The sequence below is a fragment of the Mycobacterium sp. 852002-51152_SCH6134967 genome, assembly GCF_001667105.1.
Lineage (GTDB): Bacteria > Actinomycetota > Actinomycetes > Mycobacteriales > Mycobacteriaceae > Mycobacterium > Mycobacterium neumannii_A.
Window position 1 is genome coordinate 1 of record NZ_LZIK01000017.1, and the last position, 43,984, is coordinate 43,984.

The following is a 43,984-nucleotide window of genomic DNA, read 5'->3' on the forward strand; positions in this document are numbered from 1 at the left end:
CGCCTCGGCTGTAGCGCCGAATCCCGAACTCATCCTGGTCACACCCCGGCCCTCGGGTAAATCCGGGCCCCCCTAAATTCCACCGCCGCGGGGCTTTACCCCTATTTCGGGCGCTTTATGCAATTTCGCGGCGGAACTAAGGGCTCAGCCCAGCACCAGTGAGTCACCGTCGGCGCTCAGGTTGACCGGCACGATGTCGCCGTCGTGCACGTCGCCTGCCAGCAGCAGCTTGGCCAGCTGGTCGCCGATGGCCTGCTGGATCAGCCTGCGCAGCGGACGGGCGCCGTAGAGCGGGTCGAAGCCCCTCTGGGCCAACCACTTCTTGGCGGGTAGGGACACCTCGAGGGTGAGCCTGCGCTGCTCCAACCGCTTGGCCAGCTGCTCGAGCTGGATGTCGACGATGTGCACGAGCTCCTCGGGGTTCAGCCCGTCGAACACGATCACGTCGTCGAGCCGGTTGATGAACTCCGGCTTGAACGCCCCGCGCACCGCGGCCATCACCTGCTCCTCGGTACCGCCTGCGCCCAGGTTTGACGTCAGGATCAGGATCGTGTTGCGGAAATCGACCGTGCGGCCCTGGCCGTCGGTCAGCCTGCCCTCGTCGAGCACCTGCAGCAGCACGTCGAACACGTCCGGGTGGGCCTTCTCGATCTCGTCGAACAAGATCACCGTGTACGGGCGCCTGCGCACCGCCTCGGTCAGCTGACCGCCCTGGTCGTAGCCGACGTAGCCGGGAGGCGCGCCGACCAGGCGGGCCACCGAGTGCTTCTCGGCGTACTCGCTCATGTCGATGCGGACCATCGCCCGCTCGTCGTCGAACAGGAACTCCGCCAGCGCCTTGGCCAGCTCGGTCTTACCGACACCGGTCGGGCCCAGGAACATGAACGAACCCGTCGGCCGGTTCGGGTCGGCGACACCGGCGCGGCTGCGCCGTACGGCATCAGAAACCGCCTGCACCGCCTTCTTCTGCCCGACGACCCGCTTGCCGAGCTCGTCCTCCATGCGCAGCAGTTTGGCCGTCTCGCCTTCGAGCATGCGGCCCGCGGGGATACCGGTCCAGGCCGACACCACCTCGGCGATATCGTCGGGTCCGACCTCCTCCTTGAGCATGACGTCCTCACGCGCCTCGGCGTGCGGGAGCGCCGCGTCGAGCTTCTTCTCCACCTCGGGGATACGCCCGTACCGCAGTTCGGCGGCCCGCTCCAGGTTGCCGTCGCGTTCGGCGCGGTCGGCCTCGCCTCGCAGCGACTCGAGCTGTTCCTTGAGCTCGCGGACGACGTCGATGGCGTTCTTCTCGTTCTGCCAACGGCTGGTCAGTTGGGCCAGCTCCTCTTTTTTGTCGGCCAGTTCGCTCCGCAGCTTCTCCAACCGCTCCTTGGAGGCGGCGTCCTCTTCCTTGGACAGCGCCATCTCCTCGATCTCGAGGCGGCGCACCAGCCGCTCGACCTCGTCGACCTCGACGGGCCGCGAGTCGATCTCCATGCGCAGCCGGGACGCGGCCTCGTCGACCAGGTCGATCGCCTTGTCCGGCAGGAACCGCGACGTGATGTAGCGGTCGGACAGCGTCGCCGCCGACACCAACGCGGAGTCGGTGATGCGCACACCGTGGTGCACCTCGTAGCGGTCCTTGAGCCCGCGCAGGATGCCGACGGTGTCCTCGACCGACGGCTCACCGACATAGACCTGCTGGAAGCGGCGCTCGAGCGCGGCGTCCTTCTCGATGTACTTGCGGTACTCGTCGAGCGTGGTCGCGCCGACCAGGCGCAGCTCACCGCGGGCCAGCATCGGCTTGATCATGTTGCCTGCGTCCATCGAACCCTCGCCGGTGGCACCGGCGCCGACGATCGTGTGCAGCTCGTCGATGAACGTGATGATCTGACCCGCCGAGTTCTTGATCTCGTCGAGCACGGCCTTCAGCCGCTCCTCGAACTCACCGCGGTACTTCGAGCCGGCGACCATCGAGCCCAGGTCCAGGCTGACGACGGTCTTGTCGCGCAGGCTTTCCGGCACGTCGCCCGCCACGATGCGCTGGGCCAGGCCCTCGACGATCGCGGTCTTGCCGACGCCGGGCTCGCCGATCAGCACCGGGTTGTTCTTGGTGCGACGGCTCAGCACCTGCACGACGCGACGAATCTCGGTGTCGCGCCCGATGACCGGGTCCAACTTGCCCTCGCGGGCCCTTGCGGTCAGGTCGGTGGAGTACTTCTCCAACGCCTGATAGCTGCCCTCGGGGTCCGGGCTGGTGACCCGGGCGCTGCCGCGCACCTTGACGAACGCCTCGCGTAGCGCCTGCGGGGAGGCGCCGTGGCCGCTGAGCAGCTTGGCGGTATCCGAGTCACCGGTGGCCAGCCCGACCACCAGGTGTTCGGTCGAGACGTACTCGTCGTCCATCTCGGTCGCCAGGTTCTGGGCGGCGGTGATGGCGGCCAGCGCCTGCGGAGCGAGCTGCGGCTGCGAGGCCGCGCCGCTGGCGCTGGGTAGCCGGTCGAGAAGTCGCTGCGCTTCCGCGCGGATCGTCGCGGGTTCGACGCCGACGGCCTCGAGAAGGGGTGCGGCAATGCCGTCATTCTGGGTCAGCAGAGCCATCAATAAGTGGGCGGGCGTGATCTGCGGGTTGCCTGCGGACGTGGCCGCCTGCAACGCCGCGGTCAGTGCCGCCTGAGTCTTGGTCGTCGGGTTGAACGAGTCCACGACACCTCCCTTTCTGTGGGTACGTGAGCTTGGCGAAAATGCTTGTCGGATAGTTCAACGCCGTCAAGGTTGAGTCTGTTCCGCTCAAGTCTAGTTAATTTTCCGGGCCCCGACGCCGACATGGGCAGGTTCAGCAACAACACGCCGCACAACTGTCACAGTTTTCACAGCTGTATCAGCGAGGCTTGTCCCATGCGTCGACTCACCGCCGTGTTCGCGGGCTTCGCGCTGACCGCGGTCGTCTCATCAGCGCTGGCCGCCCCCGCGTCCGCGGCCGGCGACGAAGATCAGGTCCGCGCGGTCCTGGCCGGAATGAACGGCTCGTACAACCGCGCGGATTTCGAATCGTTCGCCGCCCACGTCTGCGCACCGATGCGCGGGGCCGCGGGGTTCGAGGACGGGTGGTACGCCAGCCGCAAGGCCGACGGTCCGACCCGGATCTCGGTCAGCTCGGTGACCGTCGCGGGCGAACCCGCGGCGTCGGCCGTCGCCACGGTGCGGTTCGCCGCCGCGAACCAGCCCAGCGCCAAGACCTTCGACATCGACTTCCGGCGCGAGGGCGGCGAGTGGAAGGCCTGCCGGTACCACCCGGCGCGATCGATCTGACCGTGACAGACGACACCGCCGCCACGGTCATCATCGGCCAGCGGGTCCGCACCGGCATGGAGCGAGAGTTCGAGAAGTGGCAGCGCGACCTCAACCGCGAGGCCTCCCGGTACCCCGGCTTCCTCGGCGCCGAGGTCAACCCACCCACCGCCGTTCAACCCGAATGGGTGGTGATCTACCGGTTCGATTCGGTCGCCCACCTGCAGGCGTGGCTCAACAGCGCCACCCGACAGGACGGCCTGAGCGCAGGCCGGCAGTACTTCGACGGTCCGGCCACCCAGCAGGTCGTCGGCGGTCGCGCCAAGGCGGACGATGCGCTGGTGACCGCGGTCGTCAGCCATCGGGTCAGCGCCGACGATGTCGACGATTTCCTCGCATGGCAGGAGCGACTTCGCCTGGCCGAGAACACGTTTCCCGGCTTTCGCGGTAGCGAGCTGTTCCGCCCCGTTCCGGGGGTGCAGGACGAGTGGACCGCGATCTACCGCTACGACACCGCAGCGGACCTCGACCGCTGGCTGGCCTCGAAACAGCGGCGCGACCTCCTTGCCGAGGGCGAGAGGTTCTCGGACTTCGAACTGCGAACCGTCGACAATTCGTTCGGCAGTTGGTTCGCCTTCGACGAGCACGGCAGACCGGCCCCACCACCCTCGGATCTCAAGACGTCGATCGCGGTGTGGGTCGGGCTGTATCCGACGGTCATGTTGCTCACCATCGCCCTGTCCCCGCTGCACCTGCCGTTGTGGTTGAACCTGCTCATCGGAAACCTTTTGTCCAGCTTGATCATCAGCTTCGTGGTCATGCCGTACTACGTGAACCCGCTACTGAAGCACTGGCTGCGTCCGCCGCCGGAGGCATCCCTGGCACGGACCAACGTGCGCGGCCTCGCGACAGTGGCGATCGTCATGTTGTTCTGGGCGCTGACGTTCCACTTCCTGACGGTGGTCTTCTACCGGCTGCACTGACACCGATCCGGGCGCCGCGACGCGCGCATGTCGCCGTAGAACCGCACCGGCAGCGGGCATTCCGATATGTTCGGCCTCGTGGACAAGGGATCGTTGCTGACCGAACTGATTCCCTTGGCGTTGGTGGTGGCACTCTCGCCGCTGTCGATCATTCCCGCGGTGCTCGTGCTGCACACCCCGCAGCCACGCCCGACCGGGCTGGCCTTTTTGGCCGGCTGGATCATCGGGTTGGCGACGCTGACGAGCGTCTTCCTCCAGGTGTCCAGCTTGATGGGTGGGCGCGAGGGCCAACCGCCGGGATGGGCGTCGTATCTGCGGATCGTGGTCGGTGCGGCACTCATCGTGTTCGGCATCCAGCGATGGCTGAACCGGAAGAAGTCAGCCCACAAACCCAAATGGATGCAGAGCCTGAGCACCCTGACCCCACTGCGGGCGGGCGGTGCGGCGATGGCCTTGACCGTCGTCAACCCGAAGGTCTTGTTCATCTGCGCCGCAGCGGGTTTGGCGATCGGCACCGCCGGCGGCGGTGCACGCGACGACTGGCTGGCCGTCGCCTGGTACGTGATCGCGGCCGGATCGACGGTGGCGCTGCCGATCCTGGCCTACGCGGTCTCCGGTGACCGCCTCGACCGGCCGCTGACCCGGCTCAAGGATTGGATGGACAACCAGCACGCCGTCCTGATGGCGGGCATTCTCGTCGTGATCGGCCTCATGGTGCTGTACAAGGGCATTCACGGGCTATGACTCGCCGAACGCCGGCAGACCGAGCTCGGCGGCGTCGGCGGTCAGGTACCGCGTGACCGTCGGCGCCAGAAGCCGTACCAAGTCGTCGTCGGGCAACGTGGCCATCGGTGGGATCTTCATGACGAAGCGCAGTATCGCCATCCCCACGAGTTGGCTCGCGGCCAGCAGCGCGCGCAGCCGGGCCTGCTCTCCTCCCCCGAGCTCGTCGGACACCGCACTCAGCACGTAGTCCCGCATGAACCCGCGGAACGCCTCGTGAGCGTCAGAGTTCGAGGTCGCCGACTGCAACATCGCGACCATCGTCGGCCCCGATTCGGGTGACTGCCAGATCCGCAGGTACGTCCGCACCATTCTGGTGCCGATGTCGGGATCGTCGTCGGGGCCACCTGCGAGCGCGGAGACCAAGGTCCCGGGGTCGACGATCACGTTGAGCGACGCCCGGAACAGCTCGGCCTTGGACCCGAACAGATAGAGCACCATCGACGGGTCGACATGGGCGTCGCGGGCGATGGCGCGCAGCGTCGTCTTCTCGTATCCCTGCGCGCCGAACCGCTTGCGCGCTGCGGCGAGCACCGCGTCGCGCGAAACCGGTTCGCCCTGGCGGCGACCGCGGCGTGTCGTTTTCGCTGGTGACGCCATGGCCAGAGGTTAGCATTTCAATGCCTGTTGAAATCTGCCGACCGCGGAGTTACGCTGCCGATGCATATTAATTCAACGATGAATGAAAAGGCAGGGCCATGACTACCGAAAGCGCGATGACTACCGAAACCCCCGCGCGGTCCAGCCACCACGCATCGCCGGGCCACGAACCGCCTGCCGCAATACGCGCCACCGGCGTGGTCGTGGTGCTCACCGTCGTCATCGCGATCGTCGCGTTGGCGTTCGCGCTGCCCGCAGCCCACACCGCTCCCCACCAGGTGCCGATCGGCGCGGCGGGCCCGCAGGCGGCGAGCGGACAAGTCGCCGCCACGATGGAACAGCAGGCGCCTGGCGCGTTCTCGTTCACCTATTACCCGAGCGCGGGTGCGCTGCGCGAAGCGATCCGCGCCCGCGACGTCTACGGCGGCATCGCACTCGGGCCCGACGGGCCCACGCTGATGATCGCGACCGGCGGCAGTCCGATGATCGCCCAGATGCTGACCCAGATCGGCAACGGCATCGCGCAGAAGACCGGCGCGCAGCTGCGCGTCGAGGATCTGGCGCCGCCGACTACCGACGACCCACGCGGCGTCGGGCTGGCCGCATCGGCGCTGCCCATCACCCTCGCCGGATTGCTACCCGCGATCGCGCTGATTTTCGCGCTCAAGCGTGAGGTGTGGACCCGGTTCACCGCCGCCGTGGTATTCGCCGGAGTCGCTGGCCTGACCATCGCCTCGCTGTTGCGCTGGGTCCTGGGGGCGATCGACACAAACTTCTGGGGAGTCACCGGTGCGCTGACGCTGGGCATCCTCGCCATGGGGTTGACGCTGCTGGGGCTGGGCTCGCTGTTCGGCCGCATCGGCCTGGCGCTCGGCGCGGTGTTGGCGCTTCTCGTGGGCAATCCGCTGTCCGGCCTGAACAGCGCCCCGGAACTGCTGCCGAGCGGATGGGGGCAGTTCGGGCAGTTCCTGCCGCAGGGTGCCAACGCCACCCTGCTGCGGTCGGCGGCGTTCTTCGACGGCGCGGGCGCCACGGTGCCGGTCATCGTGCTGGCCTGCTGGACCGCCTTCGGGGTCGCGTTGATCGTGCTGGCGGCGCTTCGCCAGCGAAAGGCGTCGCGAACCTGACATACACTCGGGCCGCGTGGGACTCGACGACCGTGACGCGCTGCGCCTGCTGCGCGACGCGGTCGATCCCGCGCTCGGCTCCGACCTGATCCGCAGTTTCTACACCCACTGGTTCGCGATCGACATCTCGGTGCGCGACCTGTTTCCGCCGGACATGGACGAACAACGGCGGCGGTTCGGGCACGCGGTGACGTGGGTTCTCGGCGAGCTCGTCGCCCAACGAGCACAGGAGCCGGTGGCATTCCTCGCCCAGCTGGGCCGCGATCACCGCAAATACGGTGTCACACAACGACATTACGACAGCATGCAGACCGCGCTGTATGCCAGCTTCCGCAATCACCTCGCGGCCAGCTGGGACGACCAGCTGGCCGAGGCCACGCACGACGCGGTCGCATTGATGATCGGGGTGATGCGCGGCGCCGCCGACGCCGAGCAGGGCCCGCCGTACTGCGACGGTACCGTCATCGAGCACATACGCGTCACCCGCGACGTCTCCGTCGTGCGGCTGCAACTGGACCAGCCGCTGTTCTACCACGCTGGCCAATACGTGACGGTTCAGGTTCCGCAGTGGCCGCGCCGGTGGCGGTACTTGAGCCCGTCGATCCCGACCGAACCCAGCGGCGGCATCGAGTTCCACATCCGCTCGGTGCCCGGAGGGATGGTGAGCACCGCGATCGTCGCCGAGACGACACCCGGCGACCGGTGGCGGCTGTCCAATCCCCACGGCGGGCTGCACGTGGACCGCGACGGCGGCGACGTGTTGATGGTGGCAGGCAGCACGGGTCTGGCTCCGCTGCGCGCGCTGATCATGGATCTCACCCGCTACGGCGTCAATCCGCGGGTGCACCTGTTCTTCGGCGGACGGTATCCCTGCGACCTCTACGACCTGCGCACGCTGTGGGAGATCGCCTCACAGAACCCGTGGCTCTCGGTCACGCCCGTCTCGGAGTTCAACACCGACCCGCCGTGGGCCGCGGACTATCCCGATGTGCAACCGCCCCGCGGCCTGCACGTGCGACAGACCGGCATGCTGGCCGACGTGATCACCCGTTACGGCAACTGGGGCGACCGGCAGATCCTGATCTGCGGCAGCCCGGCCATGGTGACGGCCACCAAGGCCGCCTTGATCGCCAAAGGAGCACCCGCCGAACGGATTCAGCACGATCCCCTGGCCTCCTGAAACGTCGCGCGGCGGGCGCCGTAGCCGTACACTCCGATCAAGATCAACGGTCGGGAGCTCAGATGGCGACGATGCGAGCCGCACGCATGCACGGGTACAAGCAGCCACTGCGGCTCGAGGAGATCCCCATACCCGACATCGAGCCGAACCAGGTGTTGATCAAGGTCGGCGGGGCAGGCATGTGCCGCACCGACTTTCAGCTCATCGACGGCTACTTCAGCCTGCCGATGCCGCTTCCGGTGACGCCCGGCCACGAGGTCGCGGGCACCGTCGACCGGATCGGTGCCGACGTGCCTGCCTCCGCGGGCCTGTCGGAGGGAACTCGCGCGGTGGTCTTCGGCCCCCTCGGTGACGGGTCATGCCGCCAGTGCCACCGCGGTAACGAACAGATCTGCAACCAGGGCCACTGGGTCGGCTTCGGTCCGCACGGCGGGTACGCCGAATACGTCCCGGTGGCGTACCAACAGGTGATACCCGTCGGAGCCGAACTGTCGCCGGTCTCGCTGGCGCCGCTGACCGATGCGGGTCTGACCCCGTACCGCGGCCTGAAGAAGCTGCGCGCGGCGGGCGTGCTCGGTCCGGGAACGACGCTGGCGGTGATGGGTGTCGGCGGCCTCGGCGCCTACGCCGTCCAGTACGCCAAGCTGCTCGGTGCGGGTGCCACGGTGGTCGCCTTGGCCCGCAGCGACGAAAAGCTGGCGCTGGCAACCGAAAACGGTGCCGACCATACGATCAACACCAGGGGTAAGACCGACGACCAGGTGCGTGACGCGCTCGAGCAGGCCACCGGCAGGCGCGAGTTCGACGCGGTCATCGAGTGTGTCGGCGCCGAGGACAGCATCCGGTTGGCCTTCGCGCTGTTGGCCACCGAGGGCGCGGTCGCATCGGTCGGCCTGGTGGGCAACCGCGTCGACATCCCGCTGTTTCCGATCGTCGGCAGGGAGTACACGCTCTTCGGCTCGTTCTGGGGCAACTACACCGACCTCACCGAGGTCGTCGCGCTCGCCGAGGCCGGCAAGATCAAGGACAGCGTGACGCAGGTCCGCTTCGAAGACGTCAACGACCACATCGACGCGCTGGGCCGCGGCGATTTCGTCGGCCGCGCGGTGATCGTCTACGACTGACCAGAGGGTGTCTGGTTTGTGCACTTGACGACGGTTTCGACGCTTCTGGCGTCGCCAGATTCACAAACCGGTCAAGCGCAGCATGCGACGATCGTCTTGTGGTTGACTTCGATGCCGTCACGCTGAGCGATCCGTCCTCGGACCTGACCGCGACGTTCGTCCCCGCCGCGGGCATGGTGGGCACGTCGTTGGCCGAGTCGGGTGAGGAGTTCCTCGGTCAGCGCCGCGGCCTGACCGCCTATGTGAACAACGGCAAGACGATGGGGATCCCGATCTTGTACCCGTGGGCGAACCGGTTGAGCGCCAACACCTATGAGGTCGACGGGTCCGTCGTCACGCTGACGCCGGGCGCAGGCGGCGTCCGGACCGATGAGCACGGCGCGCCGATCCACGGCGTGCTCGCCGCCTATCCCGGATGGGAGGTCAGCGACCGCACCGACAACAGCCTGACCGCCGTACTCGACTACGGCGCCGACCCGCAACTGCTCGCGGCGTTTCCCTTCCCCCACGTGCTCACCCAGCACGTGTCGCTCGACGACCGCACGCTCACCATCGAGACCACGGTGACGCCCACCTCGTCGGTGTCCGTACCGCTGTGCTTCGGCTATCACCCGTACGTGAAGATCCCCGGCGTACCGCGGGAGGAGTGGATTCTGAGCACCCCGGCAATGCGCCATCTGCCGGTCGACGACAAGGGCATACCCACCGGCGCCGACGAACCGTGGCCGGGTGGTGCGCAGACCCTGATGGTCACCGCCTACGACGACGGTTTCGACCAGGTGCCCGAAGGGGCGGTGTTCACCCTCGCCGGAAGCGGGCGCCGCATCGATGTGGCGTTCGAAACCGGTTATCCCGCAGCGCAACTCTTCGCGCCGCCCAACGATGACCTGATCGGCATCGAACCGATGGCGGCCCCGACGGACGCGTTACGCAGAGGCGGATACCGAAAAGCGGCCCCCGGCAAGCCGGAGACCGCTCGGTTCTCGATCAGGATTCGTTGACGGAAGCTCTACTCCGCCTGGCGTCGCCGCCGGCCGGCTCCGGGCTGCCAGACCACGACCGCGGTGCTCTTGGGCATCACGGCGAGGTCGCGGCGCGGAGACCCACGCAGCGCCTCGACTTCCTCGGTCAGCTCCCGGACCCGCGCCTGCAGAGCCTCGACCTGGTTGGTCAGCTCGATGATGCGCTTGATGCCCGCGAGGTTGACACCCTCGTCCTGGCTCAGCCGTTGCACCTCGCGGAGCAACTCGACGTCGTGCTGCGAGTAGCGCCTTCCGCCACCGGAGGTGCGTTGCGGACGCACCAGCCCGAGCCGGTCATACGTGCGCAACGTCTGGGCATGCATGCCTGCCAGCTCGGCGGCGACGGAGATCAGGAACGTACGGGCCTCGTCATTGGACCGTTTCGCAGCCATTACGCACCTGCCCATCCGGCCCGCGGATTGAAGCCGCTGGCCCGCTCCGCCTTCGCATAGGCCTCCAACGCCTCGGCCGCCTCGCCCTCCAGGTTCGGCGGCACCGCCACCTTCACTGTCACCAGCAGATCGCCGTGTCCACCAGAGCGTTTCGGCACACCACGGCCGCGCACGCGCAAGATGCGACCGTCCGAGGTGCCCTTGGGCACTCGCACACCGACGTTGCCTTCCAGTGTCGGCACCGAAAGCGTTGTGCCAAGCGCCAATTCGTGGAAGCTGACAGGTACGGTGACGGTCAGATCGTCGCCGTCACGGCCGAACACCTTGTCGGGCCTGACGTGAACGGTGACGTACAGGTCGCCCGACGGTGCGCCGCGCAGACCCGCTTCGCCCTGGCCGGCCAACCGGATCCGTTGACCGTCCTCCACGCCCGGGGGGATCCGCACGTTGATCGTGCGGGTGCGGGTGGTCACGCCGGTGCCCTTACAGTCCTGACAGGGGTGCTCGATGATCGACCCGCTGCCGCGACACTCGGTGCACGGCTCGGAGAATCCGAACGCGCCCTGGTTGCGGTTGATCACCCCGGACCCGTTGCAGTTGGGGCAGACTTTCGGACTCGTACCGGGACGGGCGCCGCTGCCATGACAGTTCGTGCACGGCGCGGGACTGGTGAGCCGCAACGGCATCGCCACACCCTTGGTGGCTTCCAGGAACGACAGCTCCGCCTCGGTCTCGAGGTCGTTGCCTCGACGCGGCCTGCTGGGTCGCGGCTGCTGGGCGCCGCGGCCGAAGAGCCCGCCGAACAGGTCGCCGATGTTCGCGCCGCCGGTCTGGCCGGCCGCGTCGAACAGGTCGTTCAGGTTGAACTCGACGCCGTCGCCGCCACCGAACCCGCCGTAGCCCCCACCGCCGCCGAACCGGCCGCGGCCGAACCCGCCGTTGGCGAACAGCCGCCGGGTCTCGTCGTACTCCTTGCGCTTGGCCGGATCGGTGAGCACCTCCTTGGCCTCGGAGACGGCCTTGTACCGCTCCTCGGCGGCCGAGTTACCGGGGTTGCGGTCGGGATGGTTCTCCGCGAGCAACTTTCGGGCCGCCCGCTTGATGTCCTGATCGCTGGCGTCAGAGGAGACGCCGAGCTCCTTGTAGAAGTCCTTCTCGACCCATTCACGCTGGGCCATACCGCGTCACCTCCTTCCGCTTCTGTAGGTTTATCGCAGTCTCACTTAGATTTTGCTGGTTGCCGACGAATCTCGTCGGATCCATCGTCGCCGACGAGTCGAAGGTGGCGCGGGATTCGCCGCTCTCGGCGATTCCGCGCCACCTCCTCGTCATTCGGCTTCGGCTTCCGGCGCACCGTCTCCCGAGGCGGTGTCGCCGTCGTGGCCGGCGTCCTCGGGGACCGTGTCCACCACCCCGACCAGGGCATGGCGCACGACTTGGTCGCCCACCTTGTACCCGCGTCGCATCACGGTGCCGAGGACGGGGTGAGTGCCCTCACCCTCGTGCTGGACGGCCTCGTGAAGTTCGGGGTCGAAGTCGTCGCCCTCGTCGCCGAATCCCGAAAGACCCAGCCCCTCAAGGGTGTTGACCAACTTGTCGGCCATCGCCTTGAACGGACCGCTCTCCAGGTCACCGTGACTTCGCGCGCGGTCGAGGTCATCGAGGATCGGCAACAGCTCCGAGATGACCGAAGCCTTCGCCCGGTCCGCGGCCACCTGCTGATCGCGCAACGCCCGCTTGCGGTAGTTCGTGAAATCGGCTTGCACCCGCTGCAGATCGGCGAGCAGTTCGGAGGCCTTGTCGGCCTCCTCCCCTGCCGCCGTCGCAGTGGGCTCGTCCGGCGCCGAGTCCGGCGCCGGATCTGAACCTGCTTCTCTCACTTCACCGGTGACGGGATCGATGCGCCGTTTGTCGGTGACGGTCACCGGCTCGTGCGGATCGTTTCCTGTCACTTGTTCTCCTTGTCAGATTCATCGTCGACGACCTCGGCGTCCACGACGTTGTCGTCCGCCGGACCCGCGTCCGCACCGCCGCTCGTCGCCTGCTCGGCCTGGGTGGCCTCGTAGATGGCCTGGCCGAGGGCCTGCGACTCGACGCCGAGCTTCTCCATGGCGGACTTGATCTCACCGATGTCGGTGCCTTCCAGCGCCTTCTTGGCATCGGCGATCGCCGCGTCCACCTTGGTCAGCGTGTCCTCGGGCACCTTGGAGCCACCTTCAGCGCCACGCTGCTCAGCGACGAACTTCTCGGTCTGGTAGACCAGCGACTCCGCCTGGTTGCGGACGTCGGCCTCCTCGCGCCGCTTACGGTCCTCCTCGGCGTGGGCCTCGGCGTCCTTGATCATCCGGTCGATCTCGTCCTTGGACAGGCCGGAGCCTTCCTGGATGCGGATCGTGTTCTCCTTGCCGGTGCCCTTGTCCTTCGCGGTCACGTGCACGATGCCGTTGGCGTCGATGTCGAAGGTGACCTCGATCTGGGGCACACCGCGCGGAGCCGGCGGGATACCGGTCAACTCGAAGCTGCCGAGCAGCTTGTTGTGCGCGGCGATTTCGCGCTCACCCTGGAAGACCTGGATCTGCACCGACGGCTGGTTGTCGTCGGCCGTGGTGAAGGTCTCCGACCGCTTGGTCGGGATGGTGGTGTTGCGCTCGATCAGCTTGGTCATCACGCCACCCTTGGTCTCGATACCCAGGGACAGCGGCGTGACGTCGAGCAGCAGAACGTCCTTCACCTCACCCTTGAGCACACCGGCCTGCAGAGCGGCGCCGACCGCGACGACCTCGTCGGGGTTGACACCCTTGTTGGGCTCCTTGCCGCCGGTCATCTCCTTGACCAGTTCGGACACCGCGGGCATGCGGGTCGAGCCGCCGACCAGCACCACGTGGTCGATGTCGGACACCGAGATACCGGCGTCCTTGACCACCTGCTGGAACGGCTGGCGGGTGCGGTCGAGCAGATCCTGGGTGATGCGCTGGAATTCGGCGCGGGTCAGCTGTTCGTCGAGGAACAGCGGGTTCTTGTCCGCGTCGACGGTGATGTAGGGCAGGTTGATCGAGGTGCTCTGGCTCGAGCTCAGCTCGATCTTGGCCTTCTCGGCGGCCTCACGCAGCCGCTGCATCGCCATCTTGTCCTTGGTCAGGTCGATGCCGGAGGTGCCCTTGAACTTGTCAACCAGCCACTCCACGATCCGGTCGTCCCAGTCGTCGCCGCCCAGGTGGTTGTCGCCACTGGTGGCGCGCACCTCGACGACGCCTTCGCCGATCTCGAGCAGCGAGACGTCGAACGTGCCGCCACCGAGGTCGAACACCAGGATGGTCTGCTCACTCTGACCCTTGTCCAGGCCGTAGGCCAGCGCTGCCGCAGTGGGCTCGTTCACGATCCGCAGCACGTTCATGCCGGCGATCTGCCCGGCCTCCTTGGTGGCCTGACGCTGAGCGTCGTTGAAGTAGGCGGGCACGGTGATGACGGCGTCGGTGATGTCCTCACCGAGGTAGCTCTCCGCGTCGCGCTTCAGCTTCTGCAGCGTTCGGGCGCTGATCTCCTGCGCCGTGTACTTCTTGTCGTCGATCTCCACGGACCAGTCGGTGCCCATGTGCCGCTTGACCGAACGGATGGTCCGGTCGACGTTGGTCACCGCCTGGTTCTTGGCGGGCTGGCCGACCAGCACCTCTCCGTTACGCGCGAACGCGACGACGGACGGCGTGGTGCGGGAGCCCTCGGAGTTCGCGACGACAACGGGATCGCCACCCTCCAGTACCGCGACGACGGAGTTGGTGGTCCCGAGGTCGATTCCGACCGCACGAGCCATGTTTGTTCCTCCTGAAATAGTCCTGCTAGATGTCCCGAGTGGGTGCACACTGCACTCAATCGGGCTGAGTGCACCGCACTCAAGCCTGCGCCGACCAACCCTAACCTGTCAACCAGACTTGAGCCTAGTTCACTCAACTGTCGAATCGGTCAACGGACCGCCTCGCGAGTTTGTTCCCTGGGCGTAGCGTCGATGTCGATGTGTCAGTACTGCGGCTGCCGCGACATGCCGCTCATCCGCGACTACATCTCCGAGCACGCCCACGTGCTCAACCTGGGCGGCGAGGCCGTCCGGGGTATCGACCGCGGCGACCTCGACACAGCGCGACAGCTTCTGGCACAGCTGGCCGAGGAGCTGAGCACCCACTGGCGCGGCGAGGAGAACGGCCTGTTCAAGCCCCTCCTGCGCGTGGAGTTGTTCGCCGAGCACATCGCGCCCCTCATTCGCGAGCATCGTGAACTCGCCGACCTCCTCGCCTCCGTGGACCTGGCCCGCGAGACCGATCAGCAGGCCATCCGCGACGCCGTCGAGGACCTCTGGGAGCACACCCGCAAGGAAGAAGACGGGATCTTCCCGGCGTCGATCACCGAATTGGACGGCGACGACTGGGATGCCGCGATCGCGGCGTGGCACGAGGCCCATCCCGGCCGGGAGATGGTCAAGTGGGGCGTGTGACGGTCGCCCGTCCCTAAGGTGGAGGAATGACCGCCGCACAACGGGAACGCGCCGCCCTCGTCGAGACCATGCGCGAGGTCGGACCCGACGCCCCCACCCTGTGTGGGGACTGGACCACCCGGGACCTCGCCGCGCACCTGGTGGTACGCGAGCGCAGGCTCGACGCCACCCCGGGGATCATGCTCCCGGCACTGGCCGGATACACCGACAAAGTGCAACGGCGGACCGCGCAGACCGACTGGGAGGAACTGCTCGACAAGGTCGCCTCCGGCCCGCCGCTGTACTCGCCGTTCAAACTGCTCGACCCGGTGGCCAACATGGGCGAGATGTACATCCATCACGAAGACGTCCGGCGCGCGCAATCCGGTTGGGAGCCAAGACCTCTGGACGACAGCACGGTCAACGCCCTGACGCGTTCGCTGCCGCTGATGGCGAAGATGACGCTGGCGAAGGCGCCCGCGCGGATGACGCTGAAGACACCGCAGGGCAAGGTGCTGGCCACGGTCGGAAAGGGTCAACCACTGACCATCGTCGGCGAAGCGCAGGAACTGCTGCTGTTCATCTCCGGTCGCGACGAAGTGCGCCTGGACTTCGACGGCGACCCGGCGACCGTCGAGGCGGTGCGCGGAAACCGTCGCGGCCTGTGATCTGTTGGTCGTATCTAAGCTGGCGTCCGTGAGCGCATCGGTGGATTTCCGGGTTTTCGTCGAACCGCAGCAGGGCGCGTCGTACGCCGACCAGCTCGCCGTCGCGCGAGCCGCCGAAGATCTGGGCTTCTCCGCGTTCTTCCGATCCGATCATTACCTGGCCATGAGCGGTGAGGGCCTGCCGGGCCCGACCGACTCCTGGGTCACGCTGGCAGGTATCGCGCGCGAGACCTCCACGATCCGGCTGGGAACGATGGTGACCTCCGCGACATTCCGATATCCGGGCCCACTTGCGATATCGGTCGCCCAGGTCGACGAGATGAGCGGGGGCCGAGTCGAATTCGGCCTCGGCGCGGGCTGGTTCGAGGCCGAACACCAGGCGTACGCGATCCCGTTCCCGTCGCTTGGCGAACGATTCGACCGGCTCACCGAACAGCTGCAGATCATCACCGGTCTGTGGACGACGCCGCAAGGTGAGACGTTCGACTACTCCGGCCGGCACTACACCGTCGTCGACTCTCCCGGCCTGCCCAAGCCCGCGCAGTCGCCGCACCCGCCGGTGATCATCGGCGGCCAGGGCGCCAAGCGGACGCCGGCGCTAGCGGCGAAATACGCCACCGAGTTCAATGTCCCGTTCGTAGGACTGGACACGGTCAAGACCCAGTTCGAGCGCGTCGCCGCGGCCGTGTCCGATGCTGGGCGTCCCGCCGATTCGATGACGTACTCCGCGGCGTTCGTGCTGTGCGCCGGCCGCGACGACGGCGAGATCGCTCGCAGGGCGGCCGCGATCAGCCGCGAGGTCGACGAGTTGCGGAATAACTCCCCGACGGTCGGCACGGCCACCGAGATCGCCGACAAGCTGGGACCTTTCCTCCAGGTCGGCGTACAACGCATATACCTGCAGGTTCTCGATATGTCAGACCTCGCCCACCTGGAGTTCGTCGCCCGCGAGGTGCTTCCGCAGTTTCGCTGAGCGGGCGCACACGGGCCCGCGGCCCTACGATCAGTGGCCGTGCCCGGCGGCAACAGCAACGACCACGACCGCGGTGGGGACCCGCCGCAGCAGCCCTGGTACAACCGCACGCCGGAAGTCGTCGGCGCGAGCCTGCTCGGCCTGGTCGCGATCGGGCTCCTGGTGTTGGCGGTCTCCTTCGTTGCCGGCCGGTCCAGCGAGCCGCCCCAGGCGCCGCTGAACTACGTGGAGCCGACGTTCACCCCGACCGAGACCCAGACGGCCACCACCGCGACCACCGGAACGGTCACCAGCACCAGCCCTCCCGAGACGACGGAGATCAACGACCCGCCGCCCTCGGAAACGACGACTTCCGGCAGCGAGACGACCTCGAGCAGTGAGACGACGACAACCAGCGAGCGGCCGCCCACCAGCGAGGCTGACGAGGACCGGACCACGACCCGCACGACGCGCCGACCCCGGACGAATGTGACGCGCACGCTCTATCCGTACCCCTGAGCGCCTACTATCGGTGGCCGTGGCGCGATACGGACCTCCCGACCCGAACCATCCGGACAACGAACCGACGGCGTACATCAATTACGGCGACGGCGGCCCCGGCGTGCCGCCCGAGGAGCCGGTGCCCTGGTACCGCAAGCCCGCTGCGCTGGTCGCGTTCGGCGCGATCGGTGCCCTGGTCGTCGCCCTGATCGTGTGGGGGCTGGCCAGTCTGATCAGCGGTAATGACTCCACGACCGAACCCACGTCGCTGACGCCGCTGACGACGACGGCGCGGACCACCGCACCCGCCACCACGACGGTGTCTCCCCAGACCGTGACCGAGACCATCACCGCGCCACCGGTGGCGCCCACCACCACGGAGCCGACCACCACAACGACCACCACGACGACGACCACTGCGCCGCCGACGACGACGATCATCACCACCGAAACCGAGACGGAAACGGTGACCGAGACGGTGACGGAGACGCCGGCTCCATAGTCGGTGTCGCGCAAAGGGCCGGGCAAGCTGCCGCTGCGCCGACTTCTCGTTTATCCGCCGCTTCGCCGAGAGATTTGCGATGATCACTTCGGAAATTGACGGCGTAGGAGATATCGGGGGATGGCCAGTCCGTCCAGTGAGATCGCCGATCGGTGTGGGTCGTGTGGCCATGACCTCCGCGCCGGAGCGCGCTTCTGCGACGCCTGCGGAGCCCGGGTTACCCCGCAGCGGCCCGTCGGTGAACGCAAGCAAGTAACGGTGCTGTTTGCCGACGTTGTCGCCTCGATGGAACTCGCGGCTCGGCTCGATGCCGAGCGCCTGCAAGAGATCATGCATGAGCTGTTCAACCGTGCTGGGGCGGTGGTGCAGCGCTACCAGGGAACCGTAGACAAGTTCACCGGCGACGGCTTGATGGCATTGTTCGGCGCTCCAAGGGCTCTCGAAGATCACGCACTGCGGGCCTGCATCGCAGCGCTTGAGATCCAGTCGGCAGCCCGAGAGCTCGCGACGGAAGTGCGAAATCGGGACGGCGTCGCACTGCGTCTGCGTGTCGGCCTGAATTCCGGTGATGTCATCGCTGGTGAAGTCGGTTCGGGCCCAGGCAGTTACACAGCAATCGGTCATCCCGTCGGAATGGCTCAACGAATGGAGGCGGCCGCTGCGCCGGACACCGTGCTGTGTTCTTCGTCGACGGCCCAGCTCGTCGAAGACGCAGTGCGGCTCGGCCCGCCCCATGCGATCGCGGTTAAAGGCAGCGACAAACCGGTGACTGCACGAGAGCTCCTCACCGTTGAAACCGACCAGACTGTATTGGGCCGCAACGAAGGACTGATGCTCGGCCGCCACGCCGAGCTGGATCGACTACAGAACCTCTTCGCGACGCGACGGGGATCGCTGGTCGGAATCGTCGGCGGCCCCGGCGTCGGGAAAAGCCGGCTCATCCGGGAGTTCGGCGCGGTCGTGGCCAACGAAGGCGCCCGAGTGGTCGTCGCTCGCTGCGAAGCACACACCACACAGCTCGCGTTCCGTGCAGTGACGCGGTTGCTGCGCGCCATGTTCGACGTCGAGGCACAGAGTGATGCCGACGCTCGCAAGCATATTCTGGCGACGTGCGCGGGACTCGAGCCTGATTCGATGGACGCACAAATACTTTTCGACGCGGTGGGGATCTCGGACCCGAAAGCAACTGTTCTGCACATCGGTGTCGACGGACGGCGGCGAAGACTGGCCGAAGTGATGGGCTCTGCGGTGCAGGCGCATTCGGGCAGATTTCTGTTCGTTCTTGACGACGCGCACTGGATCGACGAGCCCAGCGACGCCATCCTCGCCGATTTCGCTGGCAGACTCGCGGAAACGACGTCGATGTTGGTGACAACCTACCGTCCCGAGTTCCATGGTGCGTTACACCGCCATTCTCAGCACAAGCTGACACTGGAGCCGCTTACGAATTCGAAATCTTTGGAGCTGCTAGGCCAGCTTCTGGGCACTGACCCGTCGCTTGCGGGTGTCGCGAAGCGGATCGCCGACGCAGCGGCCGGTTACCCGTTCTTCATGGAGGAAATCGTTCGTGACCTCGCCGGTCGCGGGGCACTGACCGGAAACCGAGGAAGCTATCGCCTGATCGCGGATATCGGTGAGATATCCGTTCCTGCAACGGTTCAGGCCGTGCTCGCGGCTCGAATCGACCGCTTGTCCGCCGACGCCAAGGCGATTCTGAATTCGGCGGCCGTGATCGGTGGCCGGTTCGACATCGACACCCTCCGGGTACTGCGCGCAGATGCGGTAACACCGGGCTTGGCTGAGCTGGTGGCTGCCGAAATGATCGACCAGACGGAATTCGTTCCGCAGCAACGCTATTGTTTCCACCATCCGCTGGTGCGCGCGGTCGCCTACGACTCGCAGCTGAGCGCAACCCGCTCCCGAGCGCATCGTCGACTTGCGGCCGCCATCGAAGCGCGCGACCCAAGTGCCGCCGACCAGAATGCTGCACTGATCGCGACTCATCTGGAAGCGGCGGGCGAGCTCTCGAGTGCGTATCAGTGGCATATGCGAGCGTCGGAATGGCTCCGGCCGCGGGATCTGGCAGCGGCACGGATGGGATGGGAGAACGCACGTCGCATCGCAGATCAACTGCACGACAACGACAGTGACGTCATAGCAATGCGCGTCGCGCCCCGGACGATGCTGATGTCGACACTACTGTACGTCGGCGATGCCTCCGATACCGATGAGCGGTATGAAGACTTTCGTGATCTGGCGATGGCGGCGGGCGACCTGAAGTCGCTCGCTCTCGGCACGGCCGGGCGGATGTTCTCCCTGACGGTCAACGACTTCCGCGTCTCTGATGCAGCGGCGATGTTGCCACACCTCGATGCGTTAGCAGCCAGTATCGAGCTCGATGCCGCGACGCGTGGAATCATATTGAACGCAATAGCCTTTACCCAATTCGCAAGCTGCGAATTCGATGCTGCTCTGCAGACAGTCACCGAAATCGTCAACCTCCTACCAGACGCGCCGGCCGTTGAAGTCGCCCCCGCAGTAGCACTTCGTGGGGTGATCGAAGCGTGTCTAGGCGAGTCCGAGACGGGCCGACGACACCTCGAAGAAGGGTATCGGCAAGCGCGCTCGCTACCTCCCATCAACTATGCGTCGGTGCAGGTTTATTGGGCGGTCATGGTGACGCTCGGCCTCTGCGAAGCAGGCCATTTGGTCGATAACACACATGACGCGCTCAGTCGCGCGAAGGCGTTCGGAGATGCCTGCGGCATCGTCATCGCGCAATGGACGTACGGCACGGTATTGCTGCGCGCGGGCGAGGAACACCGCGGGAAGGCAATAGATGCGCTCCGCAAAGCGCGGGCGGACATCAACAAGTACCGGGTTGGGGTAGTCGGATTGACCACGATCGGCAGAGATCTCGCCATGGATGCCGCGGGTCAGGGGAAACTGGACCAAGCGATCACTGAGCTCCGAGTTGTCCGGGCGCAGAGCAAAGGGTGTTCACCGGTTTTCGGTGTAGTCGCGCAAGAAGCTCTAGTCGAGCTCCTGGTCGAGCGAGGAACAGCAGATGATCTCGCGGAGGTACATCGAATCGTCGCTCAGTGGCACGACGAACGCCCCGGCGCGCCTGCTCTCGATTTGTGGTGGATGAAGTCGCGCACCCTACTGGCGAAGGTCGAAGACCGCTCGGATGACTACGTGGACCTCGCGGGCCGGTACCTCGAGTTGTGCGAAACGTTAGACGCGCGAGGCAGACTGGCAGAAGCACACCGGTTCGCGAGCGAATCGAATACTCAGGCTGAGACGGTGTGAGAGATGGCCACAATCTTGGCATACACATCCCCCGCGCTGGGGCACATGATGCCGATCAGCGCACTCTGCATCGAGTTGTCGCGCCGCGGCCACACCATCCATCTCCGCACGCTGTCCAGCGTGGTCCACATGGCCACACGTCTGGGTTTCGACTCCGCCCCAATTGACCCCCGCATCGAAAGCATCCCGCTCGGCGACGGCAACACGACCGATCCTCGCCGAGCCCTGAAGGTCGGTGTCGCGGCCTTCGGTCGACGCGCCGCGCACGAAGTCACCGACCTCGCCGCCGCGATCGATGGCGTCAAGCCCGATGCTCTACTGATCGATGTGAATTGCTGGGGGGCGCGCTCGGCAGCCGAGGCCGGTGAAATCCCATGGGCGTGCTTCTCGCCGTACACACCGCCTATGCGGTCCCGCGAAGTACCACCCTTCGGGTTAGGCCTCAAACCGATGCAAGGAATCGTCGGTCGGGCCCGTGATTCGCTGATAGAAGCAGTAGTCACTAAATCCATCGAAAAGATGATGTTGCCGTCGATCAACAGTATCCGTGCCGATGTAGGCCTACCACCGGTGACGACGACCGATGAGTACCTGCGTCGGGCACCGCTGATGTTTGTCGCCTCTGGCAAGCCGTTCCAGTATGAGCAGACCGATTGGGGTGATGCGGTCCATATGATCGGGCCCTGCGCACTCGACCCGGCCTCGGACGCCAGTGCCGACTGGACGGAGTCGATCGACCAGCCGCTAATCCTCGTCGCGACGTCGTCGGAAGCGCAAGCCGACACCGACCTCGTTGCGACAGCGCTTGTAGCGTTAGCCGATGAGCCGGTGCATGTGGTGGCTACCGTCCCGACTGGACCGCCGAAGAACATGAGCATTCCGCCGAACGCGACGGTGTGCGGAATGGTCCCTCACAAAGCAGTCCTGAACCGAGCCGTGTGCGCGATCACGCACGGCGGAATGGGTGTGACACAGAAGGCACTCCAGCACGGCGTACCGGTGTGCGCAGTGCCCTTCGGACGCGACCAGTTCGAGGTTGCAAGGCGCGTCGAAGTGGCGAGATGCGGCACGCGACTGCCCGCGAAGAAGTTGTCAGCGGCACGGCTGCGCCTCAAAGTTCGCGAAGCCATGGCGATGACCGCGGGTGCCAAGCGGGTCGCAGCGGGATTCGCGGTGACCGGGGGAACATCGTTCGGCGCCGACCTGTTCGAGCAACGAATACTCGGCGGCTCCGGTCGTTGACGCTCTTACCGCCCGCGCGCGGCGTAACCGGCCACCAACGCCTCCGCGCTGCGGACCGCCGCCCGGCACGCCCTGGTGGTGAACGGGTCGTTCAACGGATGCTCTGCACGCCTGCGCCAGCGTTGTGCGGCCGCGAACGCCGCGCGCGGTCCGTCGTAGGGGTTGTCCGGCTGCAGGCCGAGCCTGCTGGCCGCGTCGGTACCCGAACCGCCGATGATCCGTCGCAGCGAGGCCATCTCGTCGTCGTTCAACGTCGTTGGCCGCGAACGTAACTGGCTCAGTAACCGGAGCTCTTCGAACGCGTGCGTGTCCGCGAGCAGCGGGTCGATGTCGGCCAGTATGTAGGGCGTTGCATAGATCGGGTTGGCCTGGACGAACTGCCGTAGCGACAGCAACGCGGTGTGCGCCTTGAGCAGATCCGACCGCTGCCCGAACTGCTGATCGATGACCTCCCGCAACGCCACCAGTCCGCTGCGCTCCAACAATTCGTCGGCCAGCGCCACCGAATCGCTGACACCGGCGCGCAGCACCGCGATCGAAATGCGGATCCCGAACATGCCGAACCGGTCCAGCAGTGCGGCCCGCGTCGCCGCATCCACCGGCAACTGGCTGTCGTCGCGGACGAAGCGGTCGACCGACAGCATCGCCTTGGTCAGCTCGGCGGCGTCCACCGCCGCCAACTTCTCCAGCGCGACGAACTCGCTCTGCCGCAGCGTCCGTGCCGTCAACGCCAGCAGGCCGGACACCGGAACCACTGCCTGACACGTCCCGGTCCGCTCCATCTCGGCGGTGAACCGCGTCGCGACGTCCTTGGCCGACAGCATCGCATCGATGCGCCCTGCCCCGATCTCGTCGGCGCGAGAGGCCACGCCGATCACGCCCAACGCGCCCGCGGATCCGCCGACCAGCTCGCCGATCTGCTTGAGCAGCGCGATATCGGCGGCGTTCAGCGTCCGCAACAGAAAGACCACCGCATCGACCCTTGGCACCCCGTCCGCGGGTACGAGCAGGCGCAGGGTGCGCTCCGAGACGTCGCGGGACAGCGACGACGTACCCGGAGTGTCGATGATCGTGGTGTCGATCAGCTCGGCGGCCGGCCACTCCACATCGAGGTCGACGATGTCCTCGGGGTCGAGCGTGGCGAAGTCGAACGTCAGCCCGCCCTCGTTGGGATCGCGCCCGATCGGCACGTTGGATCGCCTGCCGCCGCGATGATTCGCGGTCACCTTCGGAGTGGGACCGTGCCGGAACCACGTCACAATGCGGGTGGCCTCAGTGGCGTCGGTCGGCGCAATGTCCTCGCCCACAAGCGCATTCACCAACGTGGACTTGCCCGCCTTGAGCGTGCCGGCCAGCGCGATCCGGATCGGCTGGTTGAGCCGACCGCCGATGCGCTCGAGCTCGTTGTGCACATCGGGGCGATAAGCGTAAGCAGGATCGGCCTGGTACGCCTGGATGGTTCCACCCAGGATCGCGCGTACCTGGTCGCTCGTGCTCATCTCGCGCTGCCCACCAATGCTCCTGCCTGCTCTCCGGCGTTCGGCGATGGCCAAGAGTCCAGCTTAGGCACCGCCGCGGCTACGTGGTCTTGACGGGTTCAGGCGCGGATTCGGGTGGCATCAGTTTGGTGGCGTGATCGGTGACCTGATTGAGGATGTTCAGCTGGCGCTCGAGTTCCTTGATCCGGCCGCTGCGTTCGGCCTCCTGCACCTGCGCGGCGGCGATGGTCGCCTGCAGCGACTCGTTGAGTGATCGAGAGGTCTGGTTGGCGATGCCGCGGTAGTGGTCGCGCAGCTGCCGCTGGATCGCCTTGAGCCGATCGCGCGATTCCTTGCCGACCGCGAACTGCGTGTCGTCAAGGAAGCGGCGGGTGTTGGTCTTGGCTTCGTTGCGGACCCGCAGCATCCGGTTCTCCATGTTCTCGCGGTACGCCGTGCGCCCCATCAGCAGACCCGCCCCCAGCGAGATCGGGTTGAACATGCCCAGACCCGCGAACGACGTCATCATGCCGAACATCAGGACGCCGCCGTACGAGCCCTGCATCCCCATGGTCAGCTTGCGCCCCGCACGGACCGGCCTGGCCTCCAGCTTGCCCACAGACTTCATCTCCCCGAGGCTGGCGCCCATCCGGCTGGGGTCGAGCTGGGGCATGCTGACCGCGTCGAGGCCCGCCTCGACGAACGTGCGCGCGACATCTGCGGCCAGCGCCTCGGCCCGTTGGTACGCCCAGACGAAGTTGTCGCCAACGGCCGTGGCGACCGCGTTCTCGAGTTCGGCTCCGATTTCGGCCCAGTGATGCGTCGGGTCGCAGGTGTCGATGACCTTCTCGATGTGTTGGCCGATGATGCGGAACCGCCCGCGCAGGTCGTGGTCGACATCGGCGGTCAGATCGGCGATCCCGTCGTTGAGCACCTGCTGCCACAATGCTGTCTGCTGCAACGCATCCTGGGCCTCCTGCTTGCGCCGTTCGAGGTCCTCCTTGAGCCGATCCCGCGTGTCGGGGTCGTTGAGTGCGGACAGCTCGGCCTTGACCTTGAGCGTCAAATGTTCGGCAGCCAAATAGATCTCGTTGACGACATGGTCGCGGATCCGCCCGTTCTGTAGCGCCAGCACCTGCTCACTCAGGAACTTCACGATGGCCGGGAAGTTCGACTCTTCGTTGAGTTCCTTGTCGTTGAGCGCGATCGCGTGGCTGCGCAGCAGCGAGGAGGCCGGGATCATCGGGACGGTGACACCCGCGCGTTGCAGGTGTGCCTTGTTGGCCTCGACGATCTGGCGCCAGTGCGGGTAGAGATCGGTCTTGGTCGCGACTATCGTGGCGACAGGGCAGATCTCGAAGGCCTGCCGCATGAACGTCATCTCGGGTTCGGTGAACTCCTGGCTGGTGTCACTGCACATCAGCAAGGCATCGGCGTCGGGCAGCAGGCCCAGCGTCGCCGACAGATGTGGTTGACCGTGCCCGCCGACGCCGGGGGTGTCGACGAACGCGAGCCCGTTCTTGAGCAGCGGGCTGGCCGCGGTCACCTCGACCCGGATCACCTCACGCCCGTGGGCTTGCGGCGCCCGGCGCAGATCGTTTTTGATGTCGGCCATCGAGATCTCGACGGCCTCGGGTTCCTCGCCCTCGCCGCGCGCCACGATCAGCTTGGCGGCGGCGGTCTCGCCGTAGGTCACCACGGTCGGCAGCACCGTGCTCTCGTCGTCACCGACCCGCGAGACAGGAACGTTCAGCAGCGAGTTCAACAGCTGGCTCTTGCCTTGTTTGAGCTGTCCGGCGATCACCACCCGGATCTGCGGGTCGGTGATGCGGTCCTTGGCCTTGGCCAACCGCTCGACCAGATCAGCGCGATCGTTGGCGTCGGCGATCCTGCTGGTGTGGTCGATCAGCTCGACGATGACCCTTGTTTGTTTGGCCGGCTCGCCGGCCGAAGTCTGTTTGGCCGGCTCGCCGGCCTTTGTTTGTCTGGCCGGTCGTGGGTCGTTGCCTTGGGTCATGAAGTCCTCGCGTCCGGGTGGGCCGGTGAGTCAACGGTAGACGTGCCGACTGGCGGGGATCGTGGTTTGATCCCCGCCAGCGGCGTTGTGTGGTTGGGCTCAGAACAGGCCGGTGTCGACGGTGGTGTCCACATCGACATCGGTGTTGACCTGACCGGAGTTGTCAGTCGAATTGTCTTGTCCGGAGTTGTCGACCGAGTTGTCGACCGAGTTGTCCACCGAGTTGTCCTCGATGCTCGACCCGCCCGAGATGCCGCCGGTCACACTGCCGTCGATATCGCCGACATTGGTCTGGTTGCCATCGACATTGGTGGTGGTCGTGTCGTTGTCGTTGATTACGATCCCGCCACCCGAGCCGCCGGCCCCACCGGTGGCGTTGCCGCCGTCATTGCCGACCCCGATCAGGCCGCCACCGCCGTCACCGCCCGAGGCGCTGCCGCCGCTGCCACCGCTCATGTCGACGTCGTTGATCACCGGGCCCTCGTTGTCGGAGATGATGTCGCCGCCGGCGGTCTGGTCTCCGCTGTCGTCGATCTCATTGTCCTCGCCGATGTTGACGTTGGAGTCCTCGATGTCACCGGTGTTGACGTTTTCGTTGTCATCGCCGACGACGTTGCCGTCACCCTCGACGTTGGTGGCATCGATATCGCCTGCGGTGCCGGTGTTGACCACCCCGCCGTCGGTGGCGGTGTTGGTGGTCTTGTCACCGAAGGTGATGTCACCGAACTCCAGCCCGAAGTTGCCGATGCCCTGCTGCTGGTCCTCACCGGCGTGGTTGACCGTGTTGGTCTCCGGGCTCAAGAACCGGGTGTCGTTATGGCTGAGGGTGTCGTTGTTGGACAACACCTCGGTCTGCCGCTGCGGGGCGAACGCGATCCCGTGCGTCTGGGCCACCGCCTGCTGCAGCCCCACCACCGGATCACCACCCCCATGCACCACCGCCGCAGGCGCCACGGTGGCCGCCACGGCCTGCACCTGGGCGGCCGAGACGTTGCCGAAGCCGGCCTGGTGCAGTTCGCGGTCGGGGTCCGCCACGAACGCGGCGGCGGAGACAGGGTCGCGGAACAGGTTCAGAAACCAGTCGATGAGGTTCATGTCGGATCCTTTCGAAGATGTTGGTCTTGGTCTGGTCGCCGGGCTGTCCGGCGAGCTGAGAACCACGTTATGGCCGCCGCGACGCCCCTGAAACGGGGTCGCGACCCCTCCCTGCACAGCACCGTCCCGGGATCGGACTAGGGGTTCGGTTAGGGGATTAGGGGATGGCTCGGGAATCGGCCGAAAGGTCCGCATTCTCGAGCCGAAACGGCAAAAAATGCGCGGCCCCTCAAGGGGCCGCGCATTCCTTCGGTTCAGGTTTGTCAGTCGAAGATGTCGAATCCGCCCGCGTCGATGTCGAGCTGCTGCACATCGGCGAGCGCGTCGCTGAAGTCGTCGCTGGTTACAACGTCGTCGACGACGTCCTCGATCACCGGCTGGTCCAACTGCAACGCGGTGTCGTCGGCGTCGGCGACGCTCGGGACATCCGGCTCGGCGAGTTCAGGCACCCCCGGATCGGAGATCAACGCGGCGGACACGTCGTCCACCACATCGGCGGGCACGTGATCGCCGAACGCGTCGAAGGCGGCGGTGGCCGCTCCGCTGCTCCAGACGTTGCCTGCCGCTTCGGCGATACCGCCGTCCAGCGCGGTCGGAACGGTCGTCGGAAGGGCCGACATCGACTCCGACACCACCGGGATCAGGGCGTGGACATCGGCACTGGTCACGTTCGTCAGATTGGCGTCGAGAATGGCTTGATTCGGATCGGCGGCGAAACGCGCGGCTGCGTCGGGATCACGCACCACCGACATGACGAAGTCGAGTAACTCGTTGGCCATGAAACACCCTCCCTCCCTCGAACAGATATAGGTGGCTAGAGACAAGACCTAGCCGAGTGGCCTGCCACGATGCTATCGACGGTTACCGCCGCGGTGATCGGTGCAAAACCCACCTGCTCGGCCCGGTCGTTAGGGGATGCGGTGTTAGGGGATTTCCTCCCACTAGGGGCAGCTCCCGTGTCCGAAGACGTTGAGCCGCTATCGTGATGAACGGCCAAATGTAGAGGTGGAGATGAGCGACTCACTCGGGTTGTCGATCGGTTCGACCAACTTGGTGGCGGCCCGAATCGGCCGCCCCCCGGTCATGCGCCGATCGATACTCACCGTATTCGACGATCGCGCGCCGGAGGTCGGTGTACCCGCCGAAAACCCCAACCTCAACCAACCGGGCATGGTGCTGAGCGGTTTCGTCGAACGCGTCGGCGACCCGGTGCCGTTGGTCGCCGCCGATGGCTCACCTCATCGCGGAGAGCGGGTGCTGGTCGAGGCGCTCGACGCCATGGCGCGCACGGTCGGCGGTGGGGCCCCTGTCGTGATTGCGGTGCCCGCGCACTGGGGGGCGGCGACCACGGGCGCGCTGCGGGGCGCCCTGCGGGCGGCGCCGGGCCTGGCTCCCGACGGGGTGCAGCCTGCGCTGGTGCCCGATTCGGCGGCCGCGCTCGCCGCACTGCAGGCCGCGCCGGGGTTGCCGTCGAGCGGTGTCGTAGTGCTGTGCGATTTCGGCGGCAGTGGAACCAGCATCAGCCTGGCCGACGCGTCAGCCGGCTACGGCCCGATCGGGGAGACGGTCCGCTACGCGGACTTCTCCGGCGACCAGATCGACCAGCTCCTGCTCAACCACGTCGTAGCGGGCATCGCGGCGGCCAACGACGCCGACCCCGCGGGCACCGCCGCCGTCAGTTCCCTGGCCCGGCTACGCAACGAGGCCCGCGTGGCCAAGGAACAACTGTCGGCCGACACCGCCGCGGTCGTGCACGCCGACCTGCCGGGCTTCAATTCCGACGTGCGCGTCACCCGCACCGAGCTGGAGCAGCTGATCAGCGAGCCGCTCGACGGGGTGCTCAATGCCGTCCAGGAAGCTCTGCAGCGCAACAATATTCCGCCGGTAAATGTCTCGGCCGTCGCGACGGTCGGCGGCGGGGCGAACATCCCGCTGATCACCCAGCAGTTGTCGACCCGGCTGCGCGCGCCGGTCATCACCACGCCGCAGTCCCAACTCAACGTCGCTGCGGGCGCCGCGCTGATCGCCGACGCCGCCGAGGCTGCCACCGGGATGGCCGCCGTCGCCCCCGATGCCCCGACCGGGATGGCGCCGACGAGCATGTCCGCCGCAGCGTGGGCCGCCGGAGCCGCAGGCGTCGCAGCCGCCGAGTCGGCCTCCGACGGCGCAGGCTCGGCGACGTTCCGCGCCCTGGCGTGGTCGCAGGACGACTCGCCTGTCGACGAGCCGGTCCCTTATGCCGGTGAGGATTACACGTTCGAAGCGGGCGGAACCGGCGCTCGGCCCGCGATGGAGTTCGCCCACGAGGAAGAGCAATACGAGCCGGAACCCGAACCACTGCCGTGGTACCGCAGGCCGGTGGTGCTGTTCGGCGCGGCGGCCGCAGCCGCACTGCTGGCCGCCGGTGGTCTCGCCGTCACGCTGACGAGCACCACAGGTGACAGCACTCCGGTCACCGAGACCGCGACGACCTTCGAGTCGGGACCGTCGCCGGAGACGACGACTTCGGTTGCACCACAGACGGTTACCGTCACCGGAACGGATGGGCGCCCGACCACCAGCGTGGTCCCGCCACCCCCGCCCCCGGAGACGACGACAACCACGACGTCACCCACCACCACAACCACGACGACGACGACGACCACTACGACGACGACAACGACGCAACCCACCACCACGACGACGCGTCCCACGACCACGCAGCCGACGACCACCCAGCCGCCGACCACCGACCCGCCCACCACATCGGTCGAACCGGAGCCGGACATCCCCGTTCCGGACGCGCCATAGACCGATGACCGCGTCGGACCCGCGGACCGAGATCCCGCCGCCCGCACGCGAGGCGGTCGCAGGGCTGGCAGCCGCGCCGACCGAGCCGGTCAAACTACTTGTGTCGGGCGGCATCGGCACGGGCAAGACATCGGTGCTGGCCGCCGTTCGAACCGCGCTTCGGGCCGCGGGCGTAGGGGTGCTCACCCGCGTACCGCGCGCTGACGACGATCCGGCGGCCGCGGTCGTCCTCGACGATGCGCACCTGCTGGACGATCACGAACTCGGCGAACTCGCGCGACGGGTGTCGGATCTGCCTTCGACGCTCGTGGTCAGCAGCGAGCCGATCGCGCACCGCCCGGCGATGCGCGCGCTGTCCACGGCGATCGAGCGCGAGAACCCGATCATCAGCCTGGGACCGCTGCCCCCGGCCGACGTGGCAAGCCTCGTCACCGAAAAGCTCGGCGGCACACCCCCGTCCGACATGGTGCGATCTTTCGTCGTGGCGACGGCGGGCCTGCCCTTCCTGCTGCAACCGGCGATCGCGGCCGTCGTCGAACTGCAGGACGACGCGCCGGCCACCGCGGTCCTGCAGGCGGTCACGTACGCGCTGACCGAACGGCTGCGCCGCCTCGACGACGCGACACTCGACACCCTTCTGGTCACCTCTCTGAGCAGAGGCCTCGGTCCCGACGACGTCGCTGCGGCGTTACGTATGGACGCCGAGCAGGCTTACACGGTGGTCGATCGCGCCCGCGCCACCGGTCTCGCCGAGCCTTCCTACAGCCGGGCCTTCCTGCGCACCCTGCACCGATGTGTCGCTCAGATCCTCGGCGCCGCACGTCATCACGACACCGAGATCTCGCTTCTGGTGTCGCAACTCGAATCATCCACGCTCTCACCTGAATTGGCGCTCCAGATGGCCGAACACGGTCTGCGCGACGATCGGCTGGCGAGCGCGCTGGCCGACATGGCCACCCGTAGTCGCAGCCAACCGACAAGGGCGGCACGGCTTTACCGCGCCGCAGTCGATGCGGGGGCGACCACGTTGAGTCCGCGGCTTGCCGACGCGCTGGCGCTGACCGGCGACTGCGTCACCGCTGGTCGGCTCACCGATCAACTGCTCGGCTCCGACGATGCGGCCGAGAGGGCCGCCGCGGTGAGGATCGCCGCCAGCATCGCCCTGCACGACGGCAGCGCAGCACAGGCCGCGGACCTGTTTCGTTGGCTGGGCCCGTATCCCGACGCGTTCGTGAGCGCGGCGGGCGCGGTGGTGTCACTCGCCGCAGGCGACCTGTCGGCCGCTCGGACGGCGCTGTCCGCCGAGAGCGCCGGCCCGCCCACCTCCACGGCCCGAGCCGCGCGCAGCCTCGCCGACGGCCTGTTGATGTCGTTGGACGCTTCATACCCCGCAGCCGTCTCCCGGTTGGGACAGGCGATCACCGCCGACCAGCCGGCGGAAGGCGTGGCCCCCGACACCCCCGCGGCGCTGGTAACGCTGGCCGCCCTGCACGGGGGCGATCCGGTCCGGGCCCGCAGCGTGATCGCCCGTGCGGTGCGCGCCAGTCTCGAAGACGGTACGGAGGCAGCGCTTTTCGTCGCCCGAAGACACCGGCTGCTGCTGGGCTGGGTGCGGATGCAGGACGGGCAATTGCCCGCGGCGACGTCTGACGTGGCAATCGCGTGCGCGGACGCCGAGACCTCCCCGCTGCACCGCCGCGACGCGTTGTGGGCGGCCGCGCTGCAGACGGCGATCGCGCGCCGCAGCGGCGACGCCGGCGCCATGCAGAAGCACTGGTACGCGGCGGTCGAGGTGCTCGCCGAGTACTCAATGGACCTGTTCTCCCTACTGCCGCTCGGTGAACTGTGGGTGGCCGCTTCCCGCATGCGTCAGATCGACCGGCTGCAGCACACCCTCGACGAGGCCTTCGCGCTGCTCGGCTCGCTCGGTGAGCCCGTGTTGTGGTCGACTCCTCTGCACTGGGCCGGTGTGCACGCGGGCATCCTCGCCAACTCCCCGGACGCCGTCGCCCCGCACGGCCAGGCGCTGACTGCCGCGGCCACGCACAGCGCCTTCGCCAAGACGCTGGCCACTGCCGGCCGCACCTGGTTGCGGGTTCTGGCCAATCACGTCGATACCGACGAGGTCACGACGGCAGCGCGACTGCTCGCGCAGGTGGGCCTCACCTGGGACGCGACCCGGTTGGCCGGTCAGGCTGCGCTGCAGACCCCCGATGGCCGGGTGTCGGGCGCGATGCTGCAGCTCGCGCGGGACCTGAAGCAGACCGTCGCACCCGACGACGCACCCGGATCCGATCAACTCGCGGCGCCGGAGACCGCCCGGACCGGCTCGGCGCGTCCCGCGTCGTCTCGGCTGTCCGACCGCGAGCGCGAGGTCGCCGAACTGCTGCTCCTCGGTATGCCCTACCGCGATATCGGGACACAGTTGTTCATCTCGGCGAAGACCGTCGAACACCACGTCGCCCGAATCCGCCGTCGTCTCGGCGCCGAATCCCGCTCCGAGATGTTGTCGATGCTGCGGGCCATGTTGTCTCCGCAGTCGTGATCCCCCAGCGCGCCGCCATCCCCTAACGGCAATCCCCTAACCGCCGTGTCCGACGACGGGTCCGGCACCGGATTCGCCCGCCTGCGGAGCGCCATAGCGTCATGCCATGTTCAATCACCAGGCAACTCCGGACCGGCCGCTGGGTGTTTCGGTCGGCGCGACCTACCTCGCCGCGACCAGTGACGGACACGCCGCGGTGATCCGGCCTTCCGAGCTCACGCTGCACGGGCAGCGACTCACCGGGTTCGTCGACCGCATCGGCGACCCGGTTCCGCTCATCGCCTCCGACGGCTCCGCCCATCGCCCCGAGCAACTGCTCGCCGAAGCGTTGCGCACGCTCACTCAGTCGGCCGAGGACATCACGGTCGCCGTACCCGCGCACTGGCGTCCGTCGGTCGCCGACTCCTTGCGCCACGCCCTGGGCGGCGACGTGCCGGTGGTGTCGGACGCGACCGCCGCTGTGGCCGCGCTGAACGCCGAACCCGGGCTGCCCTCTCGCGGCGTCGTCGTGCTCTGCGACTTCGGGGGCAGCGGCACCAACATCACGCTCGTCAACGCATCCTCGGACCACGCCGTGGTCGGCGAGACCGTCCGGTTCGCCGATCTTTCCGGCGATCTGGTGGATCAGGCGCTGATGGCACATGTGATGGCTCCGTTGGCTGCTGACACCGACCCGCCCGGAACGGCTGTCGTCGGTTCGCTGGCGCGGCTACGCGACGAGTGCCGCGCCGCCAAGGAGCGGTTGTCGGCCCACACCGCGACGGCCGTCGCCGTCGCTCTGCCTGGACACCACGCGGACGTCAGGGTCACCCGCGCCGAGCTCGAGGGGCTCATTCAGCGGCCGGTCACGGATTTCCTTGCCGCGGTGGATGAAACGCTTGAACGCTACGGGGTTCCGGACGCCGCGGTTTCGGCGGTGGCGACCGTCGGCGGCGGCGCACGCATCCCTCTGCTCACGCAGAAGCTGTCTGAACACCTGCGGGTACCGGTGGTGACCACCGCGCGGCCGCAATTGGCCGCCGCCGTCGGGACCGCTCTGATCGCCCAGCGCCGGCGCGTCGTCGACCCGGAGACCACGCTCGCGCCCGCCGGGATCGATGAAGCCACCGTCCGGGTCGAGGCCGGACCGTCGTCGGCCACGTTCGGCGCGCTGGCCTGGTCCGAAGACGACCAGCAGGATGCGCCCCTGCCCTTCACCGATTCGCGCCCCGAACTTCACTTCGAGCATGAGCAGTGGCAGGAGGAGGCGGCGGCACCGCGACGCTCCCCGCTCATCCTGTTCGGCCTCGCGGCGGCCGCCGCGGTGGTCACGACGGCCCTGTTCGGCTTCACGCAGTTGCGCGGCGACACCGCCACCCCGGTCGAGGCGGCGACCGTCCTCAGTCCCGCGGCCACGCCACCCCCCACGCCTGCGGCGCCGGCTCCCACTCCAGTACCCCCGGCGCCGCAGGCCCCTCAACTCACCACGGTCGTCGTGCAACCCGCGCAGCGATCGTCCACACCCCAGCACCGCAGCCCGCGCCCGGCACCGGCCGCGCAGATGGCGCCCGCAGCACCGCCCTGGACACCCACGCCACCGACGAGCGCCCATCCGTCACCGGAACCCGAGACCCCACCGTCCAACCCTGAGCCGCCGGCCGACCCTGAGCCGCCGACCGATCCGCAGACCCCTCCCGTGGCCGACCCCCCACCGATCGATCCGGGACCCGGCAACGGCACCCCATCTCCCGATGGTGATCCCGTCGACCCGGATTCGAGCGGCGAGCAAACGGGTACCGACACCGTGCCCGACGAGTCCAGCCCGACCGACGGTGCGTAGTTAGGACAACCTTCGTAGCGGTGTTTCCCTTGGAGATGCAACTATGACTCCCGGGCTTGAGCAGGCCTGAGTTAAGTTACCCACCGGTAACTTACGGTAAGTTACCCTCGGGTAACTTGAGAATGGGAGGCGCGCGGTGGATACGCAGATGCTGATCAGGCTCGTCGTCGGGCTAGGGCTGACGGCCCTCGTTCTGGTCTTCGCCGCCAAACGCGTGCTGTGGCTGACGTCGTTGATCCGCTCCGGCGCGCCCACCAGCCCGGAGAACAACCGCAAGGACAACCTCGGCAGGCGCATCACCACTCAGATCGAAGAGGTCTTCGGCCAAACCCGACTACTTAAGTGGTCCCTGCCCGGCCTCGCCCACTTCTTCACGATGTGGGGCTTCTTCATCCTCGCGTCGGTCTACCTCGAGGCCTACGGCCTGCTCTTCGACCACGACTTCCACATCCCGATCATCGGCCGCTGGGACGTTCTGGGCTTCCTGCAGGACTTCTTCGCCGTCGCGGTGCTGCTCGGCATCATCACGTTCGCGATCATCCGGGTGAGGCAGGAGCCCAAACAGCACGGCCGCGACTCGCGGTTCTACGGATCGCACACCGGTGGTGCCTGGCTGATCCTGTTCATGATCTTCAACGTCATCTGGACCTACGCGCTGGTGCGCGGCGCCGCGGTCAACACGGACGCCCTTCCCTACGGCAACGGCGCGTTCTTCTCCCAGTTCATGGGGTGGCTGATGAGCCCGCTGGGCTACACCGCCAACTCGTGGATCGAGACCATCGCGCTGTTGGCGCACATCGCGGTGATGCTGGTGTTCCTGCTGATCGTGCTGCACTCCAAGCACCTGCACATCGGGCTGGCGCCGATCAACGTCACGTTCAAGCGGCTCCCCGACGGCCTCGGCCCGCTGCTGCCCGTCGAGTACGAGGGCAAGGAGATCGACTTCGAGGATCCGCCGGAGGACGCGGTGCTGGGCCGCGGCAAGATCGAGGACTTCACGTGGAAGGCGTACCTCGACATGACCACGTGCACCGAGTGCGGTCGGTGCCAGTCGCAGTGCCCGGCGTGGAACACCGGTAAGCCGCTGTCGCCCAAGCTCGTGATCATGAACCTGCGCGACCATTTGTTCGCCAAGGCGCCCTACATCCTCGGCGACAAGGAAACGCCGCTGGAGAACACCCCCGAGGGCGGCCTCGGCGAGGAACTGCGCGGGGAGAAGAAATCCGAGGAACATTCGCACGAGCACGTTCCCGAGTCCGGCTTCGAGCGGATCCTGGGCTCGGGTCCCGAGCAGGCCACCAGGCCCCTGGTGGGCACCGAGGAACAGGGCGGCGTGATCGACCCCGACGTGCTGTGGTCCTGCACGACGTGCGGCGCCTGCGTCGAGCAGTGCCCCGTCGACATCGAGCACATCGACCACATCGTCGACATGCGCCGCTACCAGGTGATGATGGAGTCCGAGTTCCCGGGTGAGCTCGGCGTGCTGTTCAAGAACCTCGAGACCAAGGGCAACCCGTGGGGCCAGAACGCCAAGGACCGGACGAACTGGATCGACGAGGTCGACTTCGACGTCCCGGTGTACGGCAAGGACGTGGAGTCCTTCGACGGCTACGAGTACCTGTTCTGGGTGGGCTGTGCAGGCGCCTACGAGGACCGTGCGAAGAAGACCACCAAGGCCGTGGCCGAACTGCTGGCCGCCGCCGGGGTGAAGTACCTGGTGCTCGGCGAGGGCGAGACCTGCAACGGCGACTCGGCCCGCCGCTCGGGCAACGAGTTCCTGTTCCAGCAGCTGGCCGCGCAGAACGTGGAGACGCTCAACGAGCTGTTCGAGGGCGTCGAGCGGGTGGACCGCAAGATCGTCGTCACCTGCCCGCACTGCTTCAACACGCTGGGCCGCGAATATCCGCAGGTCGGCGGCAACTTCACGGTGCTGCACCACACGCAGCTGCTGAACCGGCTGGTGCGCGACAAGAAGCTCATCCCCGTCACCCCGACCGACGGCGGGATGGACATCACCTACCACGATCCGTGCTATCTGGGCCGGCACAACAAGGAGTACTCGGCGCCGCGTGAGCTGATCGGGGCGTCCGGCGCGAAGCTGACCGAAATGCCTCGGCATGCCGACCGCGGCCTGTGCTGCGGCGCCGGCGGCGCGCGGATGTGGATGGAAGAACACATCGGCAAGCGCGTCAACACCGAGCGCACCGAGGAGGCCATGGACACCGCCTCGACCATTGCGACCGGCTGCCCGTTCTGCCGCGTGATGATCACCGACGGCGTCGACGAGGTCTCGGCGGCCCGCGAGGTGGAGAAGGCCGAGGTGCTCGACGTGGCCCAGCTGCTGCTGGGTTCGCTGGACACGAGCACCATCACGCTGCCGGAGAAGGGCACCGCGGCTAAGGAGGCCGAGGAGCGCGCAGCCCGGCTCGCCGCAGAGGCGCCCGTGGAGGAAGCGCCCACCGAGGCAGGGGAAGAGGCGCAGGCCGAACCGGAGCCCAAGGTCGAAGCCGCTACGGCCACCGAGACCAAACCCGTCAAGGGCCTCGGAATCGCCGGCGGCGCCAAGCGTCCGGGCGCCAAGAAGGCTGCCGCCCCTGCGGGCGACAAGCCGGCGGCCGACGAAAAGCCCGCTGCCGCAGCGGCACCCGCGAAGGGGCTCGGTATCGCTGCCGGCGCCAAGCGGCCCGGCGCCAAGAAAGCCGCACCAGCCGCGCAGGCAGCGTCCGCGGAGTCGGATGCCCAGGCCGAATCAACAGCGGGGGCCAAGCTGGAGCCCGAGGTCAAGGGTCTCGGCATCGCGGCAGGCGCCAAGCGGCCCGGGGCGAAGAAGAAGACCCAGGCCGCGTCCCCCAACGAGGGCGAGGCGACTGTCACCCAACCGCCGAACGTCGATCCGGACAAGGCGGAGCCTGGAGCCAAGACCGACACCGCCGACTCGGATCGGGGTCTGGACTCCAAGCCCGAACCTGAGGTCAAGGGCCTCGGCATCGCCCCGGGCGCACGCCGGCCCGGGGCCAAGAAGTCGGCCGCACCGGCACAGCCACCGGCCGAGCCGAAACCCGCTGCCGCACAACCGGAATCCAAGGAGACCGCCGACTCCGATGGCGAATCCGGTGCTGCCCCCGGGCCTTCCGGCGGAGACAACGGAGACAAGCCCGAACCACCTCCGGTCAAGGGCCTCGGAATCGCCAGAGGCGCTCGTCCCCCAGGCAAACGATGAGCCGTTGACCGGCGATTTTGGTTAATCGCTGGACAAAAGTGAGACCATGAACGACGTGACCACCCACCACGTGCCGATCCACGCCGCCGGACACGGACCGCGGCAGCGCACGTTCACGCAGTCGTCGAAGCTGCAGGACGTCCTGTACGAGATCCGCGGACCGGTGCACGAGCACGCGTCACGCCTCGAGGCCGAGGGTCATCGCATCCTCAAACTGAACATCGGCAACCCCGCGCCGTTCGGGTTCGAAGCACCGGACGTGATCATGCGCGACATCATCTCGGCCCTGCCGTATGCCCAGGGCTACTCCGACTCCAAGGGCATCATGCCCGCGCGGCGTGCGGTGTTCACCCGCTACGAACTCGTTGACGGGTTCCCGCGATTCGACGTCGACGATGTGTATCTCGGCAACGGCGCGTCCGAGTTGATTCAAATGACGTTGCAGGCGTTGCTCGACAACGGAGATCAGGTGCTGATTCCGGCGCCCGACTATCCGCTGTGGACCGCGTGCACCTCACTGGCGGGTGGCACCCCGGTGCACTACCTGTGCGACGAGACACAGGGCTGGATGCCCGATATCGCCGACCTGGAATCCAAGATCACCGAGCGCACCAAGGCGATCGTCGTGATCAATCCGAACAACCCGACCGGGGCGGTGTATACGCGCGAAATCCTCACCCAGATCGCGGATTTGGCGCGCAAGCACGAGCTGCTGCTGTTGTCCGACGAGATCTACGACAAGATCCTCTACGACGATGCCGACCACATCGCGACGGCATCGGTGGCACCCGATGTGCTGACCCTGACCTTCAACGGCTTGTCCAAGGCATACCGGGTGGCGGGTTACCGGGCGGGTTGGCTGGTGATCACCGGACCGAAGGAGAACGCCACCAGCTTCATCGAGGGAATCAGCCTGCTCGCCAACATGCGGCTGTGCCCGAATGTTCCTGCACAGCATGCGATCCAGGTCGCCCTCGGCGGATATCAAAGCATCGACGACCTCGTCTTACCCGGGGGTCGCCTGCTCGAGCAGCGCGACGTGGCCTGGCAGATGCTCAACGAGATCCCCGGGGTGTCCTGCGTGAAACCGCAAGGGGCGTTGTATGCGTTCCCCCGCCTGGACCCCGAGGTCTACGACATTGTCGACGACGAGCAGCTGGTCCTGGATCTGCTGTTGCAGGAGAAGATCCTGGTCACCCAGGGCACCGGGTTCAATTGGCCGACACCGGATCACCTGCGCATCGTGACGCTGCCGTGGGCCCGCGAGCTGTCCAATGCCATCGAACGGCTGGGCAACTTCCTGGTCAGCTACCGGCAGTAGCGTCCTTCTAGGCTGTTGTCCGTGGCGCACTCACACGGACACTCCCACTCCCCTACCGGCCCGGCACCGCTGGGGCCGATCGCCGCGAAGGTAGTCGTCGGTCTGCTGATCGCCATCGGAGTGGCCGTCCTGGCGGGAACGGCATGGCTGTGGCCCAGCCAGCAGAAGACCGACATCCCGCTGCCGTTTCAAAACGCCGAGGGCGGCGCCGTCACCACCGAATCTGGGCTGGTCCGCTCGAGCAGTACCGCGACGTGCGGCAGCCCGTCAGTCGGTCAGGTGCTGACCGCCGATCCAATTCCGGCGACGGGCGGCGGCGCCGAGTGCGTGCGGACGTTGATCGAGATTCAGTCCGGGCCCAACAAGGGCGCGGCGACCGTGCTCGAATTCAGCGGTGGCCCCGGCCAACCCAATCTCGCGGCCGGCGACGACGTCAGGATCACCCGTCAGGTCGATGCGACCGGCACCACCACCTACTCGTTCTACGACTACGAACGGACATGGCCGCTCGTCGCGCTGGCTGTGGCGTTCGCCGTGGTGGTGGTCGCGGTCGCCCGGTGGCGGGGGTTTCGCGCCCTCATCGGCATCGTGGTCGCGTTCCTCGTGTTGGTGGTGTTCATGCTGCCTGCGCTACGCGACGGCGCCGCGGCCGTGCCCGTCGCGCTGGTGGCTTCGGCGCTGATCCTCTACGCCGTCATCTACCTGGCCCACGGCGTGAGCCTGCGGACCAGCGCGGCCCTGCTCGGAACACTCACGTCGCTGCTGCTCGCCGCGCTCCTCTCCTGGGGCGCAATCGAATTGGCTCACCTCACCGGTCTCTCAGAGGATCGTAACAACGAGGTCGCCGCCTACCTGGGCAACGTATCGATCACCGGCCTGCTACTGGCCGGGTTCATCATCGGATCGCTCGGCGTGCTCAACGACGTCACGGTCACCCAGGCCTCGACGGTGTTCGAGCTGGCCGAGCTCGAGGGCAGCTCGCGGCGGACGATCTATTCGGGCGCGATGCGGGTGGGACGCGACCACATCGCGAGCACCGTCTACACGCTGGTGCTGGCGTATGCGGGCAGCGCATTGCCCCTGCTGCTGTTGTTCAGCGTGGCCAACCGGGCCTTGGGCGACGTGCTCACCAGCGAGAGTGTGGCCATCGAGATCGCCCGCTCGGCGGTCGGGGGCATCGCGCTGGCGTTGTCGGTGCCGCTTACGACGGGCATCGCCACGGTACTGGCGACGCCCGCGCGCGCCCGACGCGACTAGAAGCCGGTGCGCTCCAACCACGCGTCCCATACCGCGGCGTCCCCGAATACCTCGATGCCGGCGTCGGCGGCCGCGCGCCGGCGCGTGATCGCCAGCAGCAGATCGGTGGCGCTGCCGCGCAGCGCGGTGTCGGCCTTGCTGTGATTGTGCGACCACCAGACGCCGTCCTCGTCGTGGACGATGGTCCACTCCCCGGTCGGGCCCAGCCCCTCGTCGGTGGCGTGCATGTGGATGCTTCTGCCGTGATCCAGCGCGGGTTGCGCGCCGGCACCAACCATCAGTTCGACCCATTCGCTGATCGCGTCGGCTGCCAGCTCGGGCGGTGGGTTGTAGGCGGCCCCGATGGCCAGCGCCGCATCCGCGTGGTGCACGGCGACCTCGTGTAACCGTCGGCGGATCCACCAACCCGCGGGCCGCGGGCCGCGGAAGGTCCAAACCCTGGTCGCCGCCCCCGCGCGCTCGACCGCATCGACCACCAGTTGCGCGCCCTGGTTGAACCAGTCGATCGCCCCGTCGGTGTCGTCGGGTGGTTTGCCGTCGCGCACCTCGCGCGGATCCAGCGCCGACATCCGGCGTTCGGCGATGATCCGCGCGGCCCATCGGTTTCCGCGACCGACGTGGCGGAACAGTTGTCTGAGCGTCCAGTCGGGGCAGGTCGGCACCGGTGTCGAGGGGTCTGCACTGCGGATCAGTTCCCCGAATTCGCGGGTCTGGTCGAGCAGCGCGGCTCGGAAATCCACGCCCACGAACGTACTCAATACTCGACGCGGAAACCCCCGATAATGCCGATCTCGTTGCCGTCGGGATCCTCGATCTTCGACAACCGCACACCCTTACTGGCCGCGACGATTTCACCGGGATCGAGGCCGCGGTCACGCAGTCCGGCGAGGTGGCGCTCCAGGTCGTCGACGGCGAAGTTGAGCAGACCACTTCCGGCGCGCTGGGGATCGCTGAACACCTGGACCCAGGCGCCGGGGCGCACCTGCCACTCGACCAGCGTGGGCATCGGGTTGTTGTCGGCCGGACGGCCGAAGAAATCGGCGTACCACCGGCCGCTGACCTCGACGTCAGTCACGGGGACGACCGCCAGCACATGATCAACCGACATGAATTCCTCCGTTCTTCGAAGGGGCAGACCCCGTCAGGCCGGTGAACTAATCGTCGAGCGTGCGGTCCCCAGGGCGATGGGCAGCGACGCCCACCCCCTCAGCACCCGCGTCTCGCGCCTGCTGCCCTCAGCGGCCAGTCGCGCATCGGGAAAACGTTCGAAGAACGCCCGCAGTCCGACCTCGCCCTCAGCGCGGGCCAGGGCAGATCCCAGACAGAAATGCCTGCCCCCGGAGAACGACAGATGTCGTCCGGCGTTCTCCCGCTCGAGGTCGAAGCGGTCCGGGTCGTCGAACACCTTGGGGTCGCGGTTGGCGCCTGCGATGTAGATGAGCACCGCCCTGCCCCGCGGGATCCGGTGGCCCGCGATCTCGGTGTGCTTCGTCGACCTGCGCGCGGTGAGTTGCACGGGCGGGTCCAGTCGCAGGATCTCCTCGACGGCAGTCGCCCAGAGTTCGGGTCGCTGCGCCAGGGTCTCGAGGTGCTGCGGGTGGTCGAGCAGCATGCGGATTCCGTTGCTCAGCAGGTTGACCGTCGTCTCGAATCCTGCGGCCAGCACGAGGCCCGCGGTAGCCATCAGTTCCTGCTGGTTGAGTTGGGCGCCCTCGTCGGAGGCCGCGATCAGCTGGCTCATCAGGTCGTCGCCGGGGTTGCGTCGCAGCCCTTCGAGGTGCCCGGACAGCCAATCGTTGAAGCCGACCACGCTGCGGTAGACGGTGCGGTACTGCGGCCAGGTCAGGCCGATGTCGAGGCTGGCCGCACCGCGCTCGCCGAACTCCAGGACCCGTGACCGGTCGGCGTCGGGAACGCCGAGGATGTCACCGATCACCGCGACCGGTAACTGGGCGCAATAGCGGTCGACGATGTCGACGGTTCCGGCTTGCGCGAGTTCATCGAGCAGAGAGTCGGCGGTCTCCTGCACCCGGTCCCTCAGCGCGGCAACGGCTCTGGGGGTGAACACCGAGGACACCAGTTTGCGGTACCTGGTGTGGTCGGGTGGCTCCACCGACAGCATCGAGGGCGGTTCCAGCGGGTGTAGGAGGCCGGAGTTCGTGCGGTCCGCCACCCAGCGCAAGGGCTTGGGCAGATTCGACCCGATCGGCATGACCTCGAAGTCCTCGGACCGCAGCAGATCGCTGCCGATCTCGTGGTCGACGGTGAGGTGCACGATGGCGGCCTCCACGACCGGCCCTTGTGCCCGCAGTTCGTCGGCGAACGCCACGGGGTCAGCGCGTACGGCGGGATCTGCGATCATCCGGCCCTGCGGGTCGCCACGCCGGGCAAGCAACTTCGACACGCCACGCACGAAGCCGTGCAGTGCCAGCCACCGGATCCGGTTTCGGATTGGGTCCGTTCGCCGACCCGGACGAATCGGTTCCACGAGCCAAAGCCTACCGACTGGTGCTCCTTCCGAGGCACAACACCCGCCAGCCCGCCCCCGCCCACCGGTCGACATCGAGGCAGTTTCGGCCGTCGACAACGACTTTCGCGCGCACGACACCGACGAGATCGACGGGATCCAGTTCGACGAATTCGCGCCATTCGGTGAGGACGAGCACCGCGTCGGCCCGTTCGCACGCTTCGGCGACCGACGTCGAGTAGGTCAGCGTCGGGAACTGGCGCCGTGAGTTCTCCATCGCTTTCGGGTCGTAGACGTTGACGGTGGCACCGTTGAGTTGCAGCATCCCGGCGACGTTGAGTGCGGGCGAGTCACGCACGTCGTCGGACTCGGGTTTGAACGCGGCGCCGAGCACCGCGATATTGGCGCCGAGCAGCGATCCTTCGCACGCGGCCGTCGCCAGTTCGACCATCCTGCTGCGCCGGCGCATGTTGATGGCGTCGACCTCGCGCAGGAACGTCAGGGCGTGGTTGGCGCCGAGTTCACCGGCGCGGGCCATGAAGGCGCGGATGTCCTTGGGAAGACATCCGCCGCCGAAACCCAGGCCGGCGTTGAGGAAACGGCGTCCGATCCGCGGGTCATGCCCCAACGCGTCGGCGAGAAGCGTCACGTCCGCGTCGACGGCCTCGCAGACTTCGGAGATCGCGTTGATGAATGAGATCTTTGTGGCCAGGAACGCGTTGGCGGACACCTTGACCAGCTCGGCGGTCTGCAGATCGGTGACCAGCAGGGGGATCTGCTGATCCAGCAGCGGGGCGTACAGTTCCCGAATCGTTACTTCGGCGGCACTGGAATTCGGTTGTACGCCAAGCACGATCCGGTCGGGATGCAGGGTGTCATGCACTGCGAAGCCCTCCCGCAGGAACTCTGGGTTCCACGCCATCTCGACTTCGACTCCCGTCGGCGCCAAAGCGCGCGCCCGGGCCCCGAGTTCGGCGGCGGTGCCGACCGGCACCGTGGACTTGCCGACGATGACGGCCGACCGGCGCAGCCTCGGCGCCAGCATGTCGATGACGGCCTGTACATGTCGCAGGTCGGCGGCGAACTCCCCTTTCTTCTGCGGCGTCCCGACGGCGAGGAAGTGAAGGTCGGCAAACCCGGCGGCGGCGTCGTAGTCGGTGGTGAACGCGAGGCGCCCGGCGGATATGTTGTCGCTCAGCACTTTCCGCAATCCTGGCTCGTAGAACGGAATTTCGGCCGCAGCGAGTTTGGCGATTTTGCCGGCGTCGACGTCGACGCCGAGCACCTCGTGGCCCAACGCGGCCATCCCCGCCGCGTGGGTGGCTCCCAGATATCCCGTGCCGAAAACGGTGCACCGCATACCGCCTTGATATGCAGCCCCGATGAGCTAACCGCTACGCGACACTGATCGTGCGGCCAACGGCAGGTTACGAGTGGCTATCCGGCGCAGATGTTCAGCACGCAGATCGACCCTCCGCCGTGACCGGTGTTGCCGCCCGAGCCGCCCCTGTCGTCGTCGATGCGCGGCGACCGACCCGAGCCACTGCCGGGGTAACCGCCCGAGCCACTGCCGGGATAACTCCCCGGCTCCTTTTGCTTCGGCGGCTTCGGCGGCTTCTGCGGCTTTGGCAGCTTGGGCATTTCCGGCTCGTACTGCCACGGCGGACTCCACCTTGGTCGCGGCGGTGACCACGGCGGATTCCATGGGTTCTGGGGCCGCGGGTAGTACTGCGGCGGTGCGACCACCGGCGGCACGTACACCGGGACGGGGGCCGGAGCCACCGGGGCGGGAGCCACGGGTACCGGCGCGGGCGGCGGTGCCGCGGGCGGCTGTCTCTTATACACAACC

The 43,984-nt window shown here is 67.2% G+C and carries 34 protein-coding genes and 1 pseudogene; 20 read left to right on the top strand and 15 right to left on the bottom strand.

Going from position 1 to position 43,984, the window contains the following annotated elements; translation table 11 throughout:
* Positions 1–144 precede the first annotated feature (144 nt).
* Positions 145–2,691 (bottom strand): ATP-dependent chaperone ClpB, encoded by a 2,547-nt coding sequence (gene clpB / locus A5790_RS05780; RefSeq protein ID WP_066841831.1) that lies wholly within the window; start codon positions 2,689–2,691, stop codon positions 145–147.
* 192 nt (positions 2,692–2,883) lie between these two features.
* Here clpB and A5790_RS05785 point away from each other — a divergent pair, with 192 nt between their 5' ends.
* From A5790_RS05785 to A5790_RS05795, 3 genes are all read left to right on the top strand, one after another.
* Positions 2,884–3,297 (top strand): hypothetical protein, encoded by a 414-nt coding sequence (locus tag A5790_RS05785; protein ID WP_066841832.1) that lies wholly within the window; start codon positions 2,884–2,886, stop codon positions 3,295–3,297.
* On the top strand, positions 3,294–4,259 hold the full coding sequence (locus A5790_RS05790; RefSeq protein ID WP_066841853.1) for an antibiotic biosynthesis monooxygenase: 966 nt from the start codon (positions 3,294–3,296) through the stop codon (positions 4,257–4,259). The genes A5790_RS05785 and A5790_RS05790 overlap by 4 nt, the downstream gene beginning before the upstream one ends.
* Before the next feature lie 93 nt (positions 4,260–4,352).
* Positions 4,353–5,003 carry a GAP family protein gene (locus A5790_RS05795; protein ID WP_231987615.1) on the top strand — a complete coding sequence of 217 codons (651 nt, stop codon included), beginning with the start codon at positions 4,353–4,355 and terminating at the stop codon, positions 5,001–5,003.
* On the opposite strand, the gene A5790_RS05800 is transcribed toward A5790_RS05795, so the two are convergent.
* Positions 4,998–5,642, bottom strand: a complete 645-nt coding sequence (locus tag A5790_RS05800) for a TetR family transcriptional regulator (protein WP_066841834.1) — start codon at positions 5,640–5,642, stop codon at positions 4,998–5,000. The two genes, A5790_RS05795 and A5790_RS05800, sit on opposite strands and share 6 nt — an antisense overlap.
* 116 nt (positions 5,643–5,758) lie before the next feature.
* On the opposite strand from A5790_RS05800, the gene A5790_RS05805 reads away from it, so the two are divergent.
* From A5790_RS05805 to A5790_RS05820, 4 genes are all read left to right on the top strand, one after another.
* Positions 5,759–6,769 carry a hypothetical protein gene (locus A5790_RS05805; protein ID WP_066841854.1) on the top strand — a complete coding sequence of 337 codons (1,011 nt, stop codon included), beginning with the start codon at positions 5,759–5,761 and terminating at the stop codon, positions 6,767–6,769.
* A 16-nt stretch (positions 6,770–6,785) separates the two neighbouring features.
* On the top strand, positions 6,786–7,949 hold the full coding sequence (locus A5790_RS05810; RefSeq protein WP_066841835.1) for an FAD-binding oxidoreductase: 1,164 nt from the start codon (positions 6,786–6,788) through the stop codon (positions 7,947–7,949).
* 62 nt (positions 7,950–8,011) lie between these two features.
* Positions 8,012–9,073 (top strand): NAD(P)-dependent alcohol dehydrogenase, encoded by a 1,062-nt coding sequence (locus A5790_RS05815; RefSeq protein WP_231987613.1) that lies wholly within the window; start codon positions 8,012–8,014, stop codon positions 9,071–9,073.
* 98 nt (positions 9,074–9,171) lie between these two features.
* Positions 9,172–10,074 (top strand): aldose 1-epimerase, encoded by a 903-nt coding sequence (locus A5790_RS05820; RefSeq protein WP_066841836.1) that lies wholly within the window; start codon positions 9,172–9,174, stop codon positions 10,072–10,074.
* Between the two features lie 8 nt (positions 10,075–10,082).
* On the opposite strand, the gene A5790_RS05825 is transcribed toward A5790_RS05820, so the two are convergent.
* The 4 genes from A5790_RS05825 to dnaK all read right to left on the bottom strand — a co-directional run bounded on the left by A5790_RS05825 (position 10,083) and on the right by dnaK (position 14,295).
* Positions 10,083–10,487 (bottom strand): heat shock protein transcriptional repressor HspR, encoded by a 405-nt coding sequence (locus A5790_RS05825; RefSeq protein WP_064415131.1) that lies wholly within the window; start codon positions 10,485–10,487, stop codon positions 10,083–10,085.
* Positions 10,487–11,665: a molecular chaperone DnaJ gene (gene dnaJ, locus A5790_RS05830; RefSeq protein WP_066841837.1), complete on the bottom strand. Its 1,179-nt coding sequence runs from the start codon at positions 11,663–11,665 to the stop codon at positions 10,487–10,489. The genes A5790_RS05825 and dnaJ overlap by 1 nt, the downstream gene beginning before the upstream one ends.
* Positions 11,666–11,815: 150 nt before the next feature.
* A complete protein-coding gene (gene grpE, locus A5790_RS05835) occupies positions 11,816–12,439 on the bottom strand; it encodes a nucleotide exchange factor GrpE (RefSeq protein ID WP_066841838.1) in 624 nt (207 codons plus the stop codon).
* Positions 12,436–14,295 carry a molecular chaperone DnaK gene (gene dnaK, locus A5790_RS05840; protein ID WP_066841839.1) on the bottom strand — a complete coding sequence of 620 codons (1,860 nt, stop codon included), beginning with the start codon at positions 14,293–14,295 and terminating at the stop codon, positions 12,436–12,438. The genes grpE and dnaK overlap by 4 nt, the downstream gene beginning before the upstream one ends.
* Before the next feature lie 198 nt (positions 14,296–14,493).
* Between dnaK and A5790_RS05845 the strand changes: the two genes are divergently transcribed.
* The 7 genes from A5790_RS05845 to A5790_RS05875 all read left to right on the top strand — a co-directional run bounded on the left by A5790_RS05845 (position 14,494) and on the right by A5790_RS05875 (position 22,126).
* Positions 14,494–14,970: a hemerythrin domain-containing protein gene (locus A5790_RS05845; protein ID WP_066841856.1), complete on the top strand. Its 477-nt coding sequence runs from the start codon at positions 14,494–14,496 to the stop codon at positions 14,968–14,970.
* Positions 14,971–14,996: 26 nt separating this feature from the next.
* Positions 14,997–15,617 (top strand): TIGR03085 family metal-binding protein, encoded by a 621-nt coding sequence (locus A5790_RS05850; RefSeq protein WP_064399841.1) that lies wholly within the window; start codon positions 14,997–14,999, stop codon positions 15,615–15,617.
* A gap of 28 nt (positions 15,618–15,645) precedes the next feature.
* Complete coding sequence (locus tag A5790_RS05855; RefSeq protein ID WP_082961600.1) at positions 15,646–16,590, top strand: LLM class F420-dependent oxidoreductase; 945 nt, start codon at positions 15,646–15,648, stop codon at positions 16,588–16,590.
* 39 nt (positions 16,591–16,629) lie between these two features.
* Positions 16,630–17,088 carry a hypothetical protein gene (locus A5790_RS05860; protein WP_156656311.1) on the top strand — a complete coding sequence of 153 codons (459 nt, stop codon included), beginning with the start codon at positions 16,630–16,632 and terminating at the stop codon, positions 17,086–17,088.
* Positions 17,089–17,107: 19 nt separating this feature from the next.
* Positions 17,108–17,572, top strand: a complete 465-nt coding sequence (locus tag A5790_RS05865; protein WP_066841841.1) for a hypothetical protein — start codon at positions 17,108–17,110, stop codon at positions 17,570–17,572.
* A gap of 120 nt (positions 17,573–17,692) precedes the next feature.
* On the top strand, positions 17,693–20,884 hold the full coding sequence (locus A5790_RS05870; RefSeq protein WP_066841842.1) for an adenylate/guanylate cyclase domain-containing protein: 3,192 nt from the start codon (positions 17,693–17,695) through the stop codon (positions 20,882–20,884).
* A gap of 3 nt (positions 20,885–20,887) precedes the next feature.
* Positions 20,888–22,126, top strand: coding sequence for a glycosyltransferase (locus A5790_RS05875; protein ID WP_064420034.1), 1,239 nt, complete (start codon positions 20,888–20,890; stop codon positions 22,124–22,126).
* A 5-nt stretch (positions 22,127–22,131) separates the two neighbouring features.
* Here A5790_RS05875 and A5790_RS05880 read toward each other — a convergent pair whose 3' ends face one another.
* The 4 genes from A5790_RS05880 to A5790_RS05895 all read right to left on the bottom strand — a co-directional run bounded on the left by A5790_RS05880 (position 22,132) and on the right by A5790_RS05895 (position 27,495).
* Complete coding sequence (locus A5790_RS05880; RefSeq protein ID WP_064420035.1) at positions 22,132–23,625, bottom strand: dynamin-like GTPase family protein; 1,494 nt, start codon at positions 23,623–23,625, stop codon at positions 22,132–22,134.
* Positions 23,626–23,704: 79 nt separating this feature from the next.
* A complete protein-coding gene (locus A5790_RS05885) occupies positions 23,705–25,621 on the bottom strand; it encodes a dynamin family protein (protein WP_066841843.1) in 1,917 nt (638 codons plus the stop codon).
* A 99-nt stretch (positions 25,622–25,720) separates the two neighbouring features.
* Entirely contained in the window at positions 25,721–26,716 is a 996-nt protein-coding gene (locus A5790_RS05890) for an IniB N-terminal domain-containing protein (RefSeq protein WP_066841844.1), read from the bottom strand.
* Positions 26,717–26,979: 263 nt separating this feature from the next.
* Entirely contained in the window at positions 26,980–27,495 is a 516-nt protein-coding gene (locus A5790_RS05895; RefSeq protein WP_066841845.1) for an IniB N-terminal domain-containing protein, read from the bottom strand.
* A 232-nt stretch (positions 27,496–27,727) separates the two neighbouring features.
* On the opposite strand from A5790_RS05895, the gene A5790_RS05900 reads away from it, so the two are divergent.
* The 6 genes from A5790_RS05900 to A5790_RS05925 all read left to right on the top strand — a co-directional run bounded on the left by A5790_RS05900 (position 27,728) and on the right by A5790_RS05925 (position 39,668).
* Positions 27,728–29,506, top strand: a complete 1,779-nt coding sequence (locus tag A5790_RS05900) for an Hsp70 family protein (RefSeq protein WP_066841858.1) — start codon at positions 27,728–27,730, stop codon at positions 29,504–29,506.
* Positions 29,507–29,510: 4 nt separating this feature from the next.
* Positions 29,511–32,051, top strand: coding sequence for an isoniazid response ATPase/transcriptional regulator IniR (gene iniR / locus A5790_RS05905; RefSeq protein ID WP_066841846.1), 2,541 nt, complete (start codon positions 29,511–29,513; stop codon positions 32,049–32,051).
* 106 nt (positions 32,052–32,157) lie between these two features.
* The gene (locus tag A5790_RS05910) at positions 32,158–33,870 is read left to right on the top strand and encodes an Hsp70 family protein (RefSeq protein WP_066841847.1); all 1,713 of its coding nucleotides are present in this window, start codon (positions 32,158–32,160) and stop codon (positions 33,868–33,870) included.
* A 136-nt stretch (positions 33,871–34,006) separates the two neighbouring features.
* A complete protein-coding gene (locus A5790_RS05915; protein WP_066841848.1) occupies positions 34,007–37,090 on the top strand; it encodes a 4Fe-4S dicluster domain-containing protein in 3,084 nt (1,027 codons plus the stop codon).
* A gap of 46 nt (positions 37,091–37,136) precedes the next feature.
* Positions 37,137–38,411 (top strand): pyridoxal phosphate-dependent aminotransferase, encoded by a 1,275-nt coding sequence (locus A5790_RS05920; protein ID WP_066841849.1) that lies wholly within the window; start codon positions 37,137–37,139, stop codon positions 38,409–38,411.
* A 21-nt stretch (positions 38,412–38,432) separates the two neighbouring features.
* Complete coding sequence (locus tag A5790_RS05925; protein ID WP_066841850.1) at positions 38,433–39,668, top strand: YibE/F family protein; 1,236 nt, start codon at positions 38,433–38,435, stop codon at positions 39,666–39,668.
* Here A5790_RS05925 and A5790_RS05930 read toward each other — a convergent pair.
* The 5 genes and pseudogenes from A5790_RS05930 to A5790_RS25935 form a co-directional block, all read right to left on the bottom strand.
* Positions 39,665–40,408 (bottom strand): maleylpyruvate isomerase family mycothiol-dependent enzyme, encoded by a 744-nt coding sequence (locus A5790_RS05930; RefSeq protein ID WP_066841859.1) that lies wholly within the window; start codon positions 40,406–40,408, stop codon positions 39,665–39,667. The two genes, A5790_RS05925 and A5790_RS05930, sit on opposite strands and share 4 nt — an antisense overlap.
* Before the next feature lie 14 nt (positions 40,409–40,422).
* Positions 40,423–40,776 carry a VOC family protein gene (locus tag A5790_RS05935; RefSeq protein WP_066841851.1) on the bottom strand — a complete coding sequence of 118 codons (354 nt, stop codon included), beginning with the start codon at positions 40,774–40,776 and terminating at the stop codon, positions 40,423–40,425.
* Positions 40,777–40,809: 33 nt separating this feature from the next.
* Positions 40,810–42,120 (bottom strand): cytochrome P450, encoded by a 1,311-nt coding sequence (locus tag A5790_RS05940; protein ID WP_231987616.1) that lies wholly within the window; start codon positions 42,118–42,120, stop codon positions 40,810–40,812.
* 46 nt (positions 42,121–42,166) lie between these two features.
* Positions 42,167–43,495 (bottom strand): UDP-glucose/GDP-mannose dehydrogenase family protein, encoded by a 1,329-nt coding sequence (locus A5790_RS05945; protein WP_066841852.1) that lies wholly within the window; start codon positions 43,493–43,495, stop codon positions 42,167–42,169.
* A 77-nt stretch (positions 43,496–43,572) separates the two neighbouring features.
* A pseudogene (locus A5790_RS25935) lies at positions 43,573–43,984 on the bottom strand (hypothetical protein); the annotation flags it as partial.

Excerpts from the sequence above, each read along its gene's own strand:
- A5790_RS05785 (WP_066841832.1), top strand. The coding sequence starts at position 2,884 with ATGCGTCGACTCACCGCCGTGTTCGCGGGCTTCGCGCTGACCGCGGTC.
- A5790_RS05800 (WP_066841834.1), bottom strand. The coding sequence starts at position 5,642 with ATGGCGTCACCAGCGAAAACGACACGCCGCGGTCGCCGCCAGGGCGAA.
- A5790_RS05805 (WP_066841854.1), top strand. The coding sequence starts at position 5,759 with ATGACTACCGAAACCCCCGCGCGGTCCAGCCACCACGCATCGCCGGGC.
- A5790_RS05815 (WP_231987613.1), top strand. The coding sequence starts at position 8,012 with ATGGCGACGATGCGAGCCGCACGCATGCACGGGTACAAGCAGCCACTG.
- A5790_RS05825 (WP_064415131.1), bottom strand. The coding sequence starts at position 10,487 with ATGGCTGCGAAACGGTCCAATGACGAGGCCCGTACGTTCCTGATCTCC.
- dnaJ (WP_066841837.1), bottom strand. The coding sequence starts at position 11,665 with ATGGCCCAGCGTGAATGGGTCGAGAAGGACTTCTACAAGGAGCTCGGC.
- dnaK (WP_066841839.1), bottom strand. The coding sequence starts at position 14,295 with ATGGCTCGTGCGGTCGGAATCGACCTCGGGACCACCAACTCCGTCGTC.
- A5790_RS05845 (WP_066841856.1), top strand. The coding sequence starts at position 14,494 with ATGTGTCAGTACTGCGGCTGCCGCGACATGCCGCTCATCCGCGACTAC.
- A5790_RS05850 (WP_064399841.1), top strand. The coding sequence starts at position 14,997 with ATGACCGCCGCACAACGGGAACGCGCCGCCCTCGTCGAGACCATGCGC.
- A5790_RS05870 (WP_066841842.1), top strand. The coding sequence starts at position 17,693 with ATGGCCAGTCCGTCCAGTGAGATCGCCGATCGGTGTGGGTCGTGTGGC.
- A5790_RS05875 (WP_064420034.1), top strand. The coding sequence starts at position 20,888 with ATGGCCACAATCTTGGCATACACATCCCCCGCGCTGGGGCACATGATG.
- A5790_RS05880 (WP_064420035.1), bottom strand. The coding sequence starts at position 23,625 with ATGAGCACGAGCGACCAGGTACGCGCGATCCTGGGTGGAACCATCCAG.
- A5790_RS05885 (WP_066841843.1), bottom strand. The coding sequence starts at position 25,621 with ATGACCCAAGGCAACGACCCACGACCGGCCAGACAAACAAAGGCCGGC.
- A5790_RS05890 (WP_066841844.1), bottom strand. The coding sequence starts at position 26,716 with ATGAACCTCATCGACTGGTTTCTGAACCTGTTCCGCGACCCTGTCTCC.
- A5790_RS05895 (WP_066841845.1), bottom strand. The coding sequence starts at position 27,495 with ATGGCCAACGAGTTACTCGACTTCGTCATGTCGGTGGTGCGTGATCCC.
- A5790_RS05900 (WP_066841858.1), top strand. The coding sequence starts at position 27,728 with ATGAGCGACTCACTCGGGTTGTCGATCGGTTCGACCAACTTGGTGGCG.
- iniR (WP_066841846.1), top strand. The coding sequence starts at position 29,511 with ATGACCGCGTCGGACCCGCGGACCGAGATCCCGCCGCCCGCACGCGAG.
- A5790_RS05910 (WP_066841847.1), top strand. The coding sequence starts at position 32,158 with ATGTTCAATCACCAGGCAACTCCGGACCGGCCGCTGGGTGTTTCGGTC.
- A5790_RS05920 (WP_066841849.1), top strand. The coding sequence starts at position 37,137 with ATGAACGACGTGACCACCCACCACGTGCCGATCCACGCCGCCGGACAC.
- A5790_RS05935 (WP_066841851.1), bottom strand. The coding sequence starts at position 40,776 with ATGTCGGTTGATCATGTGCTGGCGGTCGTCCCCGTGACTGACGTCGAG.
- A5790_RS05945 (WP_066841852.1), bottom strand. The coding sequence starts at position 43,495 with ATGCGGTGCACCGTTTTCGGCACGGGATATCTGGGAGCCACCCACGCG.